Genomic DNA, 56,756 nt, shown 5'->3' with positions numbered 1-56,756 from the left:
ACCCAGGCCGCGCAGCGCACCATCCCCGCGGGCGGCGACGCGGTGCCCGAGCGGGTCAAGGAGGTCGTCCTCGACGGCGTTACCTACCGTTACCCCGACCGTGACACGGCTGCCCTGGAGCAGGTGTCGCTGACTTTGCCGATGGGTTCGGTCACCGCCGTGGTGGGTGAGAACGGCTCCGGCAAGAGCACGCTGATGAAGATCCTCTCGGGCCTGCTGCTGCCCCAGGCCGGTACCTTGCGCTGGGGTGAGGCGGACATCAGCGGCCTCGACCGTTCGCAGGTCTTCGAGCGCGTCTCGCTGCTCACCCAGGATTTCCAGCGCTGGCCCGTGACCGCCGCGATGAACATTCGCCTCGGCCGCCCTGCCCACGCCGCCACACCGCAGGACCTGCAACCCTCGGTCGACTACGCCGGCGCCGCCCCGGTCATCGCCAAACTCCCCGACGGTCTTCGGAGTCTGCTGGCCCGCATGTTCCGCGGCGCCATCGAACTCTCCGGCGGTGAATGGCAGAAAGTGGGTCTGGCCCGCACCCACTGGCGCAGCTCGACCTCGCAGGCGGACAGCATCCTCATCGTCGACGAGCCCACCTCCGCTCTGGATCCCGAAGCCGAGATCGAAGCGTTCGACCGCATCCGCCGCCTTGCCGCCCCGAACCGGGCCGTCGTCCTGGTCACCCACCGCATGTCCGGGGTCCGTCACGCCGACCGCATCTACGTCCTCAACGCGGGACACCTCATCGAACACGGCACGCACGACGAACTCATCGCCGCACGCGGCCGGTACGCCGCCATGTTCGACGCCCAGGCCGCGCAGTACGCCCCTACCGCCGGCATCCCGAACCCCACCGCACCCACCGTCGCGGATCCCGCATGACCCGACCGATCGAGAGGCCCGCCGTGACGACACCTCCCACCACCGGCCTCGACGAGGCGGGCGCACTGCGCCACCAGCTGGCCGACCAGCTCGCCGCCGCCGGCCACGTCCGCACCCCCGCGGTCGACAAGGCCCTGCGTACCGTGCCCCGGCACGCCTTCGCCCCCGAAGTACCTCCCCAGAAGGCGTACGCGAACGACATCGTCGCCACCTGCCACAGCGACGACGGCCGCATCACCAGCTCCATCTCGGCACCCTGGCTGCAGGCCGACATGCTGGAGGCCGCCCGCCTCCAGCCCGGCCACCGCGTCCTGGAGATCGGCTCGGGCGGCTACAACGCCGCCCTGATCGCCGAACTCGTCGGTCCCACCGGCGGCGTCACCACCCTCGACATCGACCCGGCCGTCACCGACCGCGCCACCCGCTACCTGGCCCGGACCGGATACGACCGCGTCCGCGTGGTCACCGCCGACGCCGAGCACCTGCCCGTCGGCATCGTGCCGGACGGCGGCTTCGACACCATCCTGGTCACCGTCGACACCTGGGACCTTCCCTGGTTCGACGCTCTCGCCGACGGCGGACGCCTCGTCGCGCCCCTGCGCCTGCACCAGTACACGTGGGCCATCGGCTGCACCAAGCGCGACGGGGCTCTCCACAGCGACGAGCCGCTCATCGTCTGCGGATTCGTCGCCATGCAGGGAGCCGGCGCGTGGGACGCGAACCGGCGCACCGTCCCGGGCACCGGCGTCCACCTGTCCTGGGGGGACGGCACCCCACTGCCCGTCGACCAACTCGCACCGGCCCTCGCCCGCGAGCCGTTCGTGGCGCACAGCCACGTCACCGTCGGCGGCCAGGAGCCCTCCGACGCCCTCACCCTCTACTTGGCCGGAGCCCTGCCCGGCTTCTGCCGCCTGTCGGTCGACCCCGACGGCGACAACGGGGTCCTGAACCCGCCACCCCAGCACTGGCCCGGCGCCGCGATCGTACGCGGCGCCTCCCTCGCGCGGCTGGCCACCGAGCGCATCTCCGACGGCGACGACGGCAACGGTGTGTACGAGCTGGTCGTCCACGGCTACGGTCCCCACGGCCACCTGGCCGCCCAGGAGATGGCCGAACAGGTCCAGCACTGGCAGCGCAATCACCGCGCCGCACTCTGTCCGCGGATCACCATCCACCCCCTGACCGACGACGGTCCCACGCTCGCGACCGACGATCCGCACGTCTTCGTCAAGAAGCACACCCGCGTCACGATCGACTGGCCGATCGTTCCCGGCACGGCGGCCCTGCTCACTGACGACGAGGGCCGCTACCTGCTCCACCTGCGCTCGGCGAACAAACCAATCTGGCGTCCGGGGCAGTGGGCCCTGCTCGGCGGCAACACCGAGAGGGGCGAGACCTGCGACGAGGCCATCGTGCGCGAACTCGACGAGGAGATCGGGCTCGCCGTCCCGGACCTGACGGGCTTCGTCACGCTGGACACGCTGAGCGCTAACGGGTCGTTCAAAGACCGCGTGCGCGTCTACCACGGCACGCTGAACACCCCCGTGCACGAGATCGAACTGCGCGAGGGCATCCAACTGCGCTGGACCCGCATCGAGGAAACAGCGGAGATGACCATGGACCCAGGCACCGCCGCGGTCCTCCACGCACACCACAACGCGCACCAGCCCCGTGGCCGCCGCGGCGGAACGCTTCCCGTGGTGGAGGTCCGCGAGTCCCGCGATCACCGCAGCCGCAGCATCATCGGCGCCCACCTCGTCCTCATTCGGGACCGGGCCGTCCTCTTGGGTAAACGCCACCCGAGCAGCGCCTTCGCCCCGTCGACCTGGCACCTGCCCGCCGGCCACCGCGAAGACATGGAATCCGCCGTCACCTGCATGGTCCGGGAAGCGCGGGAAGAGACCGGACTCCGCATCGCTGAGCACGACTTGTCGCTCGTCCACGTCCTCGACCTGCTCGCCCCCGGGAGCACGATCCCGCGTGTGGGGTTGTTCTTCGCTCCCTCCCGCTGGGAGGGCGAGCCCCTCGTACGCGAACCGGAAAGCTGCACCGCATGGCGCTGGTGGCCGCTCCACGCGTTGCCCGAGCCCATCGTGGAGTACACGCGCGTCGCGTTGGAGGCCATCTCCCGCGGCGCGCCGTACACCCCCATGGGCTGGTCCTGACGGGGCCGTACACGACCGACCGGCCCAGGCGGCTACCAGCGGGCTCCACTGCCCCGCCGTCGCCAGTACCGCTACCAAGAAGGGTGTGCTTCCGCATATGTTCACCACGCAGGACGAATGGGACCGTGGCTACACCGAAGGGCGCCGCTACCGGCCACTCACCGACACCGAACGCTCGCTGCTCGCCACGCATGTGCCGCCTGCTGCCGGGGGGCGGGCTCTTGAAGTGGGATGCGGGACCGGCGAACTCGCCGCGCACCTGTCCTCATCCGGCTACACCGTGGACGCCATCGACTGGTCCGAGACCGCCCTCGCCGAAGCCGGCACCCGCCACGGCGACGCCGCTCGCTGGCGTCGCCTCGACGTCGAGGGGGACGACGGGGCATCGCTGAACGCTGACGGCTACGACCTGATCACCCTGCGATTCGTCGCTCCGTTCCTCAGCGCCCGCGACCGCACCCTGGACGCGCTGGGCCGACGGCTGCGGCCCGGCGGCGCCCTCGTGATCATCACCCCGCTCGCCGCCGACACTCCAGCCGAACGGCGCGGTATCGCCCTCGACGAGGACGAACTCGCACGCCTGCAAAACCGGTGGGCGGCTGCGGAGCGGCACGATGCCGACGGGCTGGTCTTCCTCGTCCTGCGGGGGCCGCGCCAGGACGAGGCCGCAGCGCACGTCGCAGCGCAGCGCACGCCGTCAAGTGCCCACAACGGGGAAAGTGCCTCCCGGCGCGAGCATCACTTCCACCTCTTGGGGCGCTACTACCGGCAGGTGGAGTCGGGACGCAAGACGATCGAGGCCCGCGTCGCCACCCCCGAGAAGGCGGCCGTCCAAGTCGGGGACTTCATCGTCTTCCACGACCGGGACAGCAACCGGGATCTCGACATCATCGTGAAGCGGATCACCACGTACGCTTCGTTCGATGACCTGCTCAGCGCGGAGGACCCCGCCCGCATCGACCCGGACGGACCGCGCGAAGAACTGCTCGTCAACCTCCGCACCATCTACCCGCCGGCCAAGGAGTCGCTCGGCGCCCTCGCCTTCGAGTTCGACCACCGACCCGCACGGCCCGGCCGCCCCATGCCGATGACACCCTCGCAGTACGCGCAGACCGTTCCCCATCACACGGTGTACGGCTGCCTGTACGTCCGTGACGAGCACGACCGGCCGGTACAGCTGCGCTCGGTCTACGGATCCCGGCTCTGGCAGTTCCCGGGCGGCGACCTCGACGCGCAAGGAGAAGACCCGCTCCAGACCGCCCAGCGCGAAGCCGTAGAAGAAACCTGCCTCGAACTCGGCCTGGAGATGCCGAGGCTGCTCCTGACGCACTTCCTGCACGCCGGGCCCCGGATGCCGCTGAACAAGGTGGGTCTCATCTTCGACGGAGGCCGGCTCAGCGCGGACCAGCTCCGCCGGATCCGCCTGAATCCCGCGGAGCACGACATGTGGGCCGTCCACGACCTCGCCGGGTGGCAGGAGCTGATGGCGCCAAGGGCCTTCGCCCGTCTCGACGCCATCGAACGGGCCCGGCTCGGCGAAGGCCCCGCTTACCTCATCACGCACACCTGATCCGCGTCGCGCTGCCCGCCTAGGAGAGATCGTGTCCGTCGAGGACGTCAACACCCAAGCCTGGACCGTCTACGGCCAGCGCCAGCTGGCCCGCGCCTACATGCCGCCCATCCCCGACCGCCTGGCCTGGACGCCCTGGAAGGGGGTCGGACCGGGTGCGGAAGTCCTCGGCGACATCACCGGCCGGCGTGTCCTGGACATCGGCTCCGGGGCCGGCCACCACGCCGTGCATCTGGCACGCGCTCACGGCGCCTGCGTCACCGGGATCGAGCTGTCGCCGACCCAGCACGAACGCGCCGCCTCCACGCACGCGGATGTTCCGGATGTGGAATTCGCGCAGGGGGATGTGGCCGAGTACCTCGCCGAGGCCGAGCCGTTCGATGCCGCGTACGCCATCGGCACCCTGGCATTCGTCGACCCGCACCGCGTGCTGCCCGCACTGCGCGACGGCCTACGCCCTGGCGCGCCGCTGATCCTCTCGCTCCTGCACACCGACCTGCACGGCCGCGGCCCCTCCACGGAGGTGGCACCGCGCGAACAGATGATCTTGCTGCGTGACGACCCGCCCCTGCCGTCCCAGATGTGGGTCCTCGCACCGCAGCTGTGGGAGGACCTGCTCACCGAGTACGGCTTTCGCGTCGAGGCCATCGACCTGCTGCACCACCCTGAGGAGAGTGCCCCGGTCATCCAGCAGCTCATCCGGGCCCGCCGCCTGCCCGACCGGCCTGCGCGGGTTTCCAGCCGCCCCCGCAGCGCCACGCCCCCGCTGGCGCACGCGGCCGTGGGTGTCGGCGCGATCCTCCTCAGCGAGCAGGGGCTGCTTCTGGGCCGCCATCGTCGCGGCACCCTCGAACTGCCCGGCGGAACCGTCGAGGCCGGAGAGTCCTTCGAAGCCACGGTCGTCCGCGAACTCCGCGAGGAGACCGGTCTGATCGCCCGCCCGGCCGATGTCAAGCTCCTGGGAACGCTCGTCGACCACGTCGAGGGTGTCCTACGGGTCACCGTGGGCGCGCACGTTCACGCCTGGCGGGGACAGCCGGCCACGCAGCCGAACGAGAGCGTCGGCGACTGGGCCTGGTATCCCCTCGATCTTCTTCCCGACGGCCTGTTCGTGTGCAGCGCACAGATCCTCACGGCCTGGCATCCCGACCTGTCCATCGACCACACCGCCGCGCACTTCACGCCCTTCGCCTACGGCACACCGCCCGCGACGTCGGTGGACGGCCTGGCATGAAATCCAGCGCACGCTTGAGTCTTTGGCGCCACCTCGACTTCCGCCTCTACTGGGCAGGGCAGGCCGGCGCCGTCCTGGGCTCCTCGCTCAGTTCAGCGGCGATCCCCGCAAACGGCCCCTGATGATGGCGACGAGTCTGATCAGCGCGACAGCGATGCCGTCCATCCCACTGGCGGCCTCCTACGACAGACTGACGCTGATGCAGCTGTGGTGGCCGCCTTCGTGGTTGGCTCCTGCCACGTGGTGGGCATGGCTGCAAGCCTGTCCTACATCCCACACCTTCTGCCTCCGCACCGGTTTCTGGAGGCCAACGCCAAACTGGCCGGCGCCAATACGCTGGCCGACATCGGCGGCCCGGCTCTCGCCGGAGCGCTCATCGGCCTGATCGGCGCCGCCTAGCAGTCGCCGCGGACGCGGTCTCCTACCTGGTCGCCGCCCGGTGTAACCGCCTTCCTCCTGACAGCGGGCGAAGTAGGCCGGTGTCCCCAACGCCGATGTCCGCGGCAACATCACCAGTCACCGGGCCGGGTCCACGATCGCGAGCCAGCTCTATAACGCCAAGGAGCCCACAACCCTCTTTGAGCTCCAGGAATGGCTGGGCCACCGGACTCCCGAGGCGACCACGCAACGCGAAGCTCACCCCGAACACCCTGGCCAGGGCGCCTACAACGACGCCGGCTGCTTCGCCAAGAACGTACGCACCACCGAAGTTCTCGTCGACCGCGACGCGGTCGCCTCCGGCGCCGCTGCCAGCGGCGAGCCCTGGCAGTACTACGACCTCGGCCACGGCCGGTGCACCACACCTTCCTCGAGCAATGCCAGCACCGCATGGCCTGCGCACGCTGCGACTTCTACGCCCCGGAAGAATCCAGCAAGGGCCAACTGCTGGAGGCGAAAGACAACCTGCAGAAGACGCCGGCCAATATCCCGCTCACCGACGATGAACGCGCCGTCGTCGATGACGGGCAGACCGCCCTCGACAAGCTACTCAAGCGACTCGCCAACGTTCCTACCCCCGCAGGGCCGACACCGAGCCAGATCGGCGCCCCCGCGACTGCGACTCTGCTGCCGGTCATCGACGTCACCGCCCGCACACGATCGTGCCGACCCGGTGAGCCGTGCTGAGGACCCCTCGAGCGTTATCCAGGTGTGGGTCAGCGCGAGAAGATGCCAGAGTCACTGCCGTGACCTTGATGAACGTGCTCGTCGACTTCGCCCGGACCGGCCGTATCGGCCCGCTTCGCTGCGGCATTCCGCTGACCGAGGCCGAGGATCTCCTGGGTCCAGGACGCCCGCACCCCGCTATCCGGATGAAACCGGACATTGACGGCTACCCCTACGCTTGGAACGACCTGGAGCTGGTCATCACCCAACGCCTTGTAAGCGGAATCTGGATCAGGCTCCGGCCAGGCTCGACGACCGAGTTGCCGCCGCTGGTCTTGCCTGATTCGGAGTCCTACCCGTCCACAGTGTCCCGAGAAGACCTGGTCGCCGGCCTTGATGCAGTCGACTGCCGCCACGACGTCAACGACCGCCTCACGTTCGGAGAGCAATCCAGCATCCTTACCCAACCCGCCAACGTCTGCGCGGTGTTCTTCACGCCTCGCCGTGACGACCACGTGCCCCATCGTGAACGCCACTATCTTGGCGTGATCCACAAGCACACCGCTTGACATCTTTGATTCCGCGGCGTGACGCCTCCCGTAGAAGATCTACCGCGACGTCGTCGGTCTGTGCGGGTCCGCCAGACACGCGGCTTCGCCGGAGGAAAGGAGGTGTTGGCTGCGTGGGCGGGATGGGTCAGGTAAGTCGCCGTCCCATCTTTGCTGACTTCCGGTTGTGTCCCTTCGTGTCCCACCACTCTTCCAGATGGGCGTGGACGAGGTGCACGAGCTGCAGCAGTCGGTCGGAAGGGGGTGCGGGCGAGGCGAGCACATCCGCCCAGGACTTGTCGTCCCAGGGGATGCCGACGACCCAACGTTCATCCGGGTGGTCCTGGCGGCCCACAGTCAGCCAGTACGTCAACGTCGCGCTGCGGTCCGGATGGTGCTCGACCGTCATTTTGACGACGTCGAACCGCAGTCCGTCAGCGGTGACGTACGAGCGGCTCAGGGCCTGCTCGGCTGGTGTCCGTTCCTCCACAGTGGTCAACCACCCTTTCGCCTCGGCCCGCACCCCAACACCATGTTTAGCAGCGAGCAGCGGCGGCGGCCGGCTGGTCGACCTTGTAGGCCGTCAGGAGGTCGTTCCTCGCGGCCGGGGTACCGAGGATGGTGCGGAACTTCTCCACTCGCGGGCACTGATTGGCGTAGGTGGAGTAACCACCGCGGCCATTGGCGTCCCCGGACCCGATGGCAGCGCCTATCTTCCTGTCCATCGTACTGTCCCAACCGTGCCCCGCCTTGATGTGCTTCCAGCCCCACGTGCTTGTGCCGCAGCGCAGGGTGTAGAAGGTGGGGGGACCAACGGGCACCTGGCGGTAGTACTTCTTCAGGACGTAGTTGCGGCTGTGGCTCCTGCACTTGGCGTCAAAACTGTCGGCCGCCGCGGCGCCGGTCTTCCCTGAGACGGCGGGCGCGGCGGACGCGGAACCGGCCGCCGGAATCAGCAGGGCCGATATGACGGCAGCAGCAGACAGCGCTGCCTTGACGGAAATGTTGTGAAGCATGCGTTCCCCTTTGTTCTCCCCGTGGTCAGCGGGGAGTTGGTGTACGAAGCGCCTCATTGGTGGCGCCGCTGCACCGTTTCATCGCTGACTGCACGCCGTCAATTGAATACATGTCAGGCCATCCAGGCGCAGACTTCACAGCACCGACCTTGCCTGTCGGTGCCGCACTCCGCGCGACGCCCCGCGTGCCGGCACCCCGTCGCGCCGTCCGGCGCGCGTAGCCGCAACGCCGCGTGCCCCGGGGCTGGAAACGCCTGAGGGGCCCTACGCGACCACCTCCGGCCCCGAGATCATGATCGCCTGCCTGCCGCGAGGTGTCGGCAATCGAGCCTGCCACTTCCTCATCCGGTACTTGGCCGCCGGCTCACCCGTGCGGGCGGTAAGGCACACGGCTCGCCTGGCCATAACGCGGTCGCCGGGCCCGCTGTCCCGTTTCCCGGCCCGGGACACCTCGTCTGGGTCACCGAAGATCTGCCACTGCCTTAGGTCGTCAAGGCGACACAAGGCGGCTCGGACGGTTCCCGCGGCCCGGCGCACATGGCCCACCACCCCGTAGCCCGGAGGCGGTTCAGCCGGGGCCGCCATCGCGCGTGAGCCGGTTCAAGGCGTGTGCTGCCGGACTGGGCGACGAGCCGGTCTGCCCTTGCACCCAGCTGCGGCGGCGGAGAAGAAGGCAGCCGAACGCGTGCCACGTGCCCTGCTGACCCAATGAAAGGCGTCGGCCTTACCGCTAGTACTCCAGTCCGATGCCGCGTTCGGCCAGAGCCGTGCGCAGTTTCGGGTTGCCGCCGTAGACCTCATCACCGGTGACCCAGCCCACGTGGTGTCCGGCGTCCAGGAACCGTTCGATCATCGTGCGGGCCAGTTCCGGCTTGGTCGCGAAGACGGTGTACTCGCCGAGCCCCGCTGCCCGGCAGCGGTCCGGGTCGCACGTCCAGGAGCGCGGGATGTACAGCTCCCGGTCCACCGCGGCGTTTCCCACCGGCGGGTTCCACGACCGGTCAGCGGCGATGTCACGGTCGGACGCGTCGTTGCCGGGCGTGTCTTTCGCCTCGGCCATGAGGACCGGGACGACGTTCTCAAGGACGTCGCAGTGCCGTCCGGATCTGTCTGCTCGTGCTCAGAGCTCTGCGCGATCCAGCGAAGCCTTGGTCAGCGCGGAGGTCGTCCCGCGGCCGACCGCGTGGTTTGGGTGGGCTCAGGAGGTCGGGGCGACGAGCATGTGTTCGGTTCCCAGCTGGTTGGCGAGGGTATCGGTGTACATGGTGGTCTCGCCGTCGGACCAGCGGATGACGAGGTCGTCGGTACGGCCGTTGCCGGTGAAGTCGCCGGTCGTCATGGCCCCGTCGTGCTTCCAGAGCCCGTTGGGGTCCAGGATGCGATGCTCGCCGCCGAGGCCCGAGGTCGTCGTACCGACGTAGTTGTCGAGCTCGCCGTCGGTCCAGCGCACCATGAGGTCCCATTTCTGGTTGCCGGAGAACTCACCGGCCGTCAGGAGTGTGGCGTCCCGCCAGGTGTCGTTCTTCGGCTTCAGCTGGTGCTCCTGGCCGAAGGTACCGGCGCTGACGTTCGTGTAGAGGGTCAGCTCACCGTCGACCCAGCGCACGACGAGGTCGGTGACGTACTGCGAGGCGGCGAAGCGGCCCGCGGCGATCTGCGTCGCGTTCTTCCAGAGGTCGTTGGGTTTGATCATCTGGGTGCCGGCCCAGTTCAGTCCTTTGGAGCCGACGTCGCCGTACAGTGTCACCTCGCCGTCTGCCCAGCGGGTTGCCACCGCCGTGATATCCACCGGTGTTGCCGATGACCTTGCCGGTGCCGTTGGTGCTGTTGTAGTCCTCGATCCACGGGCCGCCGGAAACGCCACCGTAGAAGCCGGTACAGGTCATGCGCATCTGTCGGAAGCCTGGCAGCTGGGAGGTGCTGACGGGGCAGCGGACCGGCACGTGGTCGGGGTTGACACTGACGTCGTCGGGATAGCCGATGACGGTGACCTTGTGCTTGTAGCTGCTGGTCGGGGTGAAGGTCAATGCCCCCGTGACGTCCTCCACCTTGCCCCGCGTGTTGGGGTCGACCTGCGCGAAGGCCAGGTCCAAGTCGGAGGTCGGCTTCTTGGTGTTCGCGTCGTAGCGCGGGTCTGTGTACAGGCGGGACACCGGGTAGACGCCGGACGGCTGCTCGACGGCGGACCTGCCGATGCGGTACTGCGGAACGAAGATGCGGTGGGTGGCCCTCTCCAGGCCACGGCCACAGTGTCCGGCGGTCAGGACGATGTCCTTGGCTGCCGTGTGTACGACGCTGCCGGTGCAGTACGTCTTCGGGCCGCCGAGCGGCTTCCCGTCGAAGAAGAACGTGCCCACCATCGGGTGGCCGAGGAAGTGCTCCGGGGTGGGGGTGCCCGATGGCGGCGGCTGGTGCGCGACGGTGGCGCCCGCCGTGATGCCGTGCTTCGACACGGCCGAAGCGGGGGCCGGCGGGGAGTCGATCGGGACCGCGTTGTCCATGCGATCCGCCGTCCAGTACTTCTCTTCCTCGCTCAGACTCGGCCCGACCGAGGGGGAGGGAGAGGAGGTTGGCTCGGCGGACCGCGTCGAGGACGCCGAGGGCGTGGCGGAGTCGGTCGGCTCGACGACCCCCGCGACCGTCGACGGCGCCGAGGGTACCGGCGACTTCGGCGGGACCTGATGCCCGGCGCTGGGAGCCGCCGGTGATACGGAGGCCGTCGGTGGGACGGAGGGCGCTGGTGCCGGATGGCCCGTCGCGGCCGATGCTGTCCCGGCGCCGAGAACGCCGACGCCCAGTCCTAGCGCCAGGGCTGGAATCCATCTGTGTCTGGAACGCAACAAGGTGCCTTTCCGTCTTGTAGGGGGCCGTACGGTGAGCGAGCCCCGAACTCCCTTTGATCGTACATATGTTCGATGACACTGTACTGTCGAGTAACAACCGACATATCGTCAAATAAGAGATGGGCGAGGCGATGGACCGACTCCGCAAGACCGCGTGGGCGGCACTCCCTCTCCTGCTGTCCTTTCTGGCGGCCGGGTCGGCCTCGGCCTCCCCGCTCGAGTCATCCCTCCCCTTCGGAAGCGTCCGGTCGGTGCATCCCGGCGACACACTGACGGTCAATGCCAAGTCCAGCGAGGCCAGTTACGCAGAGACCATCACTTCATCCGCGTTCATCAGGGCAGGGAAGCTGCGGATGATGGATCCGCTGCTGACCACCACCGTGACCGTCGCCTGCGATACCCGGCCCGGCACCTACCCGGTCCTGCTGCACGGCGCCGGAGACGTGGGCCCGGAGGAGCATCCGTTCCGTTGGGCACGCGTACGCGTTGAAGCCACCGACGAGGCGGCACGCCGCGTCTGCCGGAACAAGGTCCAGAAACTGCCCCCGCCCGGCCTGGAGGAACGCTGGGCTCCCGACAGCACGTGGCCCCAGTCGGCATGGGACGTGCGGACCTTCCGGGCCGGCAGCCGCATCACGATCACTGACAACTATGACGAGGGATCGGACGGTGACATCACCCTCACCTCCCGCGCATTCACCGACCGCTCCGTCCTGCGCGGAGCCAGAGCCGTCCTGACCGCCACCACCACCCTCAGATGCGACTCCGCACCCGGCCTCTACGTCGTGTACCGGCATGACGCCGACCAGGCCGGCCCCGACAAACCATGGGCCCGTCTGCGTGTCGCCCCCGCCGCACCCGGAAAGGCCTGCGCTGCTCAGCAAGCTGCGAAGCACTCAGCCGGGACGTCCCGCACCGGCACGGTGGCCTGGGTCGCGGGCGGCGTACTCCTCGCCGCCGCAGCCGGCGCCGCACTTCTTCTGCGGGCCAACTCCCGCCGCACACACTCCGCCTGAGCGCGCCTCGCCGCTCGTCGGCCGGCTTGGTCGCTGCTGCGTTGACGCGATCAGGCGGCCCGCGCACCCACGCTGACCCTCAAGCTCACTGGTGGCGCCAACTGGGAGAAATACTGGAGCGCCCAGACGCGATCGAGTATCAGGGCGTATGGCGGGGTAGTCGCCACGCCTGCTGCTGATCACCGCGGTGGGCTGTGGCGGGCGGTCCGACACGAAGACGCACGGAGGGTTCGTTGGCGCTGATGTGGTTACGCAGCCGCGGCATCCGACACCGCATCACCCACAAAGGCATCGAGTCCTCCGAACAACTGGAACGCCGCCCCTTGTTGTACGTGTCCGAGCCCGTCCAGTCCAACTCGGCCGCACCATCGTGCGATTGTCTCGCACCGACGACATGACAGGGTTCGTGGCGCTCCCCAGACGCTGGGTGGCACAGCGCACGTTCGCATGACTGATGAACCCTCGCCGCCCGGCCCGGGACTACGAGACGTTGCCGACCGGCAGCGAGGCGGTGACACGGTGGTCGATGGCCACCCGGATGAGCCGGCGTCCGGCACGGCCGCGGGCCGCCGGCCGGCACTGAACTTCCCCGACGCCTCCAGGAAGAACCATCCGCCAGGCGCCTGGCCGGACCGCCGCTCCTCCAGCATGTCCAGAATCCGCTGGCAGTCGGGCGCGAGCACGGTCACCGGCAACCCGTCCCGCCAAGGCGGCACCACCGGCCCCGGCACTGGTGAGGGCGCCGTTTCCTGCGCCGTCCTGGTCACGGCAGTCGTCTCGGCGGCGGACACGGCCAGGGCTTCGACCAGTTCCTCCCACGCGATCACTCGCCGATCCACCTCGATCTCTGCGGCCTCCAACACCTCGGCCAACCGCGCGACTTCCTCCCGCAGACCCTCCACCCGCACACGGGCCGCCGCCTCCCGCTCCTCCAGCATTGCCAGCACCGACGCCACCGCGCACCCCCGCCGAGGGCAGCCGAAGGGCTTCCGGTCGAGCCGGGAAGAAAAGACTGTGCGTGATCTCCGGCGGCCGGCTTGACACCACCCGGGGGGCGGCTCGCTCGGTTCGTCCATGAGCCGTGAAGCTGGCCACTTTTGCCCTCTTTGTGAAATATAGGGGTTGGCGTAAAGGTGACTTGACGCCTGGTGGACAGGACAAACTGCTGACCTCGGCACTTGACGGCACCACGCTGTCCTCCCATGAGAGACATGAACAACAGGTGGCGCCGCGGGATCCGCCCTCCCCGGCCTCCGCATACGGTGGCGGCCGCCGCCCTCGTGGCGCTCGTGGCCGGTCTGACCGCCGCCCCCGGCGCCGCTCAGGACCTCGGCCCGCACACCGGGCGAACGGAAGCCGCCGCGCAGACCGGAGCGGCCCGGTCGCCGATCACCTCCCGGCATCAGCTCACCCTGATCACCGGCGACCGCGTCACGCTGGAGACGGACACCTCGGGCAAGCAGAGTGTGTCGGTCGAGCCCGCCGAGGGCCGCGAGCGGGTCGCGTTCATCAAGCGCCAGAGCGGCCGCGACTGGACCGTCATACCGGCCGACACGCTCCCGCTGCTCGCGACGGGCCGCCTCGACAAGGCGCTGTTCAACGTCTCCGCCCTGGTCCGGGGCAAGTACGCACAGCGGTCGAGCCTGCCGCTGATCGTCGAGTACGCCGGGGACGCGGGCACCGCCCGGCGACAGCTGACCGCCGCCGGCGCCGACACCGTCCGCCCCATCGGCGGGACCCCCTTCGCGGCCCTCGGCGAACACCGCGCGGACGCCGCCGGGTTCTGGAAGGGCATCGCCCCCGGCCGGGCCGACGCCACGTCCTTCGGAGCGGGTGTGCGCCGGGTCTGGCTGGACGGCCGCTCCAGGATCCAGCTCGACAGCACGGTGCCGCGCATCGGCGCCCCGCACGCCTGGGAGAAGGGCTACACCGGCACCGGCGTCAAGGTTGCCGTGCTCGACACCGGTTACGACCCCCACCACCCGGACCTCAAGGGCCTCGTCACCGAGTCCGCGAACTTCACCACCGAGCCGAACACCGATGACCTGAACGGCCACGGGACCCACGTGACCTCGACGGTCGCCGGTTCCGGCGCGGCCTCCGACGGCACGTACAAGGGTGTGGCACCCGGTGTGCAGATCCTGTCCGGCAAGGTGTGCACCGCGGACGGCAACTGCGACAACTCCGACATCGTCGAGGGCCTGGCCTGGGCCGCCCAGCACGGCGCCAAGGTGATCAACCTCAGCCTGGGCGACACGGACACCCCGGAGACCGACGCCCTGGAGGCCATGGTCGACACCGTGACCCGCGACTACGGCACGCTGGTCGTGGCCGCGGCCGGCAACAGCGGTCCCGGCAAGGTCTCCTCGCCCGCCTCCGACGACCGGGCGCTGGCCGTCGGCGCGGCCGAGGAGGACGACGACCTCGCCGCCTTCAGCTCGGTCGGCCCGCGGGTGGGCGACTCCGGCCTCAAGCCGGACGTCATCGCCCCCGGCGTCAACGTCGTCGCCGCCCAAGCGGGCGGCACCACCGCAGACGACGGCTATGTCGCGATGAGCGGCACGTCGATGGCCACGCCCCATGTGACGGGAGCCGCCGCCATCCTGTTCCAGCAGCACCCCGACTGGACGGCGGAGCAGGTCAAGCGCCAGCTGATGCAGTCGGCGACCGGCGCCAAGGAACACGGCGCCTACTTCCAGGGCGCCGGCCGCGTCGACGTCGCCAGGGCGGTCGACCAGGACGTCACCGCCGACACCACCGCACTGGACTTCGGGCTGATCCGCTGGACAGACGGCAAGCGGCCTCCGGTGACCAAGACCCTCACCTACCGCAACCCGGGCGCCGCGCCGGTCACCCTTCAGCTGAAGGACGACCCGAGCAGCGGGAAGAAGGACATGCCCGCCCCCGTCGGCCTGTTCCGGCTCAGCGCCGACACGGTCACCGTGCCCGCGCACGGAACGGCGGACGTCACCCTCACCGCGACCCCGGAAGCCGCCACGACGTACGCCGCCTACAGCGGTGTGGTGACCGCGAGCACCGCGGACGGCCAAGTGTCGGTGCGCGTCCCGTTCGGCATGGACGTCGAGCAGCCGTCGTACGACCTGCGCATCGGCATGAAGAGCCGCACGGGCGCCGCCCCCGACAACGCCTACCTGCTGGTCAACTCGGCCGACGGCAAGGCGTACGAGGTCGAGGCGCTCGGCAGGAGCAGCACGGTGGTGCGGCTGCCCAAGGACACCTACTCGGTGAGCGGTTTCTACTTCGACGCCTCCTACACCGAGGGCACCATCGTCGGCGTGCCGAAGGTCGTGATGAGCGCCGACCGGCAGGTGACCATCGACGCCCGGAAGGCGAAGCCCGTCACGGTGTCGGCACCGAGCCGCTCCGCGCGCATCATGTCGGCCGAGATCGGCACGATCAGCATTGCCGACCAGCTGCTCTCGGTCACCATGTACAACGCGATCGGCACGGACCACATCGACGGTGTGTACGCGGTGCCGACGGCCCAGTACAAGGACTCGAAGTTCACGTACCTCGTCACCAGCGTCTGGGGCGACCCGGCCGGCGCAGACGGGAACCCCGCCTCGGTCTACTACCTCACGCGACCGGTGCACGGCGCCATCCCGGCGGATCCCGCCTACAACCCCCACAAGTCGGAGCTGGCCAGGGTGAACACCACGTTCGCCGCCACCACGCCGGGAACCACGGCCACCCGCATCGTCTGGACGTACGTCGACAACGTCCGCTTCAGCGGCCGGGCGATGGAGGGAATTCCGGTCCCGGCACGCCGCGTCGACTACTTCTCGGCGGCCGACGGCCTGCGCTGGCAGACGGCCTTCGACCAGAACAGCTTCCTCGACCCGAACGCGCATGGGCAGAGCTACCTGAGCGACCTGCACGGTTACCGGGCCGGCTCCCGGATCGACGAGCGCTGGAACGGCGGGATCCAGGCCGTGGGCCTCTCGTCCCAGATGGCCGCCTTCCGAGAGGGCGACACGATGTACCGCCCCTTCCAGTCGGCCGCGAACGGCAACCTCGACCTGGTGGCCGACACCACGTCCGGCCTGCCCGAGGTGAAGCTGTGGCGCAACGGCGAGCTGGTCTCCCAGGACTGGAGCATGAGCGACGTCCCGGCCGACGCCGTCCCCGCCGACTACCGTCTGACGGTCGAGCACAACCGTGACATGGCCCCCAGCTCCGTCTCCACGAGTGTGCGGGCGGAATGGCGGTTCCGGTCGCGGACCACGGCGACCCGGCAGGCGCTGCCGCTGTACGCGGTCCGTATGTCGCCGAAGCTGGACGAGTGGAACCGGGCCGAGGCCGGCCGCAAGCTCGACATCCCGGTCCTGATCCAGCGGACGGCCGGCGCCCCGGCGTCGCCCGTCCGCGTCTTCACCACCGAGGTCTCCTTCGACGAGGGGAAGACCTGGCAGTCGGTACGGGTCAAGGGCTCCGGCATGGAGCGCACCGTGACGGTGGAGCACCCGCGAAGCGCCGCGGGCGGCTCCGTCAGCCTGCGCGTCCACGTCGAGGACGCGGCGGGCAACTCCTTCAAGGAGACCGTCATCAAGGGCTACTTGCTCAACTAGCCGCCGTCGCGGAGTAGCCACGTCCTCGAGTAGCTGCTTCCGCGAGTGGCGCAGCCCGGCCGGACGAACGGGGTCAGGGCCCGCCGGACACGTCCGGCGGGCCCTGTTCGTGTGCGGTGCGGCGTCCGCCGTGCTCAGAGCCAGTCGCGGCGCGCCGCGTGCCAGCCCAGCTGCATACGGGTCGCGACGCCCGCCAGGCTCATCAGGCCCTGGATGCGCCGCTGGACGGTGCGCTTGCTGACCCGCAGCTGTCCGGCTATCGCCTCGTCCGTCATACCGGCGACCATCAGGGAGAGCAGGTGCCGGTCCTCCCCGACCGGCGAGGCGGCATCCGTGGTGCCGGCGCCGCCGATTTGGCCCTCCTCGGTCACCCGGAGCGGGGCGCCGATCTCCCAGTGGTGTTCGAACAGGGCGATGAGCGCGTCCAAGAGGCTGCTCTCCCGCACCACCGCGGCCCGCAGCTCCCGGGGGTTGCCGGAGGTGCCCGAGGCGGCCAGTGGCAGGATGGCCACCGAGCGGTCGGCGATCGCCATCCGCAGCGGCAGCAGGGGTACCGCCCTGGACACCTCACCGGCGCGTACGCCCTTGACGACGTAGTCCACCGCGTCCGGGTCGTCGAAGTAGGCCTGTTCGTACAGGGCCCGGTAGAGCACGCCCCGGTCCAGCGCGTCGAACTCCTCCTGGTTGCTCTCCGGTGACATGGCCACGTACTGGGCCTTCACGAACCACATCATCTCGCGGCCGGCGCCGTGCTGGAGCTGGCGCAGATGCTGGCGCAGTGCCGCCGCGCCGGTGATGATCTCGACGGCCTCGCCCGTGCTCCGGGCCCATGCGGTGCGGCGGTGGGTCTCCGCCAGTTCGTAGACGGCGGCCCGGGTCTGTTCCAGGGCGTCGAAGTGGCGTTGCAGCCGGGGCATGAGGACCACCTGCGGCGGCACGGCGGTGAACCATTCGGGACTGTCCTCGGCCGCCGACGCCAGGCCCTTGTGCTCCAGCGCGCGCAGCAGCAGCCGCGCGGTCACGACGTCGAGGGCCGAGCGGCCGGAGATGTCCTGAGCGGACGCCGTCCCGGTGGCGACCAGCAGGCGGTACACCTCGCTCTCGTCGGCCGTCAGGCCCACCGTCTCCAGCATGTCGCCACCTTTCTCACCATCCGGGCCGCCTCCGCCCTGGTCTTCGCGGGGGAACGCGGTCGTCCCGGCGGATGATGCCACGAGCCCCTGCGACCAGGCACCACGACGGTTGTCACCGGCGATCTGGTACACCGTGACGGGGCGGTGCCGTCAGCACATCCCGTGGCCCCCGGGCGGGGCCGCTCGAGTGTCACAGACTGTGGGCCACGGGGTGGCGAGGTTCGTACAGCGGCAGTTCGGCGCCGCTGGGCGGACGCACCGCCGTCAGCCTGCCCCAGCGCTGTTCGCTGACCGGGCGGGTGATCTCGACGCCCCGCGCACGCAGTTCCCCGAGCTGGGCGTCGAGGTCGTCGCACATCAGACAGAACTCGTGCTGGGGGCGCCCTCGGTGGGGTGTACGGCGATCTCTGCCGGGGACAGCTTGAAGATCAGCCACCCGCCGCCCGCGTCGACACCGGGGAAGGCGAGGACGTCGCGGATGAAGTCGCGGTCGGCCTCCGCGTCCTGGCTGTAGAGGATGACGTGGGCGCCGTTGATCACGCCGGACCTTCGATTTCGCCGAGGTGGGGCCGTTCGGTCTACGGGGTCGTCACCGGGCCCGACTGGTCCCAGCCGGGCACGAGGTCGTCACGGTGGACATCTTCCCCGTGGACCCGCTCGCCGCAGGTCTCGCACACCGTGTAGGTGACGAGTTCGTGATCCCCGTGCCGGATCCGGCCGGGCGGTGCGGTGACGACCCAACGGTCGCCCCAGCCGATCAGCTCGCGGGTGATGGCCCCCAGATCGCGCCCGGCCTCCGTCAGGTAGTAGCCGCTGTAGCGGGCGTCGTCCGGCAGCGGGCGCCGTTCGAGGACGCCACTCTCCACCAGCGCCTTCAGGCGCGCGGCGAGCCGGTCCGTGGGAGCGCCGGTGTTCCTGGCGATCTGCCGGAAGCGGTGGTTGCCGAGCATGACCTCGCGGATCGCTGGCAGGGCCCAGCGGTCACCGATGATCTGGAGGGCCGCGGCGAGGGAGCACGGGCGCCCCGCCATGTCCCGGGGGTCGATGCGTGTGGTCATTTTCCCAGTATCACCCGGCAGGGTTTGATTTCCAAACCACCCTGTGTTTGGGTTGCGCCATGTCCACTCTGCTTCGGTTCTCAAAGCACCCTCGGGCGGCCGCCGCAGTCGTCCTGGTGGCCGTCTTCATGACCAACCTGGATCTGCTGATCGTCAACGTCGCGCTGCCCGCCGTGGGAGAGGACTTCTCCGGAGGCGGCCGCGCAGCGGGCCTCGGATCGCTGTCCTGGGTACTCAACGCCTACGCGATCACCTTCGCCGCGCTGCTGGTGGTGGCCGGGCGTGCCGGTGACCGCATAGGGCAGCGGCCGGTCTTCCTCGCCGGGATCGCCGTCTTCACGCTCGCGTCGTTGGGCTGTGCCCTGGCCCCGGACCTGGGCACCCTCATCGTGGCCCGGGTGGTGCAGGCCGTGGGGGCGGCGGCCCAGATCCCGACCTCCCTGGCCCTGCTGCTGGCGGCGGTGCCCGCCGAGCGCCGCACCCAGGCCACCCGCGGCTGGGCCGGGGTCGGCGGACTCGCCGCGGCCGCCGGGCCCGTCGCCGGTGGCCTGCTGACCGAGGTGGACTGGCGGTGGGTCTTCGCCGTCAACCTGCCCATCGGCATCGCGGCGCTCGTCGTCGGCCGGTCGGCGCTGCCGAAGCCGGCCGTGCGGGAGACCGGGCCGTGGCCCGACCTCCTCGGCGCCCTGCTGGTCTTCGTCTCGATCGCGTCGCTGTCCGGGGCGCTGGTGCAGGCACCCGAACAGGGCTGGACGAGCGGCGAGACCGTACTTCTGCTGGCGGTCGCCGTGATCGGCGGCGCCGCGTTCGTGCTCCGGTCCCTGCGGCACCCCCGTCCGCTGTTCGAGCTGGACCTACTGCGGCTGCCGCGCTTCGGTGCGGCGAACGCGGGCAGCCTCCTGTTCGGCGTGGCCTTCTCGATCATGCTGCTGTCGAACGTGCTGTGGTGTCAGGAGGTCTGGCACTGGAGCGCGCTGCGCACCGGTCTCGCCCTGGCCCCCGGCCCCGCGCTCGTGCCCGTCGTCACCGTGCTGACCACCCGCGCCGCGCAGCGCTTCGGGCAGGGACCGCTGATCGCGGCGGGCGGCGTGCTGTTCGCCGGTGGCATGGTCTGGTTCGCGATCTTCGCGTCGGTCACACCGGACTACGTGAGTGAGCTGCTGCCCAGCCAGCTACTGACCGGTGCGGGAGTGGGCCTGGCCCTCGGCACACTGGTGGCCGCCGGCGTGCACGCGGTACCGGGACACCGTGCGGCGACCGGGTCGGCGCTGGTCAACTCGGTGCGCCAGATCTCGGCCACGATCGGCGTCGCCGTCCTGGTCGCGGTCGTCGGCTCCCATGTCGACGCCACCTCGCACCACGACTTCCGGGTCGTCTGGTACACGGCCGCGGCGCTGAGCCTGGTGACCTCGGCGGTCGGGGCGCAGCTCAGCCGAGGGCGGGGCCAGGGCCCCGAGCGGACGGGACCCGCCGTGCGGAAGGAAGCCGAGGCGACGGGGCGGGCTCTCCCGCAGACGCCCTGACCGGCCGCTGCCCGGCGCGCGAGAGCTGTTCGCCGCCCGGGACGCCGGACGGGCGAGCAGCAGATGGTGTCTCGCACGTGCACTGGGGCACGCCAACTTGCGGGACGGAGGTAGACGGGCCCACGGCCTTGGGATCGCCTTCACCGACGTGGAGTTCGCCGCCTTCTCCATCGGCCAGACAGGGCGCGAGCACGCTGGCACAGCCTGCCGGGCCGGTCGCGCACAAATGGGCCCTGTCGGCCGCAGCAAGCAACGGAGCACTGTCAGTGGTGAGTGGCGGCATCGGGCGCATGACGGACACCACGGCATTCGACTGACGGTCCTTCCTGCTGAGGTGAAGCGGGGAGTGGGCAGATTCCCTGCCGGACGGCGAGACGCGGGGCGAGGACGACGCGACCGCCCGGCAAGCGCGGTGGCTGGGGTTCCCGCCCGCGTCGGAGGAGCGGATCGCAGCCATGGAGGAGCGCCTCGGCCGACGGATGCCCCCGTCGTACCGGGAGTTCCTCGAGGCCAGCGACGGGTGGCGGCACGCGGGCGGGTTCGTGTGGCTGCTGGCGGGGACCGAGGACGCGCATGGGCACAACAACGAGTCAGGACTCGCGGACATGTTCGAGGAGTACCTGGACGAGGACGCCGGGCCCGAGGAGCGGCCGGAGGCGGACATCTGGCGGCGCGGGCCGCAGCTCGACGTCGAGTCCGACATCACCCACGTCCTCATGGATCCCGAGGACGCGGACCAGGACGGTGAGTGGGCCGTGTGCACGTGGGCGAGCCGGCGGGCCGTGCCACTCGAGCGGCACGCGAACTTCCTTGAGTTCATGCGGGACATGGACCGGGAGTTCCACAGCCTGCGGGCGCACCGGAGCGACGAGGAGCCGGTGTTCGCCCACGACACGACACGAAAGCTGGACGCCCTGGTGGAGGAGGCCCGGCTTGAGGCGCTGCGCGGCGGCTGGGAACGGGCCGGGAAAGCGCTGGACGAGGCGAAGGAGTACGGCAGGCCGAGGGTAGGGGCTGGGCGACCAGATACGCCGCCTGTTCGAACAGACCTACATCGTGAACTTCGACGTCCTGGTGACGGACCCGCAGTACGCGCCCGAGCTGCTGCAACCGCTGGTCGCCGCAGCGGAGTCTTGCCGCCCGGCAAAGACCCCTTCGCCGCATGGGGCAGCCCACGATGAACACCCCGTCCGACCGGCCCGAAGACGGCCGGATACAGTGCGCGCGACGGCAGCCCGGTTGCTCAAGGAGGGGAAGCGTGACCGACACCAGCGAAACCCGATCCGCCGACAGTGCAGCGCACGAGACCCAGCGGAGCCGACTGCACCGCCTGATGCGCTACCTCCCCCTGATCGCCCCGGTCCTGCTGTGGACCGTGCCCTGCTGGCTGCTGCTGCACGCCGGCCAGCACTGGCCACTCCCTGTCACTCTGGCCGGCACCGCCCTGTTCGCCCTCGGCCTGATCGCCATGCCGCTCGCGATGATGCGCGGCCACGGCCGGCGACAGCAGGACTGGGCGGCCATCGTCGGGGACACCCTCCTCGGAGCCAGCTGGGTACTGTTCACCTGGTCAGTTCTGCTCGGCGTCCTGCTGCGCCTCGCCCTGACCGTGGCCGGCGTAGGCGACGGTCAGAACCGGGCCCGGATCGTCACTTGGGCGGTCCTCGGCGTATCCGCCGTGCTGCTCGCCTGGGGGTACGCCGAGGCCCGCCGGGTACCACGGGTGCGCCAGCTCGACGTACAACTCCCCCGCCTGGGAGCCGGATTGGACGGCACCCGCGTCGTCCTCATCACCGACACCCATTACGGCCCGCTCGACCGCGCCCGCTGGTCCGCGCGGGTCTGCGCGAAGGTCAACACCCTGGACGCCGACCTGGTCTGCCACACCGGAGACATCGCGGACGGCACGGCCGAACGCCGCCGCACCCAGGCCGCCCCACTCGGCACCGTGCAGGCCACCCGGGCCCGGGTCTACGTCACCGGCAACCACGAGTACTACAGCGAGGCCCAGGGCTGGGTCGACCTCATGGACGAGCTGGGCTGGGAGCCGCTGCGCAACCGTCATCTGCTGCTCGAACGCGGTGGTGACACCCTCGTGGTCGCCGGCGTGGACGACGTCACCGCCGAGTCCTCCGGCCTCGCCGGCCACCGCGCCCACCTCGCCGGAGCCCTGCACGGCGCCGACCCCGACCACCCCGTCCTGCTCCTGGCCCACCAGCCCAAGTTCGTCGACCGGGCGGCAGCCGACGGCGTCGACCTCCAACTCTCCGGCCACACCCACGGCGGCCAGATCTGGCCCTTCCACCACCTCGTCCGCATCGACCAGCCCGCCCTCGCCGGCCTCAGCCGCCACGGCACCCGCACCCTCCTCTACACCAGCCGCGGCACCGGCTTCTGGGGCCCGCCGTTCCGCGTCTTCGCCCCCAGCGAGATCACCCTGCTCGTACTCCGCTCCCCACAGCGGCCCCCGTCGCCGTAGCGCTGGGCGGGCCAGCGGTTCCGCCTGGAGATGCTGCCCCTCGGCAGCCTCACTTGATCCGGCGCTCGACATAGTCCTGAGTGCGCGAGTCGACCCGCAGACGAGTGAACACGATGCGATGGAGCGCGACATTGGCCTGACGATCGCCACCGCGGTTGAGGCGACGGAACTGCCGACGTCCCGAAGAACGCTCGACAGGCCTCACCCCGCCCAAAGCGGCGAAGAACCCCTCACTGCCCAGCCGTTCCGGGGTGTCCCCCACCGTGATCAGCAAAGCGACGTCCGGACCGATCCCCACCACGTCGAGCAGCTGCGGGGCATGACGTTTGACGAGCAGCATTGAGGACGGACTTGAGCTGGTTGATGGCCTGGGTGCGGGCTTTGGCGGCCGACGCCTTCGTGAGTTTGTATTTTCTCGCGATCTGCACCGGCCCGTCGCCCGCTTTGCAGCAGCTCACACAATGAGCCGAGTTGTCGGTGGGTGATGAGGCAGCAGGCGAGTTTGAGGAACGCCTCGTGGATGTCGGCTCTGCGTACCCAGCGGGTGCGTAGGCGGCGGAAGCCGTTGAACCAGGCGAAGGTGCGCTCGACCACCCACCGGTAGGTGCCCAGTCCGGTGCCCTGGCGGGGTTCGCGGCGGGCGATGGCGGGCACGATGCCGCGGGCGCGGACCGGCGGGATCGCGTCGAGCAAGGGGATCAGCTGGGCGACGTCGTTACGGTTGCCGCCGGTCAGCAGGACCGCGAGCGGGGTGCCGTGTCCGTCGGTGATCAGGTGGTGTTGCGAGCCTGCCCGGCCGCGGTCGACCGGCGAGGGACCCGTGTGGTTCCCCCATTTAGGGCCCTGACGTGGGAGGAGTCGACCACGCAGCGGGACCGGTCCGCCGGGAGGCCGGGTTGAACTCGACCAGCAGGACTTCGTGGAGCTGCTGCCGATGCCGGCCTCGTTCCAGTCCCGCAGGCGGCGCCAGCAGGTCATGCCCGAGCCGAAGCCCAGGTTCCTGGGCAGGTACTCTCACTGGATACCGGGGTGGAGCACCTACAGAATCCCGCACAGCACCTCCCGGTCCGGCAGCGGCTTGCGGCCCGGATACCGGAAGCGCCGTTAGCGCTGCGGCAGCAGCGGCTCCAGGCGGTCCCACAGCTCATCCGACACGATCCACGGCGACGTCCCCACACCGACCGAACGCTCAACTACCACCCCCGACACGGAGAACCGGGCCGCCTCCACGTGATCGCGGAGAGGGTCCGGCGCGGTCCGGCTGTCACCGGGCTTCTGCGGTTCGCCGTGTGAAATACGTGTCGAAGTTCCCGTAGGCGGCATAGGTGGACAGAAGGACCGAGACGCCGTTCGCCGCCCAGTCCGTGACCTGCGTCGGCGACACGCCATCATTGAGCCAGTTCGTCAGGCAGGCATGCCGCAGGTCGTACACCCGTTTGCCGAGCGGTGAAGCAAAGTCCTCGGGGTGAAGAACCTGCTGCCGCGCAGTCCGCCAGGCCCGCCGGATGACGGAGCAACGGATCTAGCGGCTCGCTGTGCCGGCGGCGCCGAGCCACTGGGCGAGCACGTCGGTCTCACCGTGGCCGAGATCCTTGGTGGCGGTGAGCAAGGTGACCTTGTCGTGGGCGGCGAGATCACGCAGGTGCTGCACGGCTGGCCGGTGATCGGCGTCCTCCAGTTCGCCGATGGAGCGATCCCGGAACTCCGCGAAGCGCTCCTGGTCGTGGTGGTGCCAGTGGCGCAGGTCCGCCGACGGCGCCACGTCGCGGAGCCATTCGTCCAGGTGGGCCGTTCTTTGCTCATTCCGCGGGGCCACAGGCGGTCCACGAGCACTCGCTTGCCGCTCCGCGACGAGGTGTCCTCATAGATCCTCCGACAACTGGGAACGCTGCGTGGGCAGGGCCGCCGGCTGCGGTCCCACCCACGCGGTGCTGTCCCGGGTGACCTCCCGGGGTGTGACGTCAGCGCAGGCCGAAGGCCCGGGTGATCGTCTGCGAGACGGTGTCGCCCGCGCTGTCCCGGGCGCCGACCCGCAGGGTGACGAAGTCGGCGGACCGCGGCGCGCGCAGGTTCGTCCGCCATCCGTCGTCGCACCGGCTCAGGTCCGTCCGCTGCCAGGTCGCACCGTCGTCGTACGACACCTCGACGGTCGGCTTCCCGATGGTGGCGGTGGTGCCCGGCAGGTGCGAGGCGGTCACCGTCAGGCCGGCGTGCCGGTCGGCACGGCCGGACTTGTCGGTGTCCACGCCGTAGTCGAGCTGGATGAGCGGCAGGGACACCGCCGCATCGCTGCCGGTGACCGCGGAGGTGAAGTCCCACTCGGTCAGCGTGTGCGTCGAGTACGGGTCGGCCCAGGTGCCGCGGTCGTTGTCGAGGACCAGCCGGTAGGGCAGGCGCTCGGCGCCGAGGCCGGGAACCTGCAGGTACTCGGCGTTGCCCCAGTCGAGCTGCTGGTCGCCCTGGTAGAGCGACATCCAGTCCTTGACGTCGAAGTTCGCGCCGGCCTCGCCGACATGGCCGGACCCCGAGTCACCCCAGCCGGGCGCGGTGATGTACATCGTGTCGAGGTAGCGCACCGGCTGGTAGTTGATCGGGCCCATTCGGGGCCGCTGGATCGGGCCGAACCAGCTGACCTTGCTGGTCTTGCGCGCCGGGTAGTTCAGCGGGTCGATCGAGTGCTGCCCGGTCTCGCCCTGGATGAAGGCGTCGTCGAGCCACGTGGTGCCGGCGGTGACCCAGTCGGTGCGCTCGCCCTGGGCGGGCGCGGTGAGCTGGTTGCCGACGGCCCAGCCGCGCCAGACATCCGGACGGAACTCCATCGCCTTGCCCTGCCGGTAGTTCCGGAAGGAGACGTTCACCCGGCCGAGGTCCTTGGACTCCTCACGCCAGGTCGGGTCCGTCGGAACGGCGCCCGTCCAGTGGTGCACGACGTCGTAGACGTAGTCGGTCGTGGGGTGCGAGGTGACCTTCAGCGAGACCGCGCCGTGCCGGAGTTGGCCGAGCAGGTCGGCGCCCTGGTCGGAGTTGAGCGTCGCCACCGTCACCGGGGCCGGGCTCTGCGGGCTCCAGGGGTTCTCGTCCCAGGGCTGCAGGCGGCCGACGCCGTCGTTGACGACCAGCAGCAGCCGGGCGCCGGCGGCCGCGGCGGCCTCCGCCTGGGCCTTGATCCCTTCCGTGCCGGCGCCGCGCACCACGACAGCCTTCCCGCGCACGTTCTGCCGCGCGAGCTCCTCGGCCGTACCGTCACCGGCGAAGACCGTCGTCAGGTTCCGGGTACCGGCGGGCAGCGGCGTGGCCGCGCGCTTGACCAGCGGGTCGTTGAAGGTCGTCGACTTCGTGCTCAAGGTCAGCGCCGGCTGCTCGAGGCGGAAGCGGGCGCCGGCCTCGAACTCGCCGTCGGTGACCTTCTTGCCGGTCGGAAGCGCCCAGATGCTGTCGTACGACGGGTCCGGCAGCATCGACGTCTCCACCAGGCTGTCGCTGAAGGACCGGTGGGCGTCCAGGCGCGGTGCGACGGCGGTGGTCTGCTGCGGCACGCGCGCCAGGATCCGGCGTGCCTTGCGGCCGTCCAGGGTGACGGTACGGTCCTGATCCAACTTCACGTCGTTGAAGGCCAGCAGCACCATGCCGCGCGAGTGCGGGCCTTCGGCGCCCTGCACGTCACCGGTGAGCCAGCCGCTGTAGCTGCCGACGGGCAGCCGCGCCATGCCGGTGCCGGACGCGTCGAGGTCCATCACCGTGAAAAGGTGCTCGGCGGTCAGGACGACCCGGCCCTCCAGCGGCTTGCCCGAACGGTCCTTGGCGACCACGGTCAGATTCTGCCGCTGGCCCTCGCGGGCCGCGCCGATCAGGGTCCGGGCGCGGACCGCTCCGCTGCCGTCCGTACCGATGATCATGGCGCTGACCGACTGGTCGCCGCCCAGCTTGTCCAGATCCGCCGTCAGGGTGACCGTGGCGGTGCCGTGGGCGGGCACGGTGACGTGGTCGGCGGAGAGGCTGAACAACTTTGCCGGGACGGTGCCGTTGACCGCCAGGTCGAGGTCGGCCGGTGCGTCGCCGACGTTGGTGTACGTCACCGTCTGGGCGTCGGTCTGCCCCGGCTTCGGCGGCCACGTGTAGAAGCCGGAGTAGGCGATCGTGGTGGCGAAGACCGTGGTGTGCACGGCCGCGAGCGCGTCGAGCCGGCCGGCGCCCGCCTGGTACGGGGTGTACGCCGGGGTCGCCTTGGCGCTGCTGACCAGCGCCTCCTTGAGCTGGGTGCCCGTCCAGTCGGGGTGCGCGGAGGCGAGGAGCGCGGCGGCACCGGCGACGTGCGGCGTCGCCATCGACGTACCGCTCATCGTGGTGTAGTAGCCGGAGCCGCGCTTGTAGTGCGAGCGCGCCGCGACGATGTCGACGCCGGGCGCGGTGATCTCCGGCTTCAGCCCGCCGTCGCCGTCGCGCGGGCCCTGGCTGGAGAAGTCGGCGAGCGTGTCGGTGGAATCGACGGCGCCGACGGTCAGCGCGGAGTCCGCGGCACCGGGGCTGCTGATGGAGTGCGGGCCGCCGTTGCCCGCCGCGATCACGAACAACGCGCCCGTGTCGTGGCTGAGTTCGTCGACGGCCTGGCTCATCGGATCGGTCTTGTCACCGCTACCGCCCAGGCTCATGCTGATGATCCTGGCCTTCTGGTCGCGGGCGGCCCACTCCATGCCCGCGATGATCCAGGATTCCTGGCCGCTGCCCTCGGAGTTGAGCACCTTGCCGACGGCCAGCCGGGCGCCGGAGGCGACACCCCGCTCCTTGCCGTCGGAGGCGCTGCCTGTGCCGACGATGGTCGAAGCGACGTGCGTGCCGTGGCCGTTGTAGTCGGCGATGTCGTCCTCGCCGGGCACGAAGCTGGCGCTGTCGGACACCTGCCCTGCCAGGTCCGGGTGTTCGGTGTCCGCGCCGCTGTCGAGCATCGCGACCTTCACGCCCTGGCCGGTGTCGCCCTCAGCCCAGACCTTCTGCGCGCCGATCTGGGCGGTGGAGTCGGCCAGGTCGGCTTTCACCTTGCCGTCGAACCACACGTGGGCGACGCCGCCCGCGAAGGACGGCTTCGCGGACCGGGCCGCCGCGCCGGAACCCCCGGTGAGCGAGGACCAGAACTCCGGTGCCTGCTTGTGGTTCTGCGCGAGGGCCGCGCCCTGGATGCTGTCCAGACGGCGGACATCGGTCGAGCCGGCCATCTTCGCCCGGGTGCGGGACTTGGCAGCGGCGTCGGTGTAGCGCACGATCAGCGGCAGCCGGGAGCTGTGCGCGTCGTCGTAACCCTCGGCGATCAGCCGCGTCACGTTGAACAGCTGCTTGTCGAGTTTGCCGGCACTCACGTACGGCAGCGCGGAGTCGGGGTAGACGTAGGTGGCGCCGTCCAGGACGGCGCGGTGGAAACCGGTGGTGGCGCCGCTCGCGGCCTGGAAGGAGCGCACGACGGTGCCGTCGGCGGCGGTCCCGATGGTGACCTTGTCACCCGTGATCAGGGTGACGGTGTGCGTGCCGGCATCGCCGGGGGGTTGGTGTCCGGCGTCGTTGTGCGACACCTCACCGGCGGAGTACGCGGACACAGCGGCAGTCGCCGGTATGACGCCGAGTGTGAGCGCGGCCGCCACGGCGAGGGCGATCGGCCCGGGCCGGGGGATGGGAACCTTGGGCAAGGAAGACTCCTGAGACGCGGCGAAGAGCGAAAGATCACTGGATCCTCCGGCCTCCCCCGCCGTCGTTCAAGGGGTCGCACATGTCGCTCTTGCGCCATGGCACAGTTACGCCGCGAGCGGACGGGGTCGTCGGCCACCGCGCGTCCGGGGGGACGGCGGCGGACCGCCCCATGAATTCGGCGTGGCGAGGAACGGAGCAACGGGCCTGTGGGGCATCCCGGTCGGCGGCTTGGCGCATGCCCTCCGCCGGGGCGGACGCCAAGTGCGGCGGGCCCGCGCTCTCACGTCATCGATGGGTGATGAGCCTTCCCGCGGGGGGCCGACAGCCCCACAGCCGGTACCGACTCACCCTCACTCAGCGCGTGCCCTCGCCCACCCGCACTGCTTGCGTCAACTGCGGATCCCCTGGATATCCGCGACGACGTCCACGACGCCTTCCTGACCCTCGGCTGCGCGCTCATACGCTGACCGTGCCCTTTCGTCGGCGAGTAGTGAGAGATCCTCGCTTGGTCAGCTCGTGACACGATCTTGGCGATGTGGTCGTGGCATCGCGATTTGCCGTCAGGCTTCGAGGTCTCGGGCGGCCTCCTCACGTGTCGAAGTCCGCCTACCGGGGCGCCCAGTTGCGGAATCGGCGCAGGTGTCCATCCTGTGGACGATGCTCTACTCGCAACGCGCCTTCTCACAGCAGCCAACGGCTCCACGTCTCCGACGCCGTCCGTCACCGGCCCGGGGTCCGTCGCCGACGGCACCTCCGGTCCCTCCAGCGAGCCGACACCGACCGCGTCCGGCGGCACGGGGACGGCGGCGCCATCGCCGACCGTACCGACGGTGAGACGCTGTCATACCTCCGAAGTGAGGGCGTCCCTCGGCCCCAACCGTCCCGGAGCCGGGCAGTCGAACTTCGCTGTCGTTCTGACCAACGGAACGCGCCGCACCTGCACGCTGTACGGTTTCCCTGGTGTTGCGTTCGTCAACGGTGCCGGTGAGGCCGTCACCCCGAACCCCGAGCGAGCCACCGACCAGGCGGAACGGGCTGTGACACTCAACCCGGGAGACAGCGCTTGGTCGACACTGTCATACACCAACCCAGTGATCACTGGCGTCACCACTGTCACACCGGCGGCCCTGCTCGTCACCCCGCCCGACGAGACCGACCCGATCACAGTCCGAAGCTGTGAGGCGTCCTCGGCGAAGGTCGTGTATGGACCGTCGAATCCCTCACCGACAGCCAGCAATTCGGTGCCGGGCGTACGAGCGCTAGACCCGGGAGCGGATCCTGGTGGCGCTGGGCAGTGGAGGTTGCGGGCGCCGTGCGCCACGACGAAGTGCAGCGGGGTCACCGGACACCGTATCGCCCGTACCCTTCGTGGTGTCTACGGCGTCACATAGCGGGCGCCAAACCACTGGAGGCAACACCCGTGCTGATTGCTCAGCGTCCGTCCCTGACCGAAGAGGTCGTCGACGAATTCCGCTCCCGGTTCGTGATCGAGCCGCTGGAGCCGGGCTTCGGTTACACCCTCGGCAACTCCCTGCGCCGTACACTCCTGTCCTCGATCCCGGGTGCGGCGGTCACGTCCATCCGCATCGACGGCGTGCTGCACGAGTTCACCACCGTGCCGGGCGTCAAGGAGGACGTCACCGACCTGATCCTCAACATCAAGCAGCTGGTCGTGAGCAGCGAGCAGGACGAGCCGGTCGTGATGTACCTGCGCAAGCAGGGCCCGGGTCTGGTCACCGCCGCCGACATCGCGCCCCCGGCCGGTGTCGAGGTGCACAACCCCGACCTGGTCCTCGCCACGCTCAACGGCAAGGGCAAGCTGGAGATGGAGCTGACCGTCGAGCGCGGTCGCGGCTACGTCTCCGCCGTTCAGAACAAGCAGGTCGGTCAGGAGATCGGGCGTATCCCGGTCGACTCGATCTACTCGCCGGTGCTGAAGGTCACGTACAAGGTCGAGGCGACCCGTGTCGAGCAGCGCACCGACTTCGACAAGTTGATCGTCGACGTCGAGACCAAGCAGGCCATGCGTCCGCGTGACGCCATGGCGTCGGCCGGCAAGACCCTGGTCGAGCTGTTCGGTCTCGCCCGCGAGCTCAACATCGACGCCGAGGGCATCGACATGGGCCCGTCCCCCACCGACGCCGCGCTCGCCGCCGATCTAGTAATGCCGATCGAGGAGCTGGAGCTCACCGTCCGTTCGTACAACTGTCTCAAGCGCGAGGGCGTCCACTCCGTGGGTGAGCTCGTCGCCCGCTCCGAAGCCGACCTCCTCGACATCCGCAACTTCGGTGCGAAGTCCATCGACGAGGTCAAGGCGAAGCTCGCCGGTATGGGCCTGGGCCTCAAGGACAGCCCGCCCGGATTCGACCCGACCGCCGCCGCACTCGGTGCGGACGACGACGCGGACGCGGGTTTCGTGGAGACGGAGCAATACTGAACGCTGCGCTGCGCCGGCCATAGAAACACTCGCGTCGGCCACCAAGCGCATCGTCGCCGTCAGCGGCAGCCACGACGCCATCAAGTCAGCCCTGTGCGCCCGCGACCTGGACTGCCGCACGCTCGCCTCGGTGTCGAAGGAACCGGCGTCGTGGACGCGCTGGGCCCCGAGACCGCCGGGCTGAAGATCGGCGATCCGGTCGTCCTGACGGCCGTTCCCGACGCGAGCGCCCGGGGCAGCTACGCCGAATACATCACGGTCTCCGCGAGCCGGGTCGCCGCCCGGCCGACCGGGCTCGGAATCACGGAGGCGGCGGCGATCTGGGTCGCCTACTCCACCGCTTACGGCGCGCTCGTCGAGAAGGCGAGGATGCGGCCCGGCGACCACGTCCTGATCACCGCCGCGTCCGGCGGCGTCGGCCGGATGGCGATGCAGATCGCCCATCAGATCGGTGCCGTGCCCATCGCCGTCACTCGGCACGCCGCGAGGAAGGACGAACTGCTCGCCGCCGGCGCCACGGTCGTCGCCACCGACCACGCGGACATCGCCGAAGCCGTCGGCCGCCACACCAGCGGGACCGGCGCGGACATCGTCCTCGACCTTGTCATGGGCCCCGGCCAGAAGGATCTCCTGAAGGCGGCCCGCCCCGGCGGAACACTGGTCGCCGCAGGCTTCCTGGACCCGCGGCCCACACCCTTCCCGGGAGGCCCGCCGCTCACGATCTTCAGCTACCGGAGCTTCGAGCACACCCTCGACGCCGTCGTGGTGAAGCGCATGGCGGCCTTCCTGAACGCGGGTGTGCGCCTCGGTGCACTGCGGCCCGCCATCGACGACAAGGTGTTCGCCCTCGACGACGCCGTCGAGGCACACCGCCACCTCGAGAAGGGGCTCCACACCGGGAAGAAGATCGTCGTGACGGTGTCCTGAGGCCGCGCCGGCTCAGGGCGTGGCGGACACCAGGCCGATCCGGTAGGCGAGGACGACAGCCTGGACACGGTCGCGCAGGTCGAGTTTGGTCAGGATCCGCGACACATAGGTCTTGACCGTCTCGGGTGTGATGAACATCGCCGCGGCGATCTCCGCGTTCGACAGTCCCTCGGCGATCAGATGGAGCGCCTCCAGTTCGCGGAGGGTCAGCGCGCTCACGACTTCCTCTCTGGCCGGCCGGGAGGTGTCCGCCGGGCGCAGCCGTTCGGCGAAGTGGCCGATGAGGTGGCGGGTGACGGCCGGTGCCAGCAGTGCCTCGCCCCGGGCGACCGTCCGGATTCCGCCCACCAGCTCCGCTGGAGGTGAGTCCTTGAGGAGGAAGCCGCTCGCCCCGGCCCGGAACGCGTCGTAGACGTAGGCGTCGACGTTGAAGGTAGTGACGACCAGTACCTTCGGGGGTGCCACGGCGTCGGGGCCGGCCAGCCGACGGGTCGCCTCGATGCCGTCGAGCAGGGGCATCCGGATGTCCATCACGACCACGTCGGGGCGCAGTTGCTGCGCGGCCTGGACTGCCGCGTGCCCGTTCTCGGCCTCCCCGACGACCTCCAGGTCGGGCTGGGCGGAGAAGATGGTGACGTAGCCGGTACGCACCAGTGCCTGGTCGTCGCAGACGAATACACGGATCGGCGGCGGCGCATCGCTCACGGGTCACTCCTGCGCGGGCTGGGCGGGGATCACGGCACGGACACGGAACCCGCCGTCGGGGCGGGGTCCGGCCATCAGTTCACCATCGAGCATCCGCACCCGTTCACGCAGCCCGGTCAGGCCACGTCCTCCCGTACGGCCCGCTTTGCGGGCGGCGGGTGCGGCCGCCGAGGAGGGGGCGGATCCCTCGGTGGCCACCTCGATCTCAATGTGCTCGTCACGGTACTGGACCAGGACCTGTGTCCGCTGCCCGACCGCGTGCTTCATCGCGTTCGTGAGCCCCTCCTGCACCACGCGGTACGCGGCCAGTTCCACATCCACACTCTGCGGCCGCAACTCGCCCCGCTCGCTGAACTCGACGGGCTGACCCGACATACGGGCCTGCGCGACCAGGTCCCCCACCTTTCCCAGAGTGGGTGCCCGGTCCGCGGATGCGGACTGGCCGGTCGCCTCCAGCACGCCGAGCAAGTACCGCAGCTCGGTCAGCGCCCGGCGACCGGTGTCGCTGACAGCTGTCAGACCATCACCAGCACGTTCCGGCGCGGATGTGAGCAGGAACTGCGCCGCGTCAGCCTGCACCACCATGGCCGTCACATGGTGGGTCACCACGTCGTGCAGATCGCGCGCGATACGTGCGCGTTCGGCGGCCGCGGCCACCTCGGCGGCCAGCTGCCGCCGCTCGGCCTCCTCCGCCCGGCGCCTGCGTATGCCGCTCCCCACCAGCCAGACCCCGGCCAGAGCCAGATAGAACGCGAGGTAGTCCGGGATCTGCTGCGGTGAGCCGAGACGGTGCAGGACGACCGCCAGCACGGCGTAGCCCACGCTCGCCACGGCGGTCAGAGCGCGGCGGAAGGAGACCTGGTGGGCTCCGGCGGAGTACAGGGCCGGATAGATCCCGACACTCCCGAACGTTGCCGGACAGCCCAGGGCCTGATGCACCGCGAACGCACAGCCGACGACCGAGAGACAGACCGCGGGCCGTCGGGTGCGCACCGTCAGCGGCAGGGTCTGAGCCAGAGTCAGCCCGATGCTCAGCGCGCCTGACGGATGCTCGGGCAGGTCACCGATCTGCGCCCCGATGTGCGACAGGGTCGGCACGAAAGCCAGCAGGGCGAGACCCAGCGCCAGGACGGCGTCCTGGACGGAACGCCTCCGCTCCTCCGACCAGCCGAGCGGCCCCCGCAGCAGCGCGTCTCTCCGAGGCGACTTGAGCACCATCATGTCCGTCTCCGATCCGGTCAGCGGTGGGCGGTGCCGCGCGAAGGACTCAGCGGGCGGCGCGCTGCCGGGGAAGCAGACCGCCCCGCCGGTGGGCGAGGACGAACATCGGGACCGCGAGCACCACACAGATGAAGACGGTAACGATCGATGCCTCCAGGCTGAAACTGCCGCCGGTCAGCATGGCCGGACCGCTGGCGTCCACGGACAGCAGCCCCTTGACGGTGTTGCCCGAGACCGGGATACCGAGCAACTGCTCGGTGGCGTTCCAGGCGAAGTGCATACCCACGGCGAACCAGATGCTGCGCCGCCACAGGAACGCCGCTCCGAGCAGCACGCCCGCCTCCAGGGCGATCGCCAATCCGCTCCACACGGTGGCCCCGGGGTTGGCCAGGTGCGCGGCACCGAAGAGCAGCGCCGTGATCGCGACAGCGGCACGGCTGCCGAACAGCTGCTGCAGAGCCTGTAGGGCGAGGCCGCGGAACATCAGCTCCTCCGTGACCGCCGCGCCCGCCTGCACAGTGACCGCGGACGCCACGACGGAGAAGAAGCCGTTTCCGGCCCAGGAGAACGAGTAGCCGCCGAACGCCGTGATCAGAAGGGCGGACACGAGAATGGCCCCCAGGCCGACACCGCCTCCGAGCAACGCCTCCCGCACGGCCCCGCGCCGGGCGATCTCCGGTGCGGGCCGTCGCGCGACGAAGCGCATGACCACCCCGTACACGGCCACCGCGACCGCCGCTCCCAGCACCGGCACCGGTCCGGGTCCGGTCGCGGTCACGGCCGAGACCACGCCGACACCGACGATGCCGATCAGCATCCAGCCGAGCGGAGAGCGGCAGATCCGGCTGACGCGACCGCCGCTCGGGCCCGAGCCGTCCGGAAGCCGGTCGTGGCCTGTCTTGTCGTGTGTGGTGGATGTCGTACGCATCATGGCCTCCCCTTGCTACGGGGCCACACTGGCGGCGACCCCGCGACCACGCTAGGGACACCACGGCTTCCGCGACTCACCCGCGAGCAGACAGCACCGGTAGCTCTCACGGGGGATGCGCTCGGCGGTGCCTCCGTCGTGGCGGCCTCGATGTCAGTGCGCACCGCACCGCGGCCTGGGGCGACTTCTGCGACACCATCCACGTCTTCGACAACGGCCGCATCACCGAATCCGGCTCCCACAACGACCTGATGGCCCTCGGCGGCACCTACGCCGAGATGTTCACCGTGCAGGCCGTCGGCTATCAAAGCCGCCCGAAGAGCGAGGAGTTGTCGAAATGACCACTGCCATCCGCGCGGCCCAGCGGCCGGGCACCCGGCACTCAACCGGGGAGGCACCTGCGCACCCTCCCGCTGACCGAGACACGGGCGCTCGCACCGCTGGCGGGGCTGGCGGTCGTCGTCGGACTGCACCTGTGGCGCCGCAACGCCCTGCTCAGCGTCTTCGCCGCGGCACCGCCGTCTGCGTCGCCCTGTTCAGCACCTTCTTCGCACCCTGACCGGCGCGAAGCCTCGTCCAGCGGGCTTGTTACGTTGCATGAGCCCCACATCTACAACCCGTCCGCACGCCCACTCCTGCGTAGCAGGCCGTCCCCGAACACAGAACCCCCGCCGACCTTGTCGGCGGGGGTTCTGCAGCGCGTCTTCTGTCACAGCCCCTATGAGCGGGGTCCTGGCTGTAGCCATCTGACCAGGTGGAAGACCTCTCGGGCCGCATAGCGCTTGAGGCATCGGACGATTTCGCGCCGGGTCTTCCCCTCTTTGATGCGGCGCTCGTAGTAGTCCTGGGTGCGCGGGTCGATCCGCAGGCGGGTGAACACGATGTGACGGAGCGCGGCGTTGGCCTGCCGGTCGCCGCCACGGTTGAGGCGACGGGACTGCCGGCGTCCTGAGGAGCGCTCGACGGGGCTGACCCCGCGCAGAACGGCGAAGGACGCCTCGCTGTCCAGCCGCTCCGGGTTGTCCCCCATCGTGATCAGCAATGCGACGGCCGTGTCTGGACCGATCCCCACCACCTCGAGCAGCTGCGGGGCATGGCGTTCGACGAGCCCGGTCAGGCGCTGATTCAGCTCATCGATCTGCCCCGTGAGCTGCTCGATGCGCTCGGCCAGCAGCCTCAGGGTGATGCGAGTGGCCTGGGCGACGCCATCCTCGTCGCCCTCGCCGTCGCGCGGGCTGAGGCACGCGCAGGTGCGGAACAGCTCACGGTTACCCCGGTCGGACAGCCGCTCCCGCAGAGCCGGGTCGGCTACGACCAGGACGGCCTTGAGCTGGTTGATCGCCTGGGTACGGGCCTTGACCGCGGAGTCCTTGGCGAGTTTGAACATCCGGGCGCTCTGCACCGGACCGTCGCCGGTTTTGGCCCGCGCCCGGGCGCGACGACTCAGCACGGCCCGCGCAGCAGCCTGCGCATCGAGCGGGTCCGACTTCCCCAGCAGACGACGGGCCGAGCGGTCGGGCCGGTTCACCTCGAACACCTGAACGTGCTGCGCCAGCAGGTAGCGGGACAGGCCCGCGCCGAAGGTGCCGGTACCCTCCACACCGGCCCGGCGCACCGTCCCCAACGTGCGGGCCCAGGCGAGCAGCCGACGGTATCCGACCGCCGTGGCCGGAAGGACTTCGTACCCAGAATCTGACCCAACGGGCAGACCACTGCGGCGACATGGACCTCGCCGTGCGTGTCCACCCCCAGGACGACCTCGCTCCAAGCGGGCGGGCCGGTGCTGGTGGAGTGGGTGCTGCGCTGTCTGGGTGTCATGGTAGTCCGCCTCCCGCATGGTGACGTGCTGGGTGGCCGGCACCGGCCTGGTCGGGTGGTCTGAACCGTGATGGCACCTGATTGGTGGCGAGGCCCCTATGGGGACACGCCCTGTGGCTCGGTGACAGCAGGCATCATCCCGCAACGGCAGTCGACAAGTCCGTGACAAGGCACTTCGGTCAAAGGCCTTCGAAGCCCCTGCCACGTCGGCGTCTTCGGCCCGAAGACGCCGACGTGGCGTCCTTGTTCTCCTCCGGACCGCTCAGCGACTCAGGCAGCCGCCAGCTTCCGGATGCGCGGGTGGTTCTCCAGAGCCCACCGCACGGTCTTCGGCGGGCGTCCGAGCAGGGTCTCCAGCTGGTCGGTGACGCCGCGGTACCCCCCGCCGCCCATCAGCCGGGTCAGGGTCTTCAGGTGCTCCGCGGTGTGCGGCAACGCGGCCAGGGCGGGGTCGACGTAGGTCTTGTTCCAGGTCTCGACGTCTTCGGGAACGTACGTCACCGGGCGCCCCAGCACGGCCGCGTAGTCCTCCGCGAACCCGTGCATGTCCTTCAGCTCCGGACCGTTGAGGTCGTAGGACTTCGAGATGTGCGGCGCCGGGTCGGTCAGGATCTTCACGCAGAGTTCCGCCACGTCGTAGCCGGCGATGGGTGCGAGCCGGTGGTCGCCGAAGGGCAGGCGCAGTTCGCCCCTGCTCAGCGGCTCCAGTGCCAGCCAGGTCATCAGGGGGTTCTCGACGAACATGGCCCCCCGCACGTTGACGGTCGGGACGCCGGACCACTCCAGCACCTGCTCGGCGACCCAGTGGGCCCGCTGCTGCGGCGACCAGTTGGCGATGAGTCCGCCGAGCCACGCGCGCCGTTCTTCCTCCGGCGCGGTCATCTTGTCGAAGGTCATGAACGACTGCTCGTACTCGGAGATGTTGACGAACACCTCGATGTCGCCCTGGGCCCGCGCCGCCGCGGCCATCAGGCTGACGGCGTCGGTGTAGTACGGCGACAGGCTCATGCTGAAGTAGATACGTCGGACGCCCTTCAGCGCGGCGGTCACGTCGGCGATGGTGAGCAGGTCACCGACGAAGACCTCCGCCCCGGCCTGGCGGAGCGAGTGCGCGCGTTCGTCGTCCTGCCGTACGAACGCACGCACGGGGTGCCCTTGTTCGAGCAGCATGTCGACCATCGTCCGGCTCACACCACCGATTTCGCCGGCGGCACCGGTGATCAGGATGGGATTGCGCTCTGACATCAGAGTGTCCTCTGTCTGGTTGGGATGGGTCTGTTGTTCGGAGGGCCGGGGAGGTGGGCGGCGACCGCTGTGCCGGGTGGTCGTCTCCGGGTGAACCTGCGCGTCAGACCGCCAGGCGGTTGATCTTGCGGATCTGCTTGTCGAAGGCCCGGGCAGGAACGAGACGGCGCAGTGTGCTCGGGGAGCGGCAGTTGTCGCGGTTCATCCGGACCGCCATCCGCGATCAGGGTGCGGGTACCGGGCAGCGCGGACTGCGCGTACTCGCGCTCGCCGGCCAGGTCAGGGTGGTCCAGGCTGACCCGCGGCGGCGTCGTCCGCGCCGGCCGCCAGGCACAGCTCGCGCAGCCAGCCCGCGTCGATCACCGGCGCCGGGCTTGCGAGCTCGCCTGCTCGGCAGCGGGCGAGGACGGCCTGCACCGGCGGGTGCGCGGCCAGCTTCGCCGGAAGCCTGGGTTCCGCCGACTGTCCATCGACGCCGCGCGCGGTGGTCGTCATCCGGCACTCCTCGTATGTCTCGTTCTTGAGACTCGCCTCCACGGCGAGAAACCGATCAGTTTCTCCACCGTAAACCGATCGGTTTCCGCACGCAAGGCCAAGCGGCGAGCCTCTCCTTCTGCATGTCGGCCAAGTTCCTCGCGGGCGTTGGCGATCGATCGCCCGGCGATCAGAGCCCAGTCGCGCGAGTTCGTCCGGACCGGCTGGATGCCTGGGGGACCGTGCACCTGCCGCCGGGCGCCGGGCGGCAGGTGCCAACGAGACCACGACCTTCCTGGCTCACGGCATGCTCATCAACGCTCCTACGGCCATCGGGCTCCCCCCGGATGCCGGGAGGCAAGGGTGTGACGCCATGAGAGTTGCTCGGATCGCCGGAGGCCGGCAGCAACTCGCGGAGCACATCGGTCGCCGAGACTGCTCGCAAATGAGATGCGTCAGCGCATGTCCGCCGCATCGAGCAGGGTGCTCACCGTGGGGGCGATGAGCCCTGTCGGCGTGTCGGCTTTGATTCCCGCGCGGGCGCTGGCGCCGTCGAAGACCAGGATCAGCTGTCGGGCCAGCAGATCCGGGTCGCTCGCGCCTCCCTGTTCGGCCTCGGCACGGAAGAAACCTGTCAGGTTCTCCTTGACCTGGTGGGCCACCTGGCTCGCAGGGTGGCTCTGGTCTTTGAGCTCGATCTGCACAGCCAGGTACCGACAGCCCTGGAAGTCGGGCGCACCCGCCTGTGACGCCAACTGGTCGAAGACGTGCAGGATCCGCTGGCGGGGTGAACGGTTGTCGTCCGTCGCGGGCAGGAGCGTCGCCACGTAGGCGGAGGCGCGTTCCTCCAGGCTCGCCGCCAGCAGTTCGTCCTTGCTCTCGAATAGCTGGTACATGGAACGCTTCGACACCCCCGCCGCCTTGCACAGCGCGTCGACACCGATGCCGACACCGTCTCGGTAGGTGAGCGTGGCCGCTGCCTCCAGCAGCCGCTCTCGGGGACTTGGCTTCGCCTCGGTGGTCATATTGCGAGGTTAACTCGATTCCGACCAAATGAAAACCGATCGGTTTACGGCGCTTGCCGGGGCGATCTTCGATGCCGCCCACGGCCGAGCGGGCGTATGAGTACGGTTCCCGCTACGCCGGTGTGACGGTCATCTCGGGCTTCGTCTCCGCAGGGACGTGGTGCAGCCCCTGGCGGTCGTACCAGCCCGTCACCCCGAAGTCGCAGACCCGCGTCACCTTGGGCGCCGCAGAGGATGGAGCGGACACCGCCGGTGATCTGCCGCAGCGGCTCGAACTCCGAGAGGAAGCGGTAGAAGCCGGGCAGCGCCTGGATGGGGGTGGCGGCCGGCCGTCGGCACCGCCATCGCGACATGGAACAACGTGACCACCAGCATGCCGGGCGTGCCGAACACGGCAAGGAGGGTGAGCGCACCGATCCTGGAGACCGCGATGGCGCACGCCGAGGGCAGTCACAGCAGCAGGCGACCGCGCCGCCGATGGCCAGCGTGCCCATCAGCCTCGGAAGTTCAGCCCACATTGTGGGTGCCCGCTACTCGCGATGATCAGTTTGCTGAAGACGGATCGCGCGGGTAAGTGGACACCATCTCGGAGATGCCCTGTCTTCCTTCGCCGATTCGTGCCTTGAGAAGACCAATCATTGCAGGTAGCAGGGCATTTCTCACTGTCCGCTCGTTGTGATCCACCACGTATCCGCGGTGGATTCAGGCTCAGTGGGCGATCACGGGCTCGCCCTCCGACGGCGCCAGGGCCGCATTCGGTATCAGGAGCGCCGCGAGCACCGCACCGACCACGAAGAACCCGGCGCCCCACGCCAAGGTGGCCGTGTAGCCCTCGACACCGGCCTGCGCCACGGTCAGCGCGCCGGGCTTGTGCGAGGACAGGTAGTCGGTCGCGGCCGATGAGGCAACGGTGGTCAGCAGCGCCGTGCTGATCGAACCGCCCACCTGCTGGCCGGTGTTGATCAGCGCCGAGGCGACGCCCGTGTCCTCGTGGTGCACACCCGCGGTCGCACCCTGGAACGCGGTGGTCATCACCCCACCGAGGCCGAGCCCCAGCAGGATCATCCCGGGCATGATGTCGGCGACGTAGCCGCTGTCCAGCGCGAGCTGGCTCAGCAAGGCCATACCGGCAGCGGAGACCAGGAAGCTGGCGCTGACCACGATCTTCGGACCGACCCTGGGCAGCAGCAGCGAAGGCGCCGTGGTCGCGGCGGTGACGATGCCCCCGACCATCGGCAGGAACGCCAGACCGGTCTTGATCGGCGAGTAGCCGATGCTGGCCTCCAGGTAATAGGTCAGGAACAGGAAGATCGAGAACATCCCCATGCCCACGACGAACACCGCCAGGAACGAACCACCGCGCGTCCGGTCCAGCACGAGCCGCAGCGGCAGCAGCGGATGCGCGACCCTGGACTCCAGCCAGACGAAGACCGCGAGCAACACCGCACCGACGATCATGGAACCGAGGGTGACCGGGTTGGTCCAACTGGTGGACTCGACGTGCGCGAACCCATAGACGATGGCGAACAGCGCCGCACTCACCACGATGGTGCCCGGAATGTCGAGCTTGGGCCGCTCGGCGACCGCAGGCTTGGCCAGCAGCAGCACCGCACCGACCAGCGCGACGGCCGCGAAGACAACGTTCACGTACATCACCCAGCGCCACGACGCCCATTCGGTGAGCATGCCGCCGAGCAGCAGCCCGACCGCGCCGCCCGCACCGGCCAACGCACTGAAGATGCCGAACGCCTTCGCCCTCTCGGCCGGTTCGGTAAAGGTCACGCTGACCAGTGAGAGTGCCGCGGGCGCAAGCAGCGCGGCGGAGAGACCTTGGGCCACACGTGCCGCGACGAGGATTTCGAAGCTGCCGGCCGCGCCGCCGACGACGGATGCGCCCGCGAAACCGATCAGGCCGATCACGAAGGTGGTACGCCGGCCGAACAGGTCACCGAGCCGGCCACCGAGCAGCAGCAGGCTGCCGAACGCCAGGGCGTAACCCGTGATGACCCACTGCCGACTGCCGTCACTGAAACCGAGGTCATGTTGCGCTGCCGGCAGCGCGATGTTCACGACGGTCGCATCGAGCGTGACCATGAGCTGCGCCGTGCCCAGCACGACAAGCACCCACCAGCGCACGGCATGTGAGCCGCGGCGGCCCGAGTCTGTTTTCCCGGAGGCGGGCGCCCCATGGTCGAAGGTGGTAGTCATCTTTTCCCTTTGTCGCTGGTCATAGACCGAACACCGGTCGGAAACCGATCTGTTTCCCGCCTAGGAAAACAGATCGGTTTCCACGGCGCAAGTGAACGGGTGCTCTCTGACCTGTGAGCGACCCGACGCCGACGCCCGCGCCGGCCGCCGGTGCCGTCTCGACGCGCGACCGGTTGCTCGACTCACCGCGCAGCTGTTCCGCGAACAGGACGTCCACATCGGCGTCGACACGTTGTGCCGCGCCGCCGGGGTGTCGACGCGTTCGGTGTACCAGCTGTTCGGCAGCAAGGATCAACTGGTGGCCGCCCGTCTGCGGGAACGCACGGCGCTCGAGTCTGAGGTCCTTCTGCCGCCAGCCGATGACGACGACCGCCCGCCGCGAGCACGGATTCTGCATGTCTTCGACCGGTTGGAAGCTCTCGAACGGAGAGACGACTTCCGTGGCCGTCCGTTCGTAGCTGCGACGGTCCAAGCCGCGTCGCGCGAGCATCCGGCGGTTCTGGTTACCCGTCGGCAGAAGGGCAGACTGACCGCGTTCTTTCAGCAGGACGTCGAACGCGGCGGCGCAGCCGACCCCACCCAGCCGGCCAGACAGCTGACCTTCGTGTACGACGGAGCCGGCGCCCGGCCTGTCGTACAGGCGCGGCACCTCGACGGTCTCGCTGTCGCGACCGCCGGCAGGATTCCTCACCACCTGCTCGGCTTCGATCCGATGGGCAACATCGAGCCCAACATGCCGATCATGCTGTTCGCGCTGATCTTCGGACTCTCCCTGGACTACGAGGTGTTCCTGGTGTCCCGGATGCGTGACCAGTACGACCAGCGGGGCGACAGCACGGAAGACGTGGCGACTGGGCTCAGTTCCATCGGCCGCCTGGTCGTGAGCGCCGCGGTGCTGATGTGTGTGCCGCTCGCGGCGATCGGGACGAGCGGTGTGCTGACCATCAAGCTGTTCGGCGTCGGCATGGTGTTCGCGGTTCTCACCGACGTGCTGGTCGTGCGCGTCCTGCTGGGAGCGGCCGTCATGAAACTGCTGGGCAGGGCGGCCTGGTGGGCTCCGGGACCACTGGCACGCAGCTACGACCGGTCCGGCATCAAGGAGACCGACGTGCCGACCGACACCGACAAGTCAGTGCCCGTCGCCGTGGGCTGACCCCTGCGAGCGGGGTGCCGGTGACGCACGGGCACCCCGCCGGGGACTCACTCCGCCGGCTGCTCCGGGGACTCACCCCCCGCCCACTCCCCCCGCCCGCACGCACGGCGATCATGGCGACGATGGTTCGCGTCCTCCTGGGCCAGGCGCCGCAGAAGCCTGACGACCGGCTCGAACAGCACGGTGAGGACAACTGCCCGCTCAGCGAGGGCGATGCGGTCGTCGATCCCTTCGAACTGCGCGAAGTCCAGGTCCGCGGTGGAGGTGGCGAGCCGTGCGTAGGGGATGAGGTCGTCGGCCGTGTAGTCCGTACCGAGGCGGCTCAGCGCCGCGAGACTCTGGGCGAGTGCCGGGCGGTGCGGTGAGGCGTCGGAGATCTGCCAGCCCATGTTCTCGATGAGAGCCTCGACCCTCGCGGCGGCTCCGCCGGACACCGCCTCGTCGGCGGCACCCTCTGGCTCCTCGTCGTCCCCGCCGTTCTTCCCGTTCATCTCCGCGGAAGGAACGGGCAGGGCGTGGTGGACCACGCCCAGGGTCTCGAACGCGTCCAGCGGACGGTCGACGCCTTCGAGCACCTCACGGGTGCGGGCGACGGACAGCCCGCCGAGCTGGATGAGGGAACGGATCAGACGGAGCCGCTGGACGTGCTCCTCGTCGTACTCGACCGTGGTCGGGTTCAGCGCACGTCCCTCGGGGAGCAGCCCCTCCCGTCGGTAGTACTTGATGGTCGCCACCGGCACCCCGGACCGTCGGCTGAGCTCTGAAATCCTCATGCGCTCCCTCACGCTCAACTGTCCCTCCAGTATCGCGTTACCGGGGGTTGCCTCACCGAGCTCGATAGTGCCACTATCAGGCACTCGGTAGTGGAGCTATCGAGTGCTTCCCCGGTGTGCCCTCTTTCGCACCCGGCCTCTCACCTCGTACGCCTCGACAACGGAGGACCACGCATGTCCCAGCGAATCGGCAAAACCCACTGGAAGCGTTTCGCCGTGGGTGCGGTGCCGACGGTGGCCGCCACGGCTGCGGTCGCTGTCTCCATGGCCCAGGGCGCGCTGGCCGCTTCGTTCAGCATCTCCGGCTCCGACTTCAAGGTCTCGGCGGGCTCCCTGAGCGGCAGCGGATTCGCCAACTACGCCACGGTGGACGTCGCCAAGAACGGCAAGCACATACCCGTCACCGTCTCGGCCCTCGAGGACGCGAAGATCACCGACATGTGCCAGTCCGTGCCGGTGGACATTCCCGTGCTCGGGACTTACACGATGACGCTCAAGGCAGGCGGGTCGGGTACGGCGGTCAAGGCCAAGGACCTGTACATCGACATGACGGACCTCCAGGCCAAGTCCGGCACCTTCAAGAACGTCGACATCGGCGTCGCCACCGGCTCCATCACGAAGGGCCAGGTCAACCCCAAGGACCACGTCGATCCCGACGGCTACGCCCAGCAGGCGGACTCGATCGAGATCATCGACGCGCACCAGAAGGTCTGGGCCACCTCTGCCGGGACGTTCGAACTGGCGGGCCTGCACATGAACATCGCGGCCGGCCGCCACGACTGCTTCTGACCTCGATCCCGCCCCCTCCCCCACCGTTCACGATCTGGGAACTTCCACATGACGAGTTCCGGCGCACCCGCGCACCCCCACAGCGACAGCGGCTTCGCCAGCGCTCGCCGGGCCTTCCGGGCCTGGCGGCGCACCCGCCCCTTCTGGGCGGGCCTGCTGGTGCTTCTCGGCGCCGCGCCGATCATCTACTTCCCGTACTTCAACCTCTCCCTGGGCGCCCTGTCTGTGGCGATGTCCACCACCGCGGGGGCGGGATCGCTGGTCATCGGCCTGACGCTGATCGTCCTCGGCGGGCTCCTCTGGTTCCAGCCGGTCATCAGGTTCTTCGCCGGATGCGTCGCCGTCTTCCTCGGCGTGCTGTCACTCCCCATTTCGAACTTCGGCGGATTCTTCGTCGGCACCCTGTTCGCGGCCACGGGTGGACTCCTGGCTCTGGCGTGGGGCCCAGTGAATGCGGACCTACCCGGCGGCACCGTCGGCTCGGAGGGAGAGCCGGGGAATGGCTGATCAGTCACCCGACGTCCGCGGCGAGGCCGTAGAAGCCCGCTTCGTCCGGCCGTCGAGGGGCCGACACGCTGTTCCTCGTACGTCCGCGCTGACACGCCTGCGCCTGCCGCTCGGGAAGGCTCTCGCACTGACCGCGCTGCCGACCGCTCTCGTACTGGGAAGTCAGCGTCTGACCACCGTCGACACGAGTGCCACCGCGGCTCATTCCGTTCCCGAGAAAGGGGCCGGCGGCGGTGCCGACTGCGCCCGTTCGGACGACCCATCGACCCCTGCCGCGGCGCCGACTCCGTCCGTTGCTCCCAGCACGCCCAGTGCCTCCACGAGCGACGAGTCCGTCAAACCGTCGGAGCACATGGCTGACGAGGAAACGGGCCTCGCCCCGGCTCCGACCCCTTCACCGAGCGCGACCTCTGCCTCCACCGGCCTTGCGGGCATCCTCGACCCCCTCTTCCGCGGCGGCACCGAGCAGCAGACTCCGGCACCCGACGCGAGCCCCTCGCCCAGCTCGGCCGCTCCGACGCCAACGGGCACGGAACCTTCCGACCCGCCACCGGCCACGCCCCACGCATCACCGACCCCCCGCCACCGGGCCACCGGGCCATCGCCCCAACCGCAGTCCACGGAGTCACCCCGAGAAACCGACCGCACCTGCGACATCAGCGATCTCGCGGCCCCCGAGGACAAGAGCGTCGGCCGATTCGCCGCCGAGTCATGGAACATGAAGGGGAGCCGCCTCGAACTGCGCGACCTCGTCTTCGGCGGTGTGGTGACCGTGGACACGGCCGCCGGACCGAAGCGGGTACTCAAGTTCTCCGCGGCGGGTGTCACGATCCGCGACCTGAAGATGGCCGTACCCGTCGGCCCGCAGATCCAGCACATCGACGGAGCGCCCGGCTCGACGTCCACGCTGCGAGGCGACCGCATCACCATGTACGTCGAGAGCCTGACGGGCACCCTCTCCGGCGTCGAGGGCATTCCCCTACCCCCCGCTCTCCGCCTCCACCTCACCCCCGACACCGTCCCGCAGTGGCTCTACGACACGGTCGGGAAGCTCGGCCTCAAGCTCCGACTCGGCCTGAACGACGCCGACATCGACCAGGCCGGACAGACAGGCGGAGAGCTCACCATCCCGGGGATTCACGGATACGGAACGACACCCTGAAGCCGGCCCCACGCGACTGGTCCCTTCGATGAGCTTGCGTCCGGAAACCGATCGGTTTACCGTGATGAAAACCGAACGGTTTCCGATTCTTGTGGAGGTAGTCATGACCGCATTGAAGGGCGCAAACGTCTTCGTCACCGGCGGCAGCAGGGGCATCGGCAAGGCGCTGGTGGAAGAGCTGTACGTGCGTGGCGCCGGCAAGGTCTACGCCACGGCCCGCGACCCGCGCAGCGTGACGCACCCCGACGCGGTCCCGGTGGCACTGGAGGTCACCGACCCTGCCTCCGTGGCAGCAGCCGCCGCACAGGCGCAGGACGTCACCGTGCTGATCAACAACGCCGGTGCCGCGGTCGGCGCCTCCTTCCTCGACTCCCCGGTCGACGACGTACGCCGGGAGTTCGAGACCAACTTCTACGGCCCGCTGCTTCTCGCCCGGGCCTTCGTACCGGTCATCGAGCGCAACGGCGGCGGCCACATCCTCAACGTCCACTCCGTACTCTCGTGGCTGGCCCTGGGCGGCTCCTACAGCGCCTCCAAGGCCGCCCTGTGGTCGCAGACCAACTCCCTGCGCCTGGAGCTTCAGCCCCGCGGCATCGCTGTCACCGGACTGCACGTCGGATACGTCGACACGGACCTGGCGGCGGACGTCGACGCACCCAAGTCCGACCCTCGTGACGTCGCCGCACTCGCCCTCGACGGCATCGAGACGGGCGCGTACGAGGTGCTCGCCGACGACATCACACGTCAGGTCAAGGCGGGCCTGGCCGGCGACCTGGCCGGGCTGTACGCCCAGCTGGCCAAGTAGGACAGGGAGACGGCGAGATGCCCAGCCAGGAGTCACGTCCCACGATTCACATCCCGGGGACCACCAGCCACACCATCGCCCCGCGCGCAGGACGACACAGCCGCGAGGGAACGCTGCGCTACCTCAAGGCAGGCAGCGGCGCCCCGCTGGTCCTGTTGCACACCGTGCGCACCCAGGCCGAGCACTTCCGTCTCCTCATCCCGTTGATCGCGGACCAGTACACCGTGTACGCCCTCGATCTGCCGGGGATGGGCTACTCCCAGATCGTGCCCGGAGCGTCGTACGACGAGCCGGCGATGCGCGCGGGCGTCAAGCGGCTCCTCACCGAACTCGACCTGCATGACGTGACGTTGGTCGGGGAGTCCATGGGGGCGGTGCTCGCCCTGACCACCGCGGCCGATCTGCCGGAGCGGGTACGACGCGTCGTCGCGGTGAACACCTACGACTTCCGCGGCGGAATCGCCCGGTCCAGTCTTCTCGCCCGTGTGGTGGTCAGCGGTGTCCTCACTCCGGGAGTGGGCCCGGTGATCGCCGGGGTGGAGCCCAAGGCCGCCCTACGCAAGATCCTTCAGGGCGGCCTCGGCGACAAGAGCGCGCTGCGGGCCGACTACCTGGAGGAACTCCTCCAGGTGGGCGGCCGCCCCGGCTACCCGACCGTCGCCCGGGGCGTGTACCGGAACCTGCCCAGCCTGATCGCGGCCCGCTCGCGCTACCCCGAGGTCAAGGCCCCCGTCCACCTCGTCTACGGGGAGAAGGACTGGTCCCGGCCCTCGGACCGGGAGGCCAACAAGCAGCTGCTGCCCGCCGCCGACTTCACGCAGGTGCCGAAGTCCGGCCACTTCATCGCCCTGGAACGGCCCGACGTACTGGCCGACCTGTTGAACGCGGTGGGGTGACCGCCCCGAGACCACTGTGGCCACACCTGAGCAGCGGTACGTGCCGGAGATCCAGATCGAGTTCGGCGTTCCGTCGCAGATGCGTGACGGCACGGTGCTGCGCGCGGACGTCTACCGGCCCGGCGGCAGCGGACCGTGGCCGGTCCTGCTGAGCCGGCTGCCGTACGGCAAGCGTGTAACTGCCCCCGCCTTGGCGGCGGCCGGTGGGGTGGGACTGAGGTGTGCCACAAGCCCTTCAGCAAGCAGCCAAGCCGTCCACCAACACCGCCCAACGATCACGCCGAGCCTCCGGAGTGATCGGTTGTGGCTCGACCGGAGTGAACAACCCGCCATCGCCGAGCAGTTCGCTCCAGCAGGCGCCAGAAGGACGGTCACCATGGATGCCGCAGTCCGGCCCTGGCCGGCTCTCGGTGATCAGCACCACGCGTCGGCTCGAAACCACTCGGGCAAGCATTTGCCTGCGTCCTTTCCGGGCTCGCCGAGCAACGCGCCGATCATCCGAGAGCACGCGGCCGAACGTGTGGACAACTCGTCCCTTCGCAGCGAACGTCATGGCCGACACCGGTACTCCTGTGGTGCTGTACCGCTAAGCGATCAACTACTCAACATGAGACGGTCGTTGAAAACCTCCGGGGAGAACACCGCCTCGCTACCGCTGTCCGTCACTCAGACTTGACGGACGCCCCTGGCGACGTCTGCATCCACGCGCATCACCGGCCGTGGAGTCACCAGCGCCCCCTGGCGTCGCAGGTCAGCCCACAGACGGCCCCGCCCGTCAGTGGACCCCCGCCCTGGGTTGCCTCGGCGCCAAGCCCGAACCACAGCAACCCATGGAAACCATCAGTCGACTGGAGAGATCCTGTGCCCTGCCGTATTCGTTCATGGTATTCCGGACACCTACCACGTCTGGGACGACGTCTTTGACCACCTGACCAGGACCGATGTCCTCGCACTCGCGCTGCCCGGCTTCGGAAGCCCCGTGCCGGAGGGCTTCACCGCCACCAAGGAGGAGTACGTCGACTGGATCACCGCCCGGCTGGAGGAAATCGGCAGCCCGGTCGACCTCGTGGGCCATGACTGGGGCAGCGCCTTCACCTTCACCGTGCGCATCGCCTCGCTGCGTCCCGATCTGTTGAGGACCTGGGCCGGCGGAGACATAGCGGTGAGCGCTGCGCTCGAGTGGAGTCCCCTCTCGAGGATCTGGCAGACACCCGGGGTCGGAGAGCAGTGGATGGCCGAATTCGACCTGTCGGAGTTCAGCGAGCAACTGAAGGGCGACGGCATGCCCGCCCATCGCGCCGACGAAAGCGTGAGTCGGCTGGACGCCACGATGAAGGACAGCATCCTTCGCCTTGTCCGTTCGGGAGTCCATACGGGGGCGGAGTGGGAGCCCGGTCTGGCGGACATCACCAGCCCTTCCCTCGTGTTCTGGTGCAGAGACGACCAGTATCAGCCGGTGGAGTACGCCGACAGTCTCGCAAAGAACGTCAGGGCCACGAACGTCGTCCTGCTGGACAGCGGTCACTGGCCGCAGCTCCAGCAGCCGCGGGAAGTCGCCGCCGCACTGACACGGCACTGGGAAGGCGTCCGGGCTTAGCCATCGCCTACGCAGCGAGTGTGTCGGCCGCCGCACTCGACTTGATCGGCGTGAGCTGTGCCGGCTCTCACCTCTCCGAACTCCTGCTCTGGAGACGGCGAGCGTCTCGGCTACGTACCGTCGGGGGCCGGCCGTGCGCTGCGCAAGGGTCGTAGCAACGTCGTGCTCTGCGTGGTTCCGGACTTCCCCGTCGCGGAGGCTATGGGGCAGTTCAAACTGGCTCTCGGCCGGTCGCTGGGCGAGGCCGGTTGCACCTGCGTGTACCTGCACCACGCCGGGACGGCCACGCCGCTGGCCGAGCTGTGGCACCACGTCCAGCCGGCGGTGGCCGTCGCGTTCGGCAGCCTGCCGCCCGCCGAGGCGCACTCACTGCATCGGGCGGAAATCCCTCTGCTCGACGGCGTGTTCACACCGGACGGCACCGGCCTGACCGGGCTGAGCCAGGAAGACATCGGACGGCTGCAGATCGAGCACCTCGTGGCAGGCGGGCACCGGCACATCGGCTAATCCGCGCTGGACGACCCCCGAGAGCGCCCCTTATGTCTGCCGCGCCTGGAGGGAGCCACCCGGGCCTGCCGCGATCTGGGGCCTGCCGGCGCCGCAGGTGGTCAGCATGTGCTACTCGCGGGCCAGCGCCCGGGCCGCCGTCATGGAGTGGACGCAGGGCGCCACCCCGGTCACAGCAGTCGCCGCGTTCAACGATCTGATCGCTCTCGCCGTCCTGGCGAGCTACCGCACGCAGCACATCGAAGTCCCGGACGACCTGGCGCTCATCGGCGTCGACGACCTCCCCGTGAGCTCGCTCGCTGTACCGGCCCTGACCACCATCGGGATGGACCTCACCGCGGCGGCCGGCAATCTCACCGCCGGCATCCTCTCGACGGTCGGCGCCACGGCCCCTGCAGCGCCGAGCCGACCTGGCGCGGGCGACATCCTTGCCCTCATTCAGCGCGAGACGACGTAGCCGCCTGGTTGACGGCCTTGTCGTGAGATACAGCGGGCCGTCCTGAGGAGAACATCCGCGAGCGTGTCGCGCACCGTTCGGAAAAGCGGCGCTGACTGCGGTGACGGTGCGGCGGTCTTTACGAGCCCGGTGTGCCGAGCGGTTATCCGGTCGCGGTGCCCGAAGTCGGCAGGCGCCGCATCGAGGCGGCGCCTGCTGATCAGGAGTCAGGGGCGAGCGTTCTCCGAGAAGTTCTCGGTGTTCACGCCGACTGCGCGCCGCTGCTGATCTGCTGGGTGAGCTTGAGCAGTTCCTCGACGTGGTAGATCTCGGCGATCTTGCCTTCGGCAATGCGCATGATGTCCTGGCCGTTGATATCGACCGGGTTGCCGCTGGCGGCGAACCCGAAGGCGTCTCCGGTGTGGATCCCTGTCATCCGCCAGTGGAGCACCACCCAGCCGCCGGGAAGCTCCTGCTGGAAAAGAATCCGGTGCTGTGTGCCGGTGAAGCCGTCGCGGACCGCGGCGATCGACGCTCGCATGCCGTCGATGCCCGAAACGGCGTCGACAGCGGGGTTGTGATCGATCAGATCCGGGGCGAACACCCCGTCCGCCCCGTCGCCGTTACCGGTGTCGTAGAGCTCCAACTCGCGCGCGGCGACCCGCAGGCGGTGCTCGTGGCCGAGCGCACCATCTCGCTTGCGGTGTTGGCCGTACCGACCGCGGTCACGGGGTCCTCCATGGTGTGTGGTGCGGGCTGAGCCACCTACGGTTCCCCAACGGAACCAGTTACTGCAAATGCACTAATGGGGGCGCGTTAGTGATACAGAGCACCCTCTGCCGGAATGGCCGGTCGCCCAGTTCCTGACCGTGCGGGACGAACTCTGGGCGAGGCCGAACAAGACGGGTCCGGTTACAACTTGCCCGTCCTGAAGTCCGCGCTGCTCTTGAGGATCGCGGAGTCCATTCTCCAGCTCTCCGGCTGGACCCTCTCCCAGAGACTTCCCTTGCCGAGTTCCCTACCCAACTCGTCCTCTCGACGGAACCACTCCTCAGCACTTCTGATCCTGTTGGGGTGAATTTCGTCGAGCAGAGCGTAGTCCCTGGTGATGATTCCGTGCTTCCACACATTCCAGAAGCCGGTGAAATTGTCACGGAAGCTCATGGTGCTTTTGTCGTTGGGGTCGGCGTTGTATCCGGCAGGGTGATCGGCAATCCCTGTCAGGTCAGGACTGCTCCAATATGCGTCCAGATCGGTGTCGATGTACTGCGCCGGGTGCCCGGTGATCTTCTCGAACGCTGCGGCCATGTCGGTATAGGTCATGTGCTCGATGGCGACTTCGAGGTCCATACCATTAGCCCGTTCCGGGTGGTCGAAGAGCCAGCGAACATAGAATCCACAATCTTCGAGAGCCACGTGCGGGACGGCACCCTCACCGAGTGGGACTCGCCACGTGACGACACCGTCCTCGATGGTGGGCGTCATGGGCGTGAGCGGTGAGATCACCATCTCGATGTAGGGACCCGAGGTGAAGACCGCCGCTCCCATCCGGTCCCTGTTCTTTTCGTTCTGGAACAGTACCCATTCGGCCATGCGGCCTTTTCCGTCATAGTGGCCGGTGCGGAACCTGGAGTCGTATCCTGATTTCTTGAGGGCGTAGTCGAGGTTTCCGTAGACGAAGAACTTGATTCCTTCTTCGATCGCTATCTCATAAGTGCGGATGGCCCAGTAGGTCTCCGTTTTCTCTCCGGTGTTGAAGCCGTCGATGTTGATGAACGCCCCGTCGCAGCCGCGAAATCCTTCGCGCAGTACGTCCTCATCGGCGAACGTCCCTTCGAGGATGGAGACGTTGCCGAGCGCGACGAGCGCCTGAGCTCGGGGGGAGGTGGCGTCCCGGGTGAGGACCTTGACGGAGTACTTCTTGTCGGCAACAAGAGCGCGGACAACGGGCATCCCTTGAGCCCCTGTGCCGCCGATGACGAAGATGGTGGAGGTGGCATGAGTAGTCATGTTCTCGACTCCAAAGCGGAAACCGATCGGTTTCTCACACGGTACACCGATCGGTTTCCAGGCGGCAAGCGCGCAGGCATCCGGATCTTCACTGAGGAGCAGCGCGGAGGGTCCTGCGGGCTCGTGGCGTCCAGCGGTCTGATCGCGTTGGGATCCACATCGGCAAGGGCCGTCAGGATCCTCAAAGGACGCCCGACCTGAACGGAAACCAGGGAAGCAGACCCTGTCGACGTGCGGCGACCACCGCCTCGAAGCGGGTGCTCGCTCCCAGCTTGCGCATCGCGCTGCGCAGATGACTTGACCGTTTCGGGCAGCAGCGACAGCCTGCGACCGGCTTCGGCGTTGCTGCAGCCCGGCGCCACCTGCGCCAGGACGTCGAGTTCCCGGGGCGCCAGTGGCGGGCTCGGCGCGGAGTGGGCGGCGGACGGTTGGGCCAGCCGCCCAGCGACGTCGAGCAGCCGATCACGGCGCCGTGTTCGCACTGCGTGCCCGGTCCGCCCCTGGCCCGGCCGAGCTCACCGAACACATCGCCTGGCTCGGCAAGGTGCTCACCGCCGCCCGTGAGCAGGCGCACGGAGACTGACCGCTGCCCACCTTCACGCACTCATCAGCGCATGCCCCGCCCGCCGGCACACGCCCACGTACGCGCGGATCATCTTGGCCGAACGCGCCCGACGCCGCCTGCGCGAGGCCGCCGCGCACCTGATGCACACGGCACGGGAAGCCTCGCTCCAGCACTCCGTGCCTACCACACTGGCCCAGGCCGAGGCCAACGCCCCCGCCTCCGTCGTGGACACCATCGCCGCATCCTTCCCGACCCACTCCGGAACCCTGCCCGCGTCCCCGCACAAGCCCCTGCACGGCGACGAAGAGGCCGCCCAGGAGGAACGGCTGCTGCTCGCCGCGGGCTGCCGCGCCCGACCGACGTCGAGCAGATGCGCTCCCGGCCGCGGAGGCCAGGTGACCGGCGTCGGCGCAGGCCGACAGGGCACCGGCGGCCACGACGAACTCCGCAAAACGCCCGTCGGGATGGTTCCCCACGGGGCTCCGCCGTATCACCCGCTATCACACAGCCCCTATGAGCGGGGTGCTGACCGTAGCTGTTTGACCAGGTGGAAGACCTCCCGGGCCGCATAGCGCTTGAGACAACGGACGATTTCGCGCCGGGTCTTTCTCTCCTTGACCCGGCGCTCGTAGTAGTCCTGAGTGCGCGGGTCGACCCGCAGGCGAGTGAACATGATGCGGTGGAGCGCCGCAGTGGCCTGCCGGTCGCCGCCGCGGTTGAGGCGACGGAACTGCCGGCGTCCCGAGAAGCGCTCGACAGGGCTGACACCGCACAGCGCGGCGAACGACGCCTCGCTGTCCAGCCGTTCAGGGTTGTCCCCCACCGTGATCAGCAACGTGACGGCCGTGTCCGGACCGATCCCCCTCGTCGAGCCCCAGACCCGGGACAGCACCCACCCACCCATCCACCCGACCCACACAGCACATCAGCCCCTGTGCTCAAACCCGATCGCCAATCGAGATCATTCGACAGCCGACGCCCAGCACTGACAGCGCGTGCGCGAACAAGCACAGTGGCTACACATGTTGCGACGGGTCTGCTTGACGATGCGACCAACTCCGTCGCCAGAGGCTGCTGCACTCGGCCCACGGCCCGTTCGGTGCCCGCAGGGCCGTGTTCGCCGCCGCGCGCGAGGCGCAGGCAGAGGAACTCACCGACGATGTGTACAGCGCCAAAGATCTCGCCCTGCACTCGATCGGCTGCTTGTCGGTGATGAAGGGCGCGCGCCCGATCTGGGAGGAGTCGGTGAGCTGCTGGAGGTAGTAGGCGGCGGCGTTGGCCCGGGAGAGGCGGATGCCGCCCTTGTCGCCGACGTTGCGGACGTTGAGGGACGCGGTCTTCGGGCCGTCGGAGAGCAGGGGAAAGCGGACGATGGTCCACTTCAACCCGGACTCGCGCACGATCTGACCGATGGTCACGATGGCGTCGTATGCCGTCGACTGGAACTTTCGGATGGCCGTGACCATGAGGCTGACCTTGGCCTCCTTGCCGTAGGTCGGGTCGGTGTTGCTGGGCATGCCCATCACTCACGTCGCTGGTCGGCTGGGCCGCCGACCACCACGACGAGATCCGCGCCAACCGCGACCGCACCGCCACAGCCGGATCTTGAGCAACAGAACAAGGACGTCCAGGATTGTGGCGGAGTGGGCTCCCGACTTGACCGGACACTGCCTCCGTTTTACTCTCGAATGAGTACGGAGGCATCCTCCGTTTTAATATCCGCAGGATCGTGTGAGGTGGGAGTGCGCATGAGCGTCAATGAACGGCAGGGACGCAAGCCCCGTGCCGACGTTCAGCGCAACCGCACGGCCCTCCTGGAAGCAGCGCAGCGTCACTTCCTGACATACGGGGTCGGTACGTCTCTGGAGGCGGTGGCCAAGGAGGCGGGCGTCGGACCCGGCACGCTGTACCGGCACTTCCCGACCCGGGAGGCACTGCTCGCGGCCGTGCTGCAGACGCGTTCCGAGGAACTGGTGGCCCGCCAGGCGGACATCGAGCAACTCGGCGACTCCTCAGAGGCGTTGGGCCAGTGGCTGCGAGCGATGGAAGAGTACTTCAGCGCCTTCAGCGGGCTGCCGGAGCCGCTCCTGGCCGCGGCCAGGGAGCACGAGCCGGACAATCCGCTCACCCTCCCCTGCGACACCCTCATCTCGGCGACCGACGCCTACGTACAGGCCGCGCAGCGCGCGGGGCACGTACGTGCATCGGTGAAGGGGTACGACCTGTTCCTCGGGGCAGTCTCCGTCGCCTGGATCAAGGGCACCGGCGCCACCGACGAGGAGTCGCTGGACCGCCTGCGCGCGCTCATCGAGAGCGGCTACCGCGAGCAGGACAACCGGGCGTAGTCCACTCACACCCTTTCCAGACCGAGCGCCGGGACGTCCGTTACTGACCGGGCCGTTCCGCGGCTCACTACACCCTCAATACACCGTGCTGCCCTCAGGGCTGCACACCCTTAGAGAGGACAAATCATGAAGATTACCGTTATAGGCACTGGTGCGATCGGCGGGAACCTCGCCCGCAAGCTCGCCGCGGCCGGTCACGATGTACAGGTCGCGGATGCCCGGGGACCTGAGGCGGTACCGGCCGAGGTGCTGGAGTCCGGCGCCCGTGCGACAGCCGTCGCCGACGCGGTCGAGGGCCGGGACGTGATCATCCTGTCCATCCCCTTCGGGCGGGCCGGGGAGCTGGCCGATCTGTTCGCCACCGTGCCCGACGAGACGGTGGTCATCGACACCTCCAACTACTACCCCCAACTGAGCGGGAACATCGATGCCGTGGACAACGGCCAGGTGGAAATCCTCTACAACGCCGAGCAGTTGGGGCGCCCGCTGGTCAAGGCGTGGAACGCCGCGCTGGCCGGCACCCAGCACACTCGGGGCGCTGCGGCCGGGACGCCGGGCCGTATCGCCATCCCGGTCGCCGCGGACTCCGGCGAGGCCCGGCAGGTGGCCATGCGTCTGGTGGACGACACCGGCTTCGACCCGTTCGACTCCGGGGTGCTGGCCGACTCCTGGCGCCAGCAGCCGGGCACACCCGCGTACTGCACCGAGCTGGACCTCAAGGAGCTTCAGGTGGCGCTGGCCGCGGCCGACCGGGACAAGGCTCCGGGCACGCGTGACCAGCTGATGGAGCGCTTCGCCGCGTTCACGTCGACGCCCTCGCTGGACGAGATCGTCGAGATGAACCGCTCCGCCCACCACTGACATCCCGCTACAACCGCATCCGTGCACGGAGCGATACGCCGAAGGCGCCGTCTTCGGCGTATCGCTCCGTGCACGGACACATGGGCAGGCCGAGCTCGACCGCGCCGTAGACGGAGTCGGGGCTGCCGCCGGTGCCCAGCCAGATCTTCAGCGGCTCTTCGGGGCGCGGGAACACGGTCGCGCCCTGTAGGGGGCGCTTGCGGTGGGGGCCGTTGAAGGAGACGTTCTCACCGCCGTTGACCGCCATCAGCAGTCCGAGCTTGGAGGCGTAGAGCATGTCGTAGTCGTGCTCGTCGTGGTCGAACAACGGGAAGGTGATGGTGGAGGACCCGCATCCGCCAAGGCCCTCGAAGAACGCCGCGCCGAGGCGTACCACGGCTTCCTCGACCTCATCGTCCGCGCCAAGGACACCGGCCACCTTTGCGAGGACTTCACCGACCGCGACATGCCGATCCTGCTCATGGCCAACGCCGGCGTCGTCAGCGCAGCCGGCGACGCCGCTCCCGACGCCTGGCAACGCCTCGTCGCCCAC

Annotated in this window: 49 protein-coding genes and 9 pseudogenes (1 of these 58 only partly in view); 29 read left to right on the top strand and 29 right to left on the bottom strand. The window is 69.3% G+C overall.

All coding sequences use genetic code 11. From position 1 onward, the window contains the following. From ACZ7M3_RS04545 to ACZ7M3_RS04515, 7 genes are all read left to right on the top strand, one after another. Window positions 1-876, top strand: partial view of an ABC transporter ATP-binding protein gene (locus ACZ7M3_RS04545; protein ID WP_472060660.1) — the 3' portion only. It extends 1,116 nt beyond the left edge of the window; the window shows 876 of its 1,992 coding nt (coding positions 1,117-1,992); its start codon lies beyond the left edge, outside the window; the stop codon is at window positions 874-876. Beyond that, window positions 873-3,041 (top strand): methyltransferase, FxLD system, encoded by a 2,169-nt coding sequence (fxlM, locus tag ACZ7M3_RS04540; RefSeq protein ID WP_472060658.1) that lies wholly within the window; start codon window positions 873-875, stop codon window positions 3,039-3,041. The genes ACZ7M3_RS04545 and fxlM overlap by 4 nt, the downstream gene beginning before the upstream one ends. Before the next feature lie 97 nt (window positions 3,042-3,138). After that, window positions 3,139-4,611 carry a methyltransferase domain-containing protein gene (locus ACZ7M3_RS04535; protein WP_472060656.1) on the top strand — a complete coding sequence of 491 codons (1,473 nt, stop codon included), beginning with the start codon at window positions 3,139-3,141 and terminating at the stop codon, window positions 4,609-4,611. Between the two features lie 31 nt (window positions 4,612-4,642). Next, window positions 4,643-5,845 (top strand): bifunctional class I SAM-dependent methyltransferase/NUDIX hydrolase, encoded by a 1,203-nt coding sequence (locus ACZ7M3_RS04530; RefSeq protein ID WP_472060654.1) that lies wholly within the window; start codon window positions 4,643-4,645, stop codon window positions 5,843-5,845. 249 nt (window positions 5,846-6,094) lie between these two features. Continuing rightward, window positions 6,095-6,244 (top strand): hypothetical protein, encoded by a 150-nt coding sequence (locus ACZ7M3_RS04525; RefSeq protein WP_472060652.1) that lies wholly within the window; start codon window positions 6,095-6,097, stop codon window positions 6,242-6,244. Between the two features lie 393 nt (window positions 6,245-6,637). Next, window positions 6,638-6,970, top strand: a complete 333-nt coding sequence (locus ACZ7M3_RS04520; RefSeq protein ID WP_472060650.1) for a hypothetical protein — start codon at window positions 6,638-6,640, stop codon at window positions 6,968-6,970. Between the two features lie 59 nt (window positions 6,971-7,029). Next, window positions 7,030-7,518 (top strand): hypothetical protein, encoded by a 489-nt coding sequence (locus tag ACZ7M3_RS04515; protein ID WP_472060648.1) that lies wholly within the window; start codon window positions 7,030-7,032, stop codon window positions 7,516-7,518. 127 nt (window positions 7,519-7,645) lie between these two features. Here ACZ7M3_RS04515 and ACZ7M3_RS04510 read toward each other — a convergent pair whose 3' ends face one another. The 5 genes and pseudogenes from ACZ7M3_RS04510 to ACZ7M3_RS04490 all read right to left on the bottom strand — a co-directional run bounded on the left by ACZ7M3_RS04510 (window position 7,646) and on the right by ACZ7M3_RS04490 (window position 11,014). Continuing rightward, the gene (locus ACZ7M3_RS04510; RefSeq protein ID WP_472060646.1) at window positions 7,646-7,996 is read right to left on the bottom strand and encodes a hypothetical protein; all 351 of its coding nucleotides are present in this window, start codon (window positions 7,994-7,996) and stop codon (window positions 7,646-7,648) included. Between the two features lie 37 nt (window positions 7,997-8,033). Beyond that, entirely contained in the window at window positions 8,034-8,513 is a 480-nt protein-coding gene (locus tag ACZ7M3_RS04505) for a hypothetical protein (protein ID WP_472060644.1), read from the bottom strand. Window positions 8,514-9,258: 745 nt separating this feature from the next. After that, window positions 9,259-9,492, bottom strand: a pseudogene (locus ACZ7M3_RS04500) (transposase); the annotation flags it as partial. 219 nt (window positions 9,493-9,711) lie between these two features. After that, window positions 9,712-10,206, bottom strand: a complete 495-nt coding sequence (locus ACZ7M3_RS04495; RefSeq protein WP_472060642.1) for a hypothetical protein — start codon at window positions 10,204-10,206, stop codon at window positions 9,712-9,714. Beyond that, window positions 10,100-11,014, bottom strand: a complete 915-nt coding sequence (locus ACZ7M3_RS04490) for a trypsin-like serine peptidase (RefSeq protein WP_472060640.1) — start codon at window positions 11,012-11,014, stop codon at window positions 10,100-10,102. The genes ACZ7M3_RS04495 and ACZ7M3_RS04490 overlap by 107 nt, the downstream gene beginning before the upstream one ends. On the opposite strand from ACZ7M3_RS04490, the gene ACZ7M3_RS04485 reads away from it, so the two are divergent. From ACZ7M3_RS04485 to ACZ7M3_RS04475, 3 genes are all read left to right on the top strand, one after another. Then, window positions 11,013-11,195, top strand: a complete 183-nt coding sequence (locus ACZ7M3_RS04485; RefSeq protein ID WP_472060638.1) for a hypothetical protein — start codon at window positions 11,013-11,015, stop codon at window positions 11,193-11,195. The two genes, ACZ7M3_RS04490 and ACZ7M3_RS04485, sit on opposite strands and share 2 nt — an antisense overlap. Window positions 11,196-11,475: 280 nt before the next feature. Next, complete coding sequence (locus tag ACZ7M3_RS04480) at window positions 11,476-12,372, top strand: hypothetical protein (RefSeq protein ID WP_472060636.1); 897 nt, start codon at window positions 11,476-11,478, stop codon at window positions 12,370-12,372. A gap of 1,211 nt (window positions 12,373-13,583) precedes the next feature. Beyond that, on the top strand, window positions 13,584-16,961 hold the full coding sequence (locus tag ACZ7M3_RS04475; RefSeq protein WP_472060635.1) for a S8 family peptidase: 3,378 nt from the start codon (window positions 13,584-13,586) through the stop codon (window positions 16,959-16,961). A gap of 134 nt (window positions 16,962-17,095) precedes the next feature. On the opposite strand, the gene ACZ7M3_RS04470 is transcribed toward ACZ7M3_RS04475, so the two are convergent. From ACZ7M3_RS04470 to ACZ7M3_RS04455, 4 genes are all read right to left on the bottom strand, one after another. After that, window positions 17,096-18,094, bottom strand: a complete 999-nt coding sequence (locus ACZ7M3_RS04470) for a helix-turn-helix domain-containing protein (protein WP_355311232.1) — start codon at window positions 18,092-18,094, stop codon at window positions 17,096-17,098. Window positions 18,095-18,284: 190 nt separating this feature from the next. Continuing rightward, window positions 18,285-18,452: a hypothetical protein gene (locus ACZ7M3_RS04465; RefSeq protein WP_472060633.1), complete on the bottom strand. Its 168-nt coding sequence runs from the start codon at window positions 18,450-18,452 to the stop codon at window positions 18,285-18,287. Beyond that, window positions 18,452-18,634, bottom strand: a complete 183-nt coding sequence (locus ACZ7M3_RS04460; RefSeq protein WP_472060632.1) for a hypothetical protein — start codon at window positions 18,632-18,634, stop codon at window positions 18,452-18,454. The genes ACZ7M3_RS04465 and ACZ7M3_RS04460 overlap by 1 nt, the downstream gene beginning before the upstream one ends. A 38-nt stretch (window positions 18,635-18,672) precedes the next feature. Continuing rightward, window positions 18,673-19,152: a winged helix-turn-helix transcriptional regulator gene (locus ACZ7M3_RS04455; protein ID WP_472060630.1), complete on the bottom strand. Its 480-nt coding sequence runs from the start codon at window positions 19,150-19,152 to the stop codon at window positions 18,673-18,675. Between the two features lie 59 nt (window positions 19,153-19,211). On the opposite strand from ACZ7M3_RS04455, the gene ACZ7M3_RS04450 reads away from it, so the two are divergent. From ACZ7M3_RS04450 to ACZ7M3_RS04440, 3 genes and pseudogenes are all read left to right on the top strand, one after another. Continuing rightward, window positions 19,212-20,675, top strand: a complete 1,464-nt coding sequence (locus ACZ7M3_RS04450; RefSeq protein WP_472060628.1) for an MFS transporter — start codon at window positions 19,212-19,214, stop codon at window positions 20,673-20,675. A gap of 326 nt (window positions 20,676-21,001) precedes the next feature. Further along, a pseudogene (locus tag ACZ7M3_RS04445) lies at window positions 21,002-21,810 on the top strand (SMI1/KNR4 family protein); the annotation flags it as partial. A gap of 123 nt (window positions 21,811-21,933) precedes the next feature. Next, complete coding sequence (locus ACZ7M3_RS04440; RefSeq protein WP_472060626.1) at window positions 21,934-23,154, top strand: metallophosphoesterase; 1,221 nt, start codon at window positions 21,934-21,936, stop codon at window positions 23,152-23,154. Between the two features lie 55 nt (window positions 23,155-23,209). Here the strand turns inward: ACZ7M3_RS04440 and ACZ7M3_RS04435 are convergent. The 4 genes and pseudogenes from ACZ7M3_RS04435 to ACZ7M3_RS04420 all read right to left on the bottom strand — a co-directional run. Further along, window positions 23,210-23,600 (bottom strand): annotated as a pseudogene (locus ACZ7M3_RS04435) (transposase); the annotation flags it as partial. Window positions 23,601-23,637: 37 nt separating this feature from the next. Next, window positions 23,638-24,330 (bottom strand): annotated as a pseudogene (locus ACZ7M3_RS04430) (IS5 family transposase); the annotation flags it as partial. 346 nt (window positions 24,331-24,676) lie between these two features. After that, a pseudogene (locus tag ACZ7M3_RS04425) lies at window positions 24,677-25,023 on the bottom strand (DUF488 domain-containing protein). Between the two features lie 92 nt (window positions 25,024-25,115). Continuing rightward, window positions 25,116-28,829 carry a S8 family serine peptidase gene (locus tag ACZ7M3_RS04420; RefSeq protein WP_472060624.1) on the bottom strand — a complete coding sequence of 1,238 codons (3,714 nt, stop codon included), beginning with the start codon at window positions 28,827-28,829 and terminating at the stop codon, window positions 25,116-25,118. A gap of 534 nt (window positions 28,830-29,363) precedes the next feature. Here ACZ7M3_RS04420 and ACZ7M3_RS04415 point away from each other — a divergent pair. From ACZ7M3_RS04415 to ACZ7M3_RS04405, 3 genes are all read left to right on the top strand, one after another. Continuing rightward, the gene (locus ACZ7M3_RS04415; RefSeq protein ID WP_472060622.1) at window positions 29,364-30,221 is read left to right on the top strand and encodes a DUF4232 domain-containing protein; all 858 of its coding nucleotides are present in this window, start codon (window positions 29,364-29,366) and stop codon (window positions 30,219-30,221) included. Window positions 30,222-30,250: 29 nt separating this feature from the next. Further along, a complete protein-coding gene (locus ACZ7M3_RS04410) occupies window positions 30,251-31,267 on the top strand; it encodes a DNA-directed RNA polymerase subunit alpha (RefSeq protein ID WP_472060620.1) in 1,017 nt (338 codons plus the stop codon). Window positions 31,268-31,360: 93 nt separating this feature from the next. Further along, window positions 31,361-32,194, top strand: coding sequence for a zinc-dependent alcohol dehydrogenase family protein (locus tag ACZ7M3_RS04405; protein ID WP_472060619.1), 834 nt, complete (start codon window positions 31,361-31,363; stop codon window positions 32,192-32,194). Between the two features lie 12 nt (window positions 32,195-32,206). Here the strand turns inward: ACZ7M3_RS04405 and ACZ7M3_RS04400 are convergent, their stop codons facing one another. From ACZ7M3_RS04400 to ACZ7M3_RS04360, 9 genes and pseudogenes are all read right to left on the bottom strand, one after another. After that, window positions 32,207-32,899 (bottom strand): response regulator, encoded by a 693-nt coding sequence (locus ACZ7M3_RS04400; RefSeq protein ID WP_472060618.1) that lies wholly within the window; start codon window positions 32,897-32,899, stop codon window positions 32,207-32,209. Window positions 32,900-32,902: 3 nt separating this feature from the next. Continuing rightward, window positions 32,903-34,120 carry a sensor histidine kinase gene (locus ACZ7M3_RS04395; protein WP_472060616.1) on the bottom strand — a complete coding sequence of 406 codons (1,218 nt, stop codon included), beginning with the start codon at window positions 34,118-34,120 and terminating at the stop codon, window positions 32,903-32,905. A 46-nt stretch (window positions 34,121-34,166) separates the two neighbouring features. Beyond that, the gene (locus ACZ7M3_RS04390) at window positions 34,167-35,051 is read right to left on the bottom strand and encodes a lysostaphin resistance A-like protein (RefSeq protein WP_472060614.1); all 885 of its coding nucleotides are present in this window, start codon (window positions 35,049-35,051) and stop codon (window positions 34,167-34,169) included. Window positions 35,052-35,766: 715 nt separating this feature from the next. Then, window positions 35,767-36,866: pseudogene (locus ACZ7M3_RS04385) on the bottom strand (IS110 family RNA-guided transposase). A 270-nt stretch (window positions 36,867-37,136) separates the two neighbouring features. Next, window positions 37,137-38,111: an NmrA family NAD(P)-binding protein gene (locus tag ACZ7M3_RS04380; protein WP_472060612.1), complete on the bottom strand. Its 975-nt coding sequence runs from the start codon at window positions 38,109-38,111 to the stop codon at window positions 37,137-37,139. A 279-nt stretch (window positions 38,112-38,390) separates the two neighbouring features. Then, window positions 38,391-38,606 (bottom strand): hypothetical protein, encoded by a 216-nt coding sequence (locus tag ACZ7M3_RS04375; RefSeq protein WP_472060610.1) that lies wholly within the window; start codon window positions 38,604-38,606, stop codon window positions 38,391-38,393. A gap of 434 nt (window positions 38,607-39,040) precedes the next feature. After that, entirely contained in the window at window positions 39,041-39,610 is a 570-nt protein-coding gene (locus ACZ7M3_RS04370; protein WP_472060608.1) for a TetR/AcrR family transcriptional regulator, read from the bottom strand. Window positions 39,611-39,722: 112 nt separating this feature from the next. Continuing rightward, on the bottom strand, window positions 39,723-39,857 hold the full coding sequence (locus ACZ7M3_RS04365) for a hypothetical protein (protein WP_472060607.1): 135 nt from the start codon (window positions 39,855-39,857) through the stop codon (window positions 39,723-39,725). Window positions 39,858-40,318: 461 nt separating this feature from the next. Further along, window positions 40,319-41,818, bottom strand: coding sequence for an MFS transporter (locus ACZ7M3_RS04360; RefSeq protein ID WP_472060605.1), 1,500 nt, complete (start codon window positions 41,816-41,818; stop codon window positions 40,319-40,321). Between the two features lie 91 nt (window positions 41,819-41,909). Between ACZ7M3_RS04360 and ACZ7M3_RS04355 the strand changes: the two are divergent. Together ACZ7M3_RS04355 and ACZ7M3_RS04350 are read left to right on the top strand one after the other, a co-directional pair. Then, a pseudogene (locus ACZ7M3_RS04355) lies at window positions 41,910-42,068 on the top strand (hypothetical protein); the annotation flags it as partial. Window positions 42,069-42,530: 462 nt separating this feature from the next. Then, window positions 42,531-42,971 carry an MMPL family transporter gene (locus ACZ7M3_RS04350; protein WP_472061029.1) on the top strand — a complete coding sequence of 147 codons (441 nt, stop codon included), beginning with the start codon at window positions 42,531-42,533 and terminating at the stop codon, window positions 42,969-42,971. A gap of 47 nt (window positions 42,972-43,018) precedes the next feature. Here ACZ7M3_RS04350 and ACZ7M3_RS04345 read toward each other — a convergent pair whose 3' ends face one another. Further along, on the bottom strand, window positions 43,019-43,744 hold the full coding sequence (locus tag ACZ7M3_RS04345) for a MerR family transcriptional regulator (RefSeq protein ID WP_472060603.1): 726 nt from the start codon (window positions 43,742-43,744) through the stop codon (window positions 43,019-43,021). Window positions 43,745-43,918: 174 nt separating this feature from the next. Between ACZ7M3_RS04345 and ACZ7M3_RS04340 the strand changes: the two genes are divergently transcribed. The 9 genes from ACZ7M3_RS04340 to ACZ7M3_RS04300 all read left to right on the top strand — a co-directional run bounded on the left by ACZ7M3_RS04340 (window position 43,919) and on the right by ACZ7M3_RS04300 (window position 50,464). Next, complete coding sequence (locus ACZ7M3_RS04340) at window positions 43,919-44,533, top strand: DUF6230 family protein (RefSeq protein WP_472060602.1); 615 nt, start codon at window positions 43,919-43,921, stop codon at window positions 44,531-44,533. A gap of 48 nt (window positions 44,534-44,581) precedes the next feature. Next, window positions 44,582-45,040: a DUF6114 domain-containing protein gene (locus ACZ7M3_RS04335; RefSeq protein ID WP_472060600.1), complete on the top strand. Its 459-nt coding sequence runs from the start codon at window positions 44,582-44,584 to the stop codon at window positions 45,038-45,040. A gap of 352 nt (window positions 45,041-45,392) precedes the next feature. Further along, the gene (locus tag ACZ7M3_RS04330; RefSeq protein ID WP_472060598.1) at window positions 45,393-46,202 is read left to right on the top strand and encodes a hypothetical protein; all 810 of its coding nucleotides are present in this window, start codon (window positions 45,393-45,395) and stop codon (window positions 46,200-46,202) included. A 103-nt stretch (window positions 46,203-46,305) separates the two neighbouring features. Beyond that, window positions 46,306-47,007, top strand: a complete 702-nt coding sequence (locus ACZ7M3_RS04325) for an SDR family oxidoreductase (RefSeq protein ID WP_472060597.1) — start codon at window positions 46,306-46,308, stop codon at window positions 47,005-47,007. 17 nt (window positions 47,008-47,024) lie between these two features. After that, window positions 47,025-47,903, top strand: coding sequence for an alpha/beta fold hydrolase (locus ACZ7M3_RS04320; RefSeq protein ID WP_472060596.1), 879 nt, complete (start codon window positions 47,025-47,027; stop codon window positions 47,901-47,903). A gap of 79 nt (window positions 47,904-47,982) precedes the next feature. Continuing rightward, a complete protein-coding gene (locus ACZ7M3_RS04315) occupies window positions 47,983-48,579 on the top strand; it encodes a CocE/NonD family hydrolase (protein ID WP_472061027.1) in 597 nt (198 codons plus the stop codon). 180 nt (window positions 48,580-48,759) lie between these two features. Next, window positions 48,760-49,500, top strand: coding sequence for an alpha/beta fold hydrolase (locus ACZ7M3_RS04310; RefSeq protein ID WP_472061025.1), 741 nt, complete (start codon window positions 48,760-48,762; stop codon window positions 49,498-49,500). A gap of 201 nt (window positions 49,501-49,701) precedes the next feature. Next, window positions 49,702-50,007: a hypothetical protein gene (locus ACZ7M3_RS04305; protein ID WP_472060595.1), complete on the top strand. Its 306-nt coding sequence runs from the start codon at window positions 49,702-49,704 to the stop codon at window positions 50,005-50,007. A 106-nt stretch (window positions 50,008-50,113) separates the two neighbouring features. Then, window positions 50,114-50,464, top strand: coding sequence for a substrate-binding domain-containing protein (locus ACZ7M3_RS04300; protein ID WP_472060594.1), 351 nt, complete (start codon window positions 50,114-50,116; stop codon window positions 50,462-50,464). A gap of 241 nt (window positions 50,465-50,705) precedes the next feature. Here the strand turns inward: ACZ7M3_RS04300 and ACZ7M3_RS04295 are convergent, their stop codons facing one another. From ACZ7M3_RS04295 to ACZ7M3_RS04275, 5 genes and pseudogenes are all read right to left on the bottom strand, one after another. Then, window positions 50,706-51,089, bottom strand: coding sequence for an ester cyclase (locus ACZ7M3_RS04295; protein WP_472060592.1), 384 nt, complete (start codon window positions 51,087-51,089; stop codon window positions 50,706-50,708). Between the two features lie 266 nt (window positions 51,090-51,355). After that, window positions 51,356-52,453: an NmrA family NAD(P)-binding protein gene (locus ACZ7M3_RS04290; RefSeq protein WP_472060590.1), complete on the bottom strand. Its 1,098-nt coding sequence runs from the start codon at window positions 52,451-52,453 to the stop codon at window positions 51,356-51,358. Window positions 52,454-52,634: 181 nt separating this feature from the next. Next, a pseudogene (locus ACZ7M3_RS04285) lies at window positions 52,635-52,920 on the bottom strand (helix-turn-helix domain-containing protein); the annotation flags it as partial. Window positions 52,921-53,529: 609 nt separating this feature from the next. Beyond that, window positions 53,530-53,880: pseudogene (locus ACZ7M3_RS04280) on the bottom strand (transposase); the annotation flags it as partial. A gap of 154 nt (window positions 53,881-54,034) precedes the next feature. Then, a complete protein-coding gene (locus ACZ7M3_RS04275) occupies window positions 54,035-54,535 on the bottom strand; it encodes an NAD(P)H-binding protein (RefSeq protein ID WP_472060588.1) in 501 nt (166 codons plus the stop codon). Window positions 54,536-54,766: 231 nt separating this feature from the next. Here ACZ7M3_RS04275 and ACZ7M3_RS04270 point away from each other — a divergent pair, with 231 nt between their 5' ends. Both ACZ7M3_RS04270 and ACZ7M3_RS04265 read left to right on the top strand, forming a co-directional pair. Then, complete coding sequence (locus ACZ7M3_RS04270) at window positions 54,767-55,363, top strand: TetR/AcrR family transcriptional regulator (RefSeq protein WP_472060586.1); 597 nt, start codon at window positions 54,767-54,769, stop codon at window positions 55,361-55,363. A gap of 126 nt (window positions 55,364-55,489) precedes the next feature. Continuing rightward, window positions 55,490-56,224: an NADPH-dependent F420 reductase gene (locus ACZ7M3_RS04265; protein ID WP_472060584.1), complete on the top strand. Its 735-nt coding sequence runs from the start codon at window positions 55,490-55,492 to the stop codon at window positions 56,222-56,224. 7 nt (window positions 56,225-56,231) lie between these two features. Here the strand turns inward: ACZ7M3_RS04265 and ACZ7M3_RS04260 are convergent, their stop codons facing one another. Then, window positions 56,232-56,756, bottom strand: coding sequence for a hypothetical protein (locus ACZ7M3_RS04260; protein WP_472060582.1), 525 nt, complete (start codon window positions 56,754-56,756; stop codon window positions 56,232-56,234).

Source organism: Streptomyces sp. NPDC111656 (assembly GCF_055656965.1).
The sequence above is the reverse complement of the archived record's forward strand: the minus strand, read 5'-3'. Positions and strand labels throughout refer to the sequence as shown.

Excerpts from the sequence above, each read along its gene's own strand:
- fxlM (WP_472060658.1), top strand. The coding sequence starts at position 873 with ATGACCCGACCGATCGAGAGGCCCGCCGTGACGACACCTCCCACCACC.
- ACZ7M3_RS04535 (WP_472060656.1), top strand. The coding sequence starts at position 3,139 with ATGTTCACCACGCAGGACGAATGGGACCGTGGCTACACCGAAGGGCGC.
- ACZ7M3_RS04525 (WP_472060652.1), top strand. The coding sequence starts at position 6,095 with ATGGCTGCAAGCCTGTCCTACATCCCACACCTTCTGCCTCCGCACCGG.
- ACZ7M3_RS04505 (WP_472060644.1), bottom strand. The coding sequence starts at position 8,513 with ATGCTTCACAACATTTCCGTCAAGGCAGCGCTGTCTGCTGCTGCCGTC.
- ACZ7M3_RS04495 (WP_472060642.1), bottom strand. The coding sequence starts at position 10,206 with ATGATCAAACCCAACGACCTCTGGAAGAACGCGACGCAGATCGCCGCG.
- ACZ7M3_RS04485 (WP_472060638.1), top strand. The coding sequence starts at position 11,013 with ATGCGATCCGCCGTCCAGTACTTCTCTTCCTCGCTCAGACTCGGCCCG.
- ACZ7M3_RS04490 (WP_472060640.1), bottom strand. The coding sequence starts at position 11,014 with ATGGACAACGCGGTCCCGATCGACTCCCCGCCGGCCCCCGCTTCGGCC.
- ACZ7M3_RS04480 (WP_472060636.1), top strand. The coding sequence starts at position 11,476 with ATGGGCGAGGCGATGGACCGACTCCGCAAGACCGCGTGGGCGGCACTC.
- ACZ7M3_RS04475 (WP_472060635.1), top strand. The coding sequence starts at position 13,584 with ATGAACAACAGGTGGCGCCGCGGGATCCGCCCTCCCCGGCCTCCGCAT.
- ACZ7M3_RS04470 (WP_355311232.1), bottom strand. The coding sequence starts at position 18,094 with ATGCTGGAGACGGTGGGCCTGACGGCCGACGAGAGCGAGGTGTACCGC.
- ACZ7M3_RS04465 (WP_472060633.1), bottom strand. The coding sequence starts at position 18,452 with ATGTGCGACGACCTCGACGCCCAGCTCGGGGAACTGCGTGCGCGGGGC.
- ACZ7M3_RS04455 (WP_472060630.1), bottom strand. The coding sequence starts at position 19,152 with ATGACCACACGCATCGACCCCCGGGACATGGCGGGGCGCCCGTGCTCC.
- ACZ7M3_RS04450 (WP_472060628.1), top strand. The coding sequence starts at position 19,212 with ATGTCCACTCTGCTTCGGTTCTCAAAGCACCCTCGGGCGGCCGCCGCA.
- ACZ7M3_RS04415 (WP_472060622.1), top strand. The coding sequence starts at position 29,364 with ATGTGGTCGTGGCATCGCGATTTGCCGTCAGGCTTCGAGGTCTCGGGC.
- ACZ7M3_RS04395 (WP_472060616.1), bottom strand. The coding sequence starts at position 34,120 with ATGATGGTGCTCAAGTCGCCTCGGAGAGACGCGCTGCTGCGGGGGCCG.
- ACZ7M3_RS04390 (WP_472060614.1), bottom strand. The coding sequence starts at position 35,051 with ATGATGCGTACGACATCCACCACACACGACAAGACAGGCCACGACCGG.
- ACZ7M3_RS04380 (WP_472060612.1), bottom strand. The coding sequence starts at position 38,111 with ATGTCAGAGCGCAATCCCATCCTGATCACCGGTGCCGCCGGCGAAATC.
- ACZ7M3_RS04375 (WP_472060610.1), bottom strand. The coding sequence starts at position 38,606 with ATGACGACCACCGCGCGCGGCGTCGATGGACAGTCGGCGGAACCCAGG.
- ACZ7M3_RS04370 (WP_472060608.1), bottom strand. The coding sequence starts at position 39,610 with ATGACCACCGAGGCGAAGCCAAGTCCCCGAGAGCGGCTGCTGGAGGCA.
- ACZ7M3_RS04360 (WP_472060605.1), bottom strand. The coding sequence starts at position 41,818 with ATGACTACCACCTTCGACCATGGGGCGCCCGCCTCCGGGAAAACAGAC.
- ACZ7M3_RS04350 (WP_472061029.1), top strand. The coding sequence starts at position 42,531 with ATGGGCAACATCGAGCCCAACATGCCGATCATGCTGTTCGCGCTGATC.
- ACZ7M3_RS04345 (WP_472060603.1), bottom strand. The coding sequence starts at position 43,744 with ATGAGGATTTCAGAGCTCAGCCGACGGTCCGGGGTGCCGGTGGCGACC.
- ACZ7M3_RS04340 (WP_472060602.1), top strand. The coding sequence starts at position 43,919 with ATGTCCCAGCGAATCGGCAAAACCCACTGGAAGCGTTTCGCCGTGGGT.
- ACZ7M3_RS04335 (WP_472060600.1), top strand. The coding sequence starts at position 44,582 with ATGACGAGTTCCGGCGCACCCGCGCACCCCCACAGCGACAGCGGCTTC.
- ACZ7M3_RS04330 (WP_472060598.1), top strand. The coding sequence starts at position 45,393 with ATGGCTGACGAGGAAACGGGCCTCGCCCCGGCTCCGACCCCTTCACCG.
- ACZ7M3_RS04325 (WP_472060597.1), top strand. The coding sequence starts at position 46,306 with ATGACCGCATTGAAGGGCGCAAACGTCTTCGTCACCGGCGGCAGCAGG.
- ACZ7M3_RS04320 (WP_472060596.1), top strand. The coding sequence starts at position 47,025 with ATGCCCAGCCAGGAGTCACGTCCCACGATTCACATCCCGGGGACCACC.
- ACZ7M3_RS04315 (WP_472061027.1), top strand. The coding sequence starts at position 47,983 with ATGCGTGACGGCACGGTGCTGCGCGCGGACGTCTACCGGCCCGGCGGC.
- ACZ7M3_RS04305 (WP_472060595.1), top strand. The coding sequence starts at position 49,702 with ATGGGGCAGTTCAAACTGGCTCTCGGCCGGTCGCTGGGCGAGGCCGGT.
- ACZ7M3_RS04300 (WP_472060594.1), top strand. The coding sequence starts at position 50,114 with ATGTGCTACTCGCGGGCCAGCGCCCGGGCCGCCGTCATGGAGTGGACG.
- ACZ7M3_RS04290 (WP_472060590.1), bottom strand. The coding sequence starts at position 52,453 with ATGACTACTCATGCCACCTCCACCATCTTCGTCATCGGCGGCACAGGG.
- ACZ7M3_RS04275 (WP_472060588.1), bottom strand. The coding sequence starts at position 54,535 with ATGCCCAGCAACACCGACCCGACCTACGGCAAGGAGGCCAAGGTCAGC.
- ACZ7M3_RS04270 (WP_472060586.1), top strand. The coding sequence starts at position 54,767 with ATGAGCGTCAATGAACGGCAGGGACGCAAGCCCCGTGCCGACGTTCAG.
- ACZ7M3_RS04265 (WP_472060584.1), top strand. The coding sequence starts at position 55,490 with ATGAAGATTACCGTTATAGGCACTGGTGCGATCGGCGGGAACCTCGCC.